This window comes from Binatus sp. (SeqCode) (genome assembly GCF_049584895.1).
Classification (GTDB): Bacteria; Desulfobacterota; Binatia; order Binatales; family Binataceae; genus Binatus.
The window spans coordinates 1-57,255 of record NZ_JBAUYR010000098.1 but is presented as its reverse complement, the minus strand read 5'-3'; the positions used below and the strand labels follow the sequence as shown (position 1 = coordinate 57,255).

56 protein-coding genes, 2 tRNA genes and 3 pseudogenes (1 of these 61 only partly in view) are annotated in these 57,255 nt (G+C 57.1%); 43 read left to right on the top strand and 18 right to left on the bottom strand.

The window, feature by feature from the left end; all coding sequences use genetic code 11:
* Window positions 1–278 carry the end of a DsbA family protein gene (locus WB650_RS17270; protein WP_422304448.1) on the top strand. 328 nt of this gene lie to the left of the window's left edge, so only the last 278 of its 606 coding nucleotides appear in the window; its start codon lies off the left edge, out of view; its stop codon occupies window positions 276–278.
* A 545-nt stretch (window positions 279–823) separates the two neighbouring features.
* Here the strand turns inward: WB650_RS17270 and WB650_RS17265 are convergent.
* A complete protein-coding gene (locus WB650_RS17265) occupies window positions 824–1,660 on the bottom strand; it encodes a universal stress protein (RefSeq protein WP_422304449.1) in 837 nt (278 codons plus the stop codon).
* 77 nt (window positions 1,661–1,737) lie between these two features.
* Between WB650_RS17265 and WB650_RS17260 the strand changes: the two genes are divergently transcribed.
* Genes WB650_RS17260 through WB650_RS17245 form a run of 4 tightly spaced genes read left to right on the top strand, consistent with a single transcriptional unit; the run spans window position 1,738 to window position 3,282 of the window.
* Complete coding sequence (locus WB650_RS17260) at window positions 1,738–2,031, top strand: hypothetical protein (protein WP_422304451.1); 294 nt, start codon at window positions 1,738–1,740, stop codon at window positions 2,029–2,031.
* An 8-nt stretch (window positions 2,032–2,039) separates the two neighbouring features.
* Window positions 2,040–2,546, top strand: a complete 507-nt coding sequence (locus WB650_RS17255) for a Fur family transcriptional regulator (RefSeq protein WP_422304453.1) — start codon at window positions 2,040–2,042, stop codon at window positions 2,544–2,546.
* 55 nt (window positions 2,547–2,601) lie between these two features.
* On the top strand, window positions 2,602–2,970 hold the full coding sequence (locus tag WB650_RS17250) for a VOC family protein (RefSeq protein ID WP_422304455.1): 369 nt from the start codon (window positions 2,602–2,604) through the stop codon (window positions 2,968–2,970).
* Between the two features lie 42 nt (window positions 2,971–3,012).
* The gene (locus tag WB650_RS17245) at window positions 3,013–3,282 is read left to right on the top strand and encodes a hypothetical protein (protein ID WP_423961351.1); all 270 of its coding nucleotides are present in this window, start codon (window positions 3,013–3,015) and stop codon (window positions 3,280–3,282) included.
* Here the strand turns inward: WB650_RS17245 and WB650_RS17240 are convergent.
* Window positions 3,257–3,502, bottom strand: a complete 246-nt coding sequence (locus tag WB650_RS17240; protein WP_422305535.1) for a zinc ribbon domain-containing protein — start codon at window positions 3,500–3,502, stop codon at window positions 3,257–3,259. The genes WB650_RS17245 and WB650_RS17240 overlap by 26 nt on opposite strands.
* A gap of 19 nt (window positions 3,503–3,521) precedes the next feature.
* Window positions 3,522–5,261: a signal peptide peptidase SppA gene (gene sppA / locus WB650_RS17235; RefSeq protein WP_423961349.1), complete on the bottom strand. Its 1,740-nt coding sequence runs from the start codon at window positions 5,259–5,261 to the stop codon at window positions 3,522–3,524.
* A gap of 135 nt (window positions 5,262–5,396) precedes the next feature.
* On the opposite strand from sppA, the gene WB650_RS17230 reads away from it, so the two are divergent.
* Entirely contained in the window at window positions 5,397–6,617 is a 1,221-nt protein-coding gene (locus WB650_RS17230; RefSeq protein ID WP_423961347.1) for an MFS transporter, read from the top strand.
* A 19-nt stretch (window positions 6,618–6,636) separates the two neighbouring features.
* Here the strand turns inward: WB650_RS17230 and WB650_RS17225 are convergent, their stop codons facing one another.
* Complete coding sequence (locus tag WB650_RS17225) at window positions 6,637–7,239, bottom strand: DUF6968 family protein (protein ID WP_422304467.1); 603 nt, start codon at window positions 7,237–7,239, stop codon at window positions 6,637–6,639.
* A gap of 478 nt (window positions 7,240–7,717) precedes the next feature.
* Window positions 7,718–8,200, bottom strand: coding sequence for a hypothetical protein (locus tag WB650_RS17220; protein WP_422304469.1), 483 nt, complete (start codon window positions 8,198–8,200; stop codon window positions 7,718–7,720).
* Between the two features lie 88 nt (window positions 8,201–8,288).
* Here WB650_RS17220 and WB650_RS17215 point away from each other — a divergent pair, with 88 nt between their 5' ends.
* From WB650_RS17215 to WB650_RS17205, 3 genes are all read left to right on the top strand, one after another.
* Entirely contained in the window at window positions 8,289–9,083 is a 795-nt protein-coding gene (locus WB650_RS17215) for an enoyl-CoA hydratase/isomerase family protein (protein ID WP_422304471.1), read from the top strand.
* Between the two features lie 241 nt (window positions 9,084–9,324).
* The gene (locus tag WB650_RS17210; protein WP_422304473.1) at window positions 9,325–9,822 is read left to right on the top strand and encodes a Spy/CpxP family protein refolding chaperone; all 498 of its coding nucleotides are present in this window, start codon (window positions 9,325–9,327) and stop codon (window positions 9,820–9,822) included.
* 32 nt (window positions 9,823–9,854) lie between these two features.
* Window positions 9,855–10,181: a hypothetical protein gene (locus WB650_RS17205; RefSeq protein WP_422304475.1), complete on the top strand. Its 327-nt coding sequence runs from the start codon at window positions 9,855–9,857 to the stop codon at window positions 10,179–10,181.
* A gap of 102 nt (window positions 10,182–10,283) precedes the next feature.
* Here the strand turns inward: WB650_RS17205 and WB650_RS17200 are convergent, their stop codons facing one another.
* From WB650_RS17200 to WB650_RS17185, 4 genes are all read right to left on the bottom strand, one after another.
* Window positions 10,284–10,706 (bottom strand): response regulator, encoded by a 423-nt coding sequence (locus WB650_RS17200; RefSeq protein ID WP_423961344.1) that lies wholly within the window; start codon window positions 10,704–10,706, stop codon window positions 10,284–10,286.
* Between the two features lie 10 nt (window positions 10,707–10,716).
* Entirely contained in the window at window positions 10,717–12,183 is a 1,467-nt protein-coding gene (locus WB650_RS17195) for an RAD55 family ATPase (protein WP_422303583.1), read from the bottom strand.
* Complete coding sequence (locus WB650_RS17190) at window positions 12,180–12,980, bottom strand: sensor histidine kinase (protein WP_422303582.1); 801 nt, start codon at window positions 12,978–12,980, stop codon at window positions 12,180–12,182. The genes WB650_RS17195 and WB650_RS17190 overlap by 4 nt, the downstream gene beginning before the upstream one ends.
* 140 nt (window positions 12,981–13,120) lie before the next feature.
* Entirely contained in the window at window positions 13,121–13,639 is a 519-nt protein-coding gene (locus WB650_RS17185) for a septal ring lytic transglycosylase RlpA family protein (RefSeq protein WP_422303581.1), read from the bottom strand.
* 184 nt (window positions 13,640–13,823) lie between these two features.
* Between WB650_RS17185 and WB650_RS17180 the strand changes: the two genes are divergently transcribed.
* Both WB650_RS17180 and WB650_RS17175 read left to right on the top strand, forming a co-directional pair.
* A complete protein-coding gene (locus WB650_RS17180) occupies window positions 13,824–14,192 on the top strand; it encodes a type II toxin-antitoxin system RelE/ParE family toxin (protein ID WP_422303580.1) in 369 nt (122 codons plus the stop codon).
* A gap of 2 nt (window positions 14,193–14,194) precedes the next feature.
* Complete coding sequence (locus WB650_RS17175) at window positions 14,195–14,566, top strand: helix-turn-helix domain-containing protein (RefSeq protein WP_422303579.1); 372 nt, start codon at window positions 14,195–14,197, stop codon at window positions 14,564–14,566.
* On the opposite strand, the gene WB650_RS17170 is transcribed toward WB650_RS17175, so the two are convergent.
* A complete protein-coding gene (locus WB650_RS17170) occupies window positions 14,563–16,230 on the bottom strand; it encodes an Rne/Rng family ribonuclease (protein ID WP_422303578.1) in 1,668 nt (555 codons plus the stop codon). The two genes, WB650_RS17175 and WB650_RS17170, sit on opposite strands and share 4 nt — an antisense overlap.
* Window positions 16,231–16,543: 313 nt before the next feature.
* On the opposite strand from WB650_RS17170, the gene WB650_RS17165 reads away from it, so the two are divergent.
* Entirely contained in the window at window positions 16,544–17,143 is a 600-nt protein-coding gene (locus WB650_RS17165; RefSeq protein WP_422303585.1) for an HNH endonuclease, read from the top strand.
* Between the two features lie 238 nt (window positions 17,144–17,381).
* Window positions 17,382–20,909, top strand: a complete 3,528-nt coding sequence (gene smc, locus WB650_RS17160) for a chromosome segregation protein SMC (protein WP_422303577.1) — start codon at window positions 17,382–17,384, stop codon at window positions 20,907–20,909.
* A 52-nt stretch (window positions 20,910–20,961) separates the two neighbouring features.
* On the opposite strand, the gene WB650_RS17155 is transcribed toward smc, so the two are convergent.
* Window positions 20,962–21,810, bottom strand: coding sequence for an SDR family NAD(P)-dependent oxidoreductase (locus tag WB650_RS17155; RefSeq protein WP_422303576.1), 849 nt, complete (start codon window positions 21,808–21,810; stop codon window positions 20,962–20,964).
* 348 nt (window positions 21,811–22,158) lie between these two features.
* Between WB650_RS17155 and ftsY the strand changes: the two genes are divergently transcribed.
* The 9 genes from ftsY (at window position 22,159) to WB650_RS17110 (ending at window position 28,015) form a co-directional block, all read left to right on the top strand.
* Entirely contained in the window at window positions 22,159–23,391 is a 1,233-nt protein-coding gene (gene ftsY / locus WB650_RS17150; RefSeq protein ID WP_422303575.1) for a signal recognition particle-docking protein FtsY, read from the top strand.
* A gap of 47 nt (window positions 23,392–23,438) precedes the next feature.
* Window positions 23,439–23,687 carry a cell division protein ZapB gene (zapB, locus tag WB650_RS17145; protein WP_422303574.1) on the top strand — a complete coding sequence of 83 codons (249 nt, stop codon included), beginning with the start codon at window positions 23,439–23,441 and terminating at the stop codon, window positions 23,685–23,687.
* A 3-nt stretch (window positions 23,688–23,690) separates the two neighbouring features.
* Window positions 23,691–23,963: a cell division protein ZapA gene (locus tag WB650_RS17140; RefSeq protein WP_422303573.1), complete on the top strand. Its 273-nt coding sequence runs from the start codon at window positions 23,691–23,693 to the stop codon at window positions 23,961–23,963.
* A gap of 267 nt (window positions 23,964–24,230) precedes the next feature.
* Window positions 24,231–24,941 carry a 5-formyltetrahydrofolate cyclo-ligase gene (locus WB650_RS17135; RefSeq protein WP_422303572.1) on the top strand — a complete coding sequence of 237 codons (711 nt, stop codon included), beginning with the start codon at window positions 24,231–24,233 and terminating at the stop codon, window positions 24,939–24,941.
* Complete coding sequence (gene rny, locus WB650_RS17130) at window positions 24,874–26,421, top strand: ribonuclease Y (protein WP_423961360.1); 1,548 nt, start codon at window positions 24,874–24,876, stop codon at window positions 26,419–26,421. Before WB650_RS17135 ends, rny begins: the two co-directional genes overlap by 68 nt.
* Window positions 26,422–26,510: 89 nt before the next feature.
* Window positions 26,511–27,062, top strand: coding sequence for a hypothetical protein (locus WB650_RS17125; protein WP_422303381.1), 552 nt, complete (start codon window positions 26,511–26,513; stop codon window positions 27,060–27,062).
* Between the two features lie 161 nt (window positions 27,063–27,223).
* Window positions 27,224–27,763: a hypothetical protein gene (locus WB650_RS17120; protein ID WP_422303382.1), complete on the top strand. Its 540-nt coding sequence runs from the start codon at window positions 27,224–27,226 to the stop codon at window positions 27,761–27,763.
* 57 nt (window positions 27,764–27,820) lie between these two features.
* Window positions 27,821–27,896, top strand: a tRNA-Gln gene (locus WB650_RS17115).
* A gap of 44 nt (window positions 27,897–27,940) precedes the next feature.
* A tRNA-Glu gene (locus WB650_RS17110) sits at window positions 27,941–28,015 on the top strand.
* 140 nt (window positions 28,016–28,155) lie between these two features.
* Here WB650_RS17110 and WB650_RS17105 read toward each other — a convergent pair.
* From WB650_RS17105 to WB650_RS17075, 7 genes and pseudogenes are all read right to left on the bottom strand, one after another.
* Window positions 28,156–28,410, bottom strand: a pseudogene (locus tag WB650_RS17105) (tyrosine-type recombinase/integrase); the annotation flags it as partial.
* Complete coding sequence (locus tag WB650_RS17100; protein ID WP_422303383.1) at window positions 28,361–29,557, bottom strand: aromatic ring-hydroxylating oxygenase subunit alpha; 1,197 nt, start codon at window positions 29,555–29,557, stop codon at window positions 28,361–28,363. The gene WB650_RS17100 and the pseudogene WB650_RS17105, both read right to left, overlap by 50 nt.
* A gap of 85 nt (window positions 29,558–29,642) precedes the next feature.
* The gene (locus tag WB650_RS17095; RefSeq protein WP_423961338.1) at window positions 29,643–30,080 is read right to left on the bottom strand and encodes a hypothetical protein; all 438 of its coding nucleotides are present in this window, start codon (window positions 30,078–30,080) and stop codon (window positions 29,643–29,645) included.
* Window positions 30,081–30,119: 39 nt separating this feature from the next.
* Complete coding sequence (locus tag WB650_RS17090; protein ID WP_422303385.1) at window positions 30,120–30,464, bottom strand: DUF6616 family protein; 345 nt, start codon at window positions 30,462–30,464, stop codon at window positions 30,120–30,122.
* An 80-nt stretch (window positions 30,465–30,544) separates the two neighbouring features.
* Window positions 30,545–30,961, bottom strand: coding sequence for a GlcG/HbpS family heme-binding protein (locus WB650_RS17085; protein WP_422303386.1), 417 nt, complete (start codon window positions 30,959–30,961; stop codon window positions 30,545–30,547).
* Between the two features lie 77 nt (window positions 30,962–31,038).
* Complete coding sequence (locus WB650_RS17080; RefSeq protein ID WP_423961336.1) at window positions 31,039–32,082, bottom strand: NAD(P)-dependent alcohol dehydrogenase; 1,044 nt, start codon at window positions 32,080–32,082, stop codon at window positions 31,039–31,041.
* Between the two features lie 248 nt (window positions 32,083–32,330).
* Window positions 32,331–33,908, bottom strand: a complete 1,578-nt coding sequence (locus tag WB650_RS17075; protein ID WP_423961334.1) for a sigma 54-interacting transcriptional regulator — start codon at window positions 33,906–33,908, stop codon at window positions 32,331–32,333.
* Between the two features lie 351 nt (window positions 33,909–34,259).
* Between WB650_RS17075 and WB650_RS17070 the strand changes: the two genes are divergently transcribed.
* From WB650_RS17070 to WB650_RS16970, 21 genes and pseudogenes are all read left to right on the top strand, one after another.
* Entirely contained in the window at window positions 34,260–35,426 is a 1,167-nt protein-coding gene (locus WB650_RS17070) for an aromatic ring-hydroxylating oxygenase subunit alpha (RefSeq protein WP_423961332.1), read from the top strand.
* Between the two features lie 98 nt (window positions 35,427–35,524).
* Complete coding sequence (locus tag WB650_RS17065) at window positions 35,525–37,105, top strand: DUF1302 family protein (RefSeq protein ID WP_422303245.1); 1,581 nt, start codon at window positions 35,525–35,527, stop codon at window positions 37,103–37,105.
* A gap of 74 nt (window positions 37,106–37,179) precedes the next feature.
* Window positions 37,180–38,466: a DUF1329 domain-containing protein gene (locus WB650_RS17060; RefSeq protein WP_423961330.1), complete on the top strand. Its 1,287-nt coding sequence runs from the start codon at window positions 37,180–37,182 to the stop codon at window positions 38,464–38,466.
* 70 nt (window positions 38,467–38,536) lie between these two features.
* Window positions 38,537–41,023 carry an efflux RND transporter permease subunit gene (locus WB650_RS17055; RefSeq protein WP_423961328.1) on the top strand — a complete coding sequence of 829 codons (2,487 nt, stop codon included), beginning with the start codon at window positions 38,537–38,539 and terminating at the stop codon, window positions 41,021–41,023.
* A 71-nt stretch (window positions 41,024–41,094) separates the two neighbouring features.
* Window positions 41,095–41,415: a DMT family transporter gene (locus tag WB650_RS17050; protein ID WP_422304494.1), complete on the top strand. Its 321-nt coding sequence runs from the start codon at window positions 41,095–41,097 to the stop codon at window positions 41,413–41,415.
* Window positions 41,416–41,456: 41 nt separating this feature from the next.
* Window positions 41,457–43,838 (top strand): xanthine dehydrogenase family protein molybdopterin-binding subunit, encoded by a 2,382-nt coding sequence (locus tag WB650_RS17045; RefSeq protein WP_422304493.1) that lies wholly within the window; start codon window positions 41,457–41,459, stop codon window positions 43,836–43,838.
* A 68-nt stretch (window positions 43,839–43,906) separates the two neighbouring features.
* Window positions 43,907–44,680: a hypothetical protein gene (locus tag WB650_RS17040; RefSeq protein ID WP_422304492.1), complete on the top strand. Its 774-nt coding sequence runs from the start codon at window positions 43,907–43,909 to the stop codon at window positions 44,678–44,680.
* Between the two features lie 58 nt (window positions 44,681–44,738).
* On the top strand, window positions 44,739–45,011 hold the full coding sequence (locus WB650_RS17035; protein ID WP_423961326.1) for an ATP-binding protein: 273 nt from the start codon (window positions 44,739–44,741) through the stop codon (window positions 45,009–45,011).
* Between the two features lie 82 nt (window positions 45,012–45,093).
* On the top strand, window positions 45,094–45,450 hold the full coding sequence (locus WB650_RS17030) for a hypothetical protein (RefSeq protein WP_423961325.1): 357 nt from the start codon (window positions 45,094–45,096) through the stop codon (window positions 45,448–45,450).
* 75 nt (window positions 45,451–45,525) lie between these two features.
* Window positions 45,526–45,951, top strand: coding sequence for a hypothetical protein (locus WB650_RS17025; RefSeq protein ID WP_423961323.1), 426 nt, complete (start codon window positions 45,526–45,528; stop codon window positions 45,949–45,951).
* A gap of 85 nt (window positions 45,952–46,036) precedes the next feature.
* Window positions 46,037–47,215: an aromatic ring-hydroxylating oxygenase subunit alpha gene (locus WB650_RS17020; protein ID WP_422307279.1), complete on the top strand. Its 1,179-nt coding sequence runs from the start codon at window positions 46,037–46,039 to the stop codon at window positions 47,213–47,215.
* A gap of 53 nt (window positions 47,216–47,268) precedes the next feature.
* Window positions 47,269–48,009, top strand: a pseudogene (locus WB650_RS17015) (type III glutamate--ammonia ligase); the annotation flags it as partial.
* Window positions 48,010–48,677: 668 nt separating this feature from the next.
* Window positions 48,678–49,532 (top strand): MEDS domain-containing protein, encoded by an 855-nt coding sequence (locus WB650_RS17010; RefSeq protein ID WP_422307278.1) that lies wholly within the window; start codon window positions 48,678–48,680, stop codon window positions 49,530–49,532.
* A 2-nt stretch (window positions 49,533–49,534) separates the two neighbouring features.
* Window positions 49,535–49,873, top strand: a pseudogene (locus tag WB650_RS17005) (PAS domain-containing protein); the annotation flags it as partial.
* A 165-nt stretch (window positions 49,874–50,038) separates the two neighbouring features.
* Window positions 50,039–51,814: a PAS domain S-box protein gene (locus WB650_RS17000; RefSeq protein ID WP_422307280.1), complete on the top strand. Its 1,776-nt coding sequence runs from the start codon at window positions 50,039–50,041 to the stop codon at window positions 51,812–51,814.
* A 237-nt stretch (window positions 51,815–52,051) separates the two neighbouring features.
* Complete coding sequence (locus tag WB650_RS16995; protein ID WP_423961320.1) at window positions 52,052–53,596, top strand: hybrid sensor histidine kinase/response regulator; 1,545 nt, start codon at window positions 52,052–52,054, stop codon at window positions 53,594–53,596.
* A gap of 3 nt (window positions 53,597–53,599) precedes the next feature.
* Window positions 53,600–54,244 carry an isochorismatase family cysteine hydrolase gene (locus WB650_RS16990; RefSeq protein ID WP_422307276.1) on the top strand — a complete coding sequence of 215 codons (645 nt, stop codon included), beginning with the start codon at window positions 53,600–53,602 and terminating at the stop codon, window positions 54,242–54,244.
* An 11-nt stretch (window positions 54,245–54,255) separates the two neighbouring features.
* Window positions 54,256–55,332, top strand: a complete 1,077-nt coding sequence (locus tag WB650_RS16985) for a DUF2252 family protein (protein ID WP_422307275.1) — start codon at window positions 54,256–54,258, stop codon at window positions 55,330–55,332.
* Between the two features lie 112 nt (window positions 55,333–55,444).
* Window positions 55,445–55,765, top strand: a complete 321-nt coding sequence (locus WB650_RS16980) for a YMGG-like glycine zipper-containing protein (RefSeq protein ID WP_422307274.1) — start codon at window positions 55,445–55,447, stop codon at window positions 55,763–55,765.
* Window positions 55,766–55,988: 223 nt separating this feature from the next.
* On the top strand, window positions 55,989–56,510 hold the full coding sequence (locus WB650_RS16975) for a Spy/CpxP family protein refolding chaperone (RefSeq protein WP_422307273.1): 522 nt from the start codon (window positions 55,989–55,991) through the stop codon (window positions 56,508–56,510).
* A gap of 38 nt (window positions 56,511–56,548) precedes the next feature.
* A complete protein-coding gene (locus WB650_RS16970; protein WP_423961317.1) occupies window positions 56,549–56,923 on the top strand; it encodes a hypothetical protein in 375 nt (124 codons plus the stop codon).
* Window positions 56,924–57,255: the final 332 nt, after the last annotated feature.

Sequence of the window (57,255 nt, the reverse complement as noted above, 5' to 3'; positions counted from 1 at the left end):
CATTCGACGACGGCGCCGATATCGCGGATGCCAAAGTGCTCGACGCGATCGCGGAGCGCGCCGGTCTCGATCGTTCCAAGTTCCGTGAGGCGCTGGACAGCGGCGTAATGAGCGCGCGCCTCGACGATCACAAACGCGAGGCCGACGAATTTTCCGCGCTCGGCTATCCGACCTTTATCCTGGGCGATTTTCCGATGATTGGAATCCAGCCAGTCGAATCGATGCGCCTATTGCTCGGCCGGTTCATCCGCCAGCGCGCCGAGGAACCGCAAGCGTAGCGGGTTGCGGAAAGAGTCCCAGTTGGTGAGGTAGTCATCTATTGCTCTCGCATCGTCTTAGTATCTCTTAAATCAGGAGCGCTCGAATCGTGGATAGGGAGCAAAATATCGGAACCTGCGAGCATTGCCAGCAACAGTTCTGCTATTACCTTGTACATTCCGGATTCAACGATTCTGTCTATGCCTACTGTGATTCTTGCGGCAAAACAGCCATCCTTTCTCTCTGCGACAAGCGGATGCCGAAGTTGCGGGACTGCCCGAGGCATCAACAGATGTCTTCGGCAATGGAGCCGTATGTGCAGCCTTGCGGGTGCGGCGGCAGTTTCAGAAAAGGTTCGGCACCAAGGTGCCCGCACTGTAACAAGCCGCCGTCCGCTAAAATTGCTACCGCCTACATTGAAGGTAATGCAGCGGGCTCTTGGCGTTGGCAAAAAAATTGGAGCGGGATCTATTGCATCGTCATAGAGAACATATGGATTGCCGACAACTTCCGATAGATAAACCCATGCCGAAGGCCAAACGATTTCACCCGCCGAGCTGAAAGCCTAGCGCGCGAGGAACACCGGGCACGGCGTGTTGCGCAGCACGTATTCGGTGGTCGAGCCGAGCACCATCTCGATAATCCTGCTGTGCCCGTACGCGCCGATGAACAGCAGGTCGGCGTCGTTCTCTTTGAGGAACTTCACGATTTCCTCGTTGGCGTGCCCTTGCAGCAGCTTGAACTCGGCCTTGGGCGTGTAGTTTTCGAAGTAGGTGCGCGCCTCGGCCAGGGTCCGCTCGCCGAGCTTGGGATCGCGTGCGCAGGTAATCACGGTGATCGGCACGCCCAGCCCATTGGCGACTTCCGCGGCCGATCGCATCGCGCGCGACGCCCGTTCGCTGCCGTCGTAGGCCAGCACGGGCCGCTTCATCTCGCGAAATTTATTCGGCGAGATGAACAGTTGGCGCGGCGATTTGCGTGCGACGCTCTCGGCCGTCGATCCAAGCAGCCCGGTTGAAAATTTCTCGTTGACACCCCGATGGCCGATCATGATCAGGTCGGCGCTGCGGCCGCGATCGCAAATCTGGTTGGCGACGATTCCCATGTCGAGTACGGTCTCGACCGGGATATTCTCGCGGCGCGCGGCGGCCGCAAATTCGTCTAGTACGGCGCGGCCGCGGGCGGTCAGCACCTCGCGCATCTTTGACGAGAAATCCAGATATGGTTCCAGCCCGAGCGAACCTGATATATCATGGAAAAACGAGCCTTCGATCGAGACGATATCGACCACATGCAAGCCAATCAGCGATGCTTCGAAGACGCGGGCAAAATAGAAGGCATAAGCTTGCGCGTTGCGGGAGTGCTCGGAGGTGTCGATGCCGACAAGGATTTTCTTGATCAAGCGCGTGACCTCCGCGTTGTCTATCGCGATAACATGCCGCGCGGTTGGGCCTCAAGAGGGGCGGGGATGCAGGTGAAATGAGCGAACTCAGCGAAACGCGGATGATGAGAATCGTGGACGAGCTCGCCGAAGCAGCGCAGCGGGTCGGGCTCGAGGTCCGTCGCGAAAAGATCATGCGCGAAATCGGTTACCGCACGCGCGGCGGCGCATGCCGGCTGCGCGATAAGAACCTCGTCATAATAGATCGCGATCAGCCCGCCGCCGAGCAGCTCGAAGTGATCGCCGAGGCGCTCCGCTCGCGCGATCTCGAATCCTTGTACCTGTCGCCGGCGGCGCGACGCATCGTCCATCTCGGAGACGCTTCAAGCTGAGTTCTGAAATGCCGCGTCTCGCCGAAACCGCGACGGCTGGGCACACCGTAATCGATCGCAAACCCGCGATCAGCGCGGAAGAGCGGATGCTCACCTTCCACACGCGCCTCAAGGAGCGCGGGCTCAAGTCCACCGGCCAGCGCGACGACATCGCGCGCGTATTTTTCGATCACGGTCATCATATCAGCGCCGAGGAATTGTACGCCGAGGTCAAGAAGATCAACCCGCACGTCGGCTACGCGACGATTTACCGGACGCTGCGGCTCCTCAAAGAATGCGCGCTGCTGTACGAGCGCCACTTCGACGAAGGCCAGGCGCGTTACGAAGCGGTCGGAGAGCGCCATCACGATCATTTCATCTGCGAGCGATGCGGCCGGATCATCGAGTTCGAAAACGCCGCGATCGAGCGCATGCAGAACATCGTCGCGCGCGACCTCGGCGTGACTCTCACCCGGCACAAGATGGAACTGTACGGAATCTGCCACGACTGCCACGCCCAGCAGCAAGGCATGTAGCCGCCGACGTAGATAGTCACTCGAATAGCCACACCTGCCAGCAGGAGGCATTGCGATGATCAAAGCGCGCGGATTGAGGCATATCAATCTTAACGTCAGGGACGTCGGCCGATCGCTCAAGTTTTACCAGCAAGCATTCGGTCTCGAGGTTAAATTCTGGGAAGGAAAGACGATGGTTTTCATTCATTCGCCCGGCGTCGACGAAACAATCACGTTGTGTCAGGCCAATGCTGACGATCCTGTCGCCGGGGGCGGCGTTTCGCATTTCGGGTTCTCGATCGGCAAAAACAGTCTCGATGAAATGGTGCGTCAGATCGAGAATGCCGGCGGGAAGCTGCAAAGCCGCGGCCAGCATGCGCCCGGCGTCCCTTATGCCTACTTCACAGATCCCGACGGCTACGTCATCGAGCTGGGAAACTCGTAGATAGCTACTTGCTATAGCCACTTGGCGCGGAGGCAGTAGTCAATGAAGCATGCGGGACCGGAGGCGCTGGACCAGCTCGAGCCGATCCTCGAAGAAATTCGGCGGCTCGACGGGCTCAAGGAGAAAAAGCGCGGATCGTTCTACTGCCGCTCGAGCGGCTTTCTGCATTTCCATGAAGACCCGGCGGGATTTTTCGCCGATCTGAAAGTTGGCGACGACTACGTCCGCTTCCCGATCAATTCGAAAACACAGACGCAAACTTTTCTGCGACGTGCCGCAGCCGCGCTCAGCTCCGCGAAGAACGGTCGCTAGTCCGCCGTCGGCCGGGACGCAGGTCCGCTGCCGCCCGGGGAAGCGCCTCGGGACCGGCGCGATGACGGAACTTCATGTCGTTGCCGCAATGCGGACAGTTAACGTCGTCGTATTTCACGAATCGTCCGCAGAACGGACAGCGGTATCGATGCGTCGCTTTCCAATAGAAGAACGCCGCCGTCAGCACGACCATCAGCAGCCCGATGATTGTTTGCCGCACAATACTTGCTCCTGGGCTATCACAGCATCGGCACCACCGGACAATATGCGGCGCTGAAAATCGCATGACCGCTGAGCGCCGCGTGAATCAGCTCGACGATCGGTTCGACGAATTGCACCGCCGGACGCCGCGTGAACAGCGCCGTCACCTTGCCCCTGCTCAGCGACTGCAGCAGTCCCGGCTGCTCGGGTAGCTCGATGATCCCGACCGGCTGATCGGGAGCGAGACGCGCGAGTCCTTTCGCCGCCGCCATCGCCTCATCGAGACCGCCGAGCGAATCGACCAGCTTGAGCTTGATCGCCTGCTCGCCCGTCCAGACCCGTCCCTGCGCGACCGCGTCGGCCTGCTCGACCGAGATATGCCTGCCGTCCGCGACCAGGGTCAGGAAGTAATGGTAGTCGCGCGCGATCTCGTCCTGGAACTGCTTGTACTGCGCGGGCGTGAAGTCGGTCCACATATCGAACATCCCGACGTTCGCGCCATGGCTCACCGCGTCGGTGTTCGCGTAGATTTTTTGCATCGCGGGACTAACGTTGAATTTGCCGCCGAGTACGCCGATCGATCCGGTGATCGTGCCGGGCTCCGCGATTATCTTCGCCGCCGGAATCGAGATCAGGTATCCGCCGGACGCGGCGTATCCCGACATGCTGACGACGACGGGCTTTTTCTTCGCGGTGAGTTCGACCTCGCGATCGATCAGCTCCGACGCGAGCATCGAGCCGCCGGGCGAATTGACTCTCAGGATAACGGCGCGAACGTCGTCGTTCTCGCGCGCGGACTTAAACGCCTCGGTCATGTCGTCGGAAGTCATCGCGGTCGTATCGGGACCTGAGAACGGATCGAAGCCCTCGCCGCCGCGCTGGATTTCTCCGTCCCCGTAAATCACTGCGATCTGATCTCCGCTCAGGTTGGAAAACAGCCCCTCACGCGCGTAGTCGGTGTAGTCGACCTCCTTGTGAAACGAGCCGCCGTGATTTTTCACGCGCTCGGTGAACTCGTCTTCATATTCCAGCCGATCGACCAGTCGCGCTTTCAGGCCGTCGTCCGCATTTATCGGTGCTCGATCGATCAAACTCTTGATCGTGTCGGGACTTAAATTGCGCTCGGTACCCATCGCGGCAACGATCTGATCGTACAAGCTGCCCGCCAGTCCTTCGTCCTCTTCTTTTTGCGCCGGGGTGTAGTCCTTGTCCATGAACATGTTGGCGGCGCTCTTGTACTTTCCCGCCGAGGCGAAGTTCGGCGTGATCCCGACCCAGTCGAGCGTGCCGCGCAGAAACAGCTCTCGCAGCTGGACGCCCATCAGGTTGAGATCGCCCTGCGGCATCAGCGAAACCTCGTCCGCGGCGCTTGCGACGATAAACGGCGTGTTGCCGAGGCCCGACTCGCCCGCGGTTTCGAGATACGCCTCGGTCCACTTGCCGTGGCTCTTGAACGACTTGATCAGCGCAACGATTTCCTGCGCCTGCGCGAGTTCCATCTCGGGGTTGAGCACCTTGATTTCGAGGCCGACGATTTTCGGATCCTTCGCGCCCTTATCGATCGCATTGCGCAGCGTATTGAGCGCCGTCTCATTTTTGCTGATCAGTCCAAGCACGCTGCTGCTGGCGCGCTCGACCACCGTGCCGTCAAGTTCGATCGACAACACGGAGTTGGGCTGCACCCGATGCGAGATGTGCTCCGAGATGGCGACGATCGCGACCAGCACCACGACGATGAGCACAATTCGTAAAATCCATCGAAAAAAACGTCTGAACATTCAGTCCTCCGAAACGCGCGGAAGATTTCCGCACCGCGGGCGCGTTTCCTTGTGGGTCCCAACTGATATGAATAGCCAACCATACCCGATTGCATGGAGCCAGTCGCCAAAATACAGCCGCCGCGCGAAATACTGATGAACCAGCGCGCAACCGGCGCAGTTCATCTGAGGATCGTCGCGCTCGCATTCGCCGCCTGGATTTTCGACTTTTACGATCTCGTCCTCTACTCATTCCTGCTGGTCCCCGTCGCGCGCGAACTCCATCTGACGCCCGAGGAGTCGTCGCTCGCGCTGGGAATGTCGCTGCTGATGACGGCGCTCGGCGGAGTGATCTTCGGCTTCCTCGGCGATCGCTACGGCCGAAAACCGATGATCGCGGCTACGGTCGCAATTTACGGCGTCGGCACTGCGATGTGCGGATTCAGCCAGAGTCTCACGCAACTGATCGTGTTTCGATCGATAACCGGGCTCGGCATGGGCGGGGGATGGGCCCCCGGACAAAGCCTGGTCGCCGAGAGCGTACCGGCTGATCGACGAGCGCGATATGCCGCATATGTACAGACGGGCGCGCCGCTCGGCGTGTTGCTGGCAGCGGCGGCGGGCGGATATCTCGCACCTGCAATCGGATGGCGGCTGACGTTCATGCTGTCCGGCGTGCCCGCGATATTCGTCGTCGCTGCCGTGCTGAAGTGGATGCCGGAGAGCGACGTCTGGCGCCGCACGCGCACCGACTTGGACGCCCGCGGCGTCGACTTGCGCGCGATACTTGAATATCGGCGCATCTTCACGATGCTGTTCGTCGTCGTCCTGCTGAACTCCGAGGCGTACTGGTTCACGTACACCTGGATGCCGGGATATCTCGAACTCAAGCGCGGGCTCACGGCGGTGGCCGCGAGTCACCTGTTGATCAAAATGCAAATCGGCGGCGTGCTCGGCTACCTGACGTTCGGCCGCGTCGCCGACACGTTCGGCCGCCGTCCCGCATTCTGCGCATACGGCCTGATGATGGCGGCCGGCACAATCCCACCAACAATTCTGTGGAACGCGGCTGTAGCCGTGCCCGGCCTCATCTCAGCTGCGATGTTCACCGCAGGATTCGGCACCGGCATCTGGTCAGGGATCGCGCCGATGATCGCCGAATTGCTGCCGACAAGGATTCGCAACACGTCGCTCGGATTGCTGCTGAACGTAACCCGCGGATTCCAGTTCTTTACCCCGATCCTGATCGCCGCCCTCGGCGCACGTTTCGGTTTCGGCGCAACGTTGTCGCTGGCCGCAGTCTTCTCAACGATGGGCGCGCTGCTGGTCTGGATACTCCCCGAAACCCGCGGCCGCTCAATCACGGCGCTCGATTGAGCCGAAATCGCACGCTCATTTAATGTTTTCTGCCCTCGCTGGTTGGCCTAGGGATGCTCCAGCCTGGCTTCAGGTTGTCGATTTCCGCTTCCCATCGCTGAAGGTGCGTTCTTCTCTCCGCGAATACCTTTGCGATTTTGCCAGGCTCCGTTCTCTGCCGTCTTAGTTCTGCTTCCTCAGCGTAAATATTTGTTCTGCTGGTCTTAATCTTGGCGCGCCAGACACGTACGGTCTCGCGTTCAATCGCAAGGCGTACTCGATCTACGAGTTGCTTTCCCCAAGTGGTCCGGACAGTTAACGGAATATCCGCTCCGATTTCGGAATCGAGCCAAAAGAGATTGCGCCCGCTCTGTTCGAGCCCCACTCGAATGCCCTGAATCGCAATCATTAGCGCCTGCAGGCTGTCGACTCCAAAGGCCTTTTGTACTTCGGATTTTCCGACGCCCTCGATCAAAAATGGGCACTCCCAATCGCCGCCCTTGCGGGGATCTGGCCGAGGCAGACCAATCGAAACTACGATCTTCCGTCCGGCAACTCCCTCCTCCGAGAGTATCCGACGCGCGATGACTCGGCCGAGATCTGATCGTCTCTCGTTCTTGCTGACTCTTCGTCGGCGCTTCATTTTGCTGTCACAGATAGCATGGAAGCTGCGCGAGATCCGCACTGTTCAACTACTGCGATCTATTGAGCCCGTGCAGAGAGGGAACCGGGATTCTTCGCTTCGCTCTGAATGACACAAGGACGGGACGGAGCGACAGAAAAAAAGTGAGCGGGCAAGCATTTGCGATGCGCCCAGAACCATCACCTACCGGCCGTGATGCGGCGGCTTCCTCTCCCGTAAAGGAACGGGCGAGATATATTCGGAGCCGCGCCGCGTCCCCCGAACCTGAGAGCGAAAGGTTGTCCTCAACATTTCGCGATTTCCTTTTCACCGGGTGCAGGGGTCACCCCTGCCCAAGGAAGTTCGAAACCCACGGTGGGTTTCATCTCAATTAAAGTTCCTTTTGTGTGTACCCTCACGGCGAACCGCCGGTAGAAATCCACTTGGCTAGCGCTTGCGGCGCCGCCGCAACTTCAGTCGCCGACTCCGCTTAACGCGCTCAGATGTTTGGTTTCGCTGCCTGCGGATTGGGAAATGAATCCGGAACGACGTTGAGGCCGAGGATTTTCCAAACGCCGTCTATTTTTATGAGCGACAGCTTTATCATCGCCGAGCCGTGGTCGAATTCCGCCCGCGCTACATAAACCGCCGTGATCGTCTTTCCGCTCGGCCAAAAAACTCCTATGTGCGCGTCGCCTTTCGATCCGTCGTACTTTCTCAGCGGCCCGAGCATTCGCCACATACCCACCACGCGGTCCAGGTCGGCCGGATCTTTCACCGTAGCCATGAGTTGCGGACTGGCCCGATCCGTGAGGTCTTTTTCGTTCCATTGCGACGCGATTGCTACAATCGCAGCGTCGGCGTACGCCTTACTTTCTTTGTCGAGACCGCGCCCATTGTAGACGATGAATGAAATGAGGATCACCAGGAGCAGAAAGACGGTGGCGCACAGCCCGCCGAATATCATCAGTGCTTTTTTCAAATGAGCATTCCTGTTTTCCCGATAACAGAAAGTTGACGGTCGGACGGCTCGAACTAACATAACAGTTGACACGAGGAGGACATACAATATGGCGGATCAGATCGTCCTGTACGAAGCTCGATACCCGGCGGCGATAATTACGCTCAACAACCCCGACCATCGCAACGCGCTCAGCGCCGCGATGATCGACGCGCTGATGGCTGCGATTACGCGCGCCGAAGAGGATCGCGGCGTCCGCGCGCTAATCTTCACCGGCGCCGGCTCCGCATTTTCCGCCGGCATGGACCTCGGTGAACTGCGCACCATGCTCGACCAGTTGCGCGTCGACGAATCAGGATCGGTCTGGGATGGTGCGCTTCGCGGCGAGGCTTTAATCGAGCGCGTCTATCGACTCGGCAAACCTTCCATCGCCGCCGTCAACGGGGTCGCGGTCGGTAACGGCGCCGGCTTCCTGAGTGCGTGCGATCTGGCCGTCGCCGCCGCAAGCGCGCGAATCGGCTACACCGAAATGAAACATGGCATCCAGGCCGGGATGGTAATCCTCCACCTGATGCGATTGGTGGGCGAGCGCGTCGCGAGATATTTGCTGCTGACAGGAGAACTGGTAACCGCCCATCGGGCGATGGCGCTCGGACTGATCAATACCGTCGTGCCTTCCGATCAGTTGATGGAGACCGCGCTTGCATGGGCCGATGCGATCGCGATGAACGCTCCGAAAGCGGAGGCCGTCACCAAGTCCTTGATGTGCAAATTCTCCGGCCAGGCGATCGCGATGAGCATGACCGAATACACCGCCGCGCCGCACATCACCGACGAGACCCGTTGGGGCCTCGAGTCCTTCTTCGATAAGAAGCCCGTCCCGTGGTCGATCAAGCCGTCATGATTGTTCGCTTAATGCATAACCACTAATCATCAGCATTAGGTGAGTGTGTAGCCCGACAAGTGGAATGGGGTTACACGAAGCACCAACCGAACGAATACGAACCTTTATTACTCACTCAGGCGTGCCGCCCAGCACCGGTTGGCCGAATGCGGATAGCAATGCTCTCGGAGGTTGGCGAGACTAACGTTCAGCCGCGCAGAATCTCAACCTCTCACCAATAGCAACTGACAGGAGTACTATCATGATCACCTTCACACACCGGGCCGCACGCGCAACGGGCGCCGCGGCTGCTTTATTCGGCGCTATCGTTCTCGCCAGCCCCGTGTATGCCGCTTCGAACGCGCAGTCGCCCGCGCAGCAAGCGATGGCATCCCCAGCGGATTCTTCCGCGATGATGCCGGTCGAGGCGCGCATAAAGGATCTGCACAAGAAACTTCACATCACCGCCGCGCAGAAACCGCAGTGGGACGCATTGGCTATGGTGATGCGCGACAACGCGCAGGCGATGATGGACCTGCAGAAGCAGCGCGCATCAGACTCGCAGTCGATGAGCGCCGTCGAAGTCATCAAGTCCTACGAGTCAGTCATCGAGGCGCATGAAGATGGAATGAAGAAATTCGTTCCGCCGTTCGAAGCGCTCTACAACTCGATGTCCGATGCGCAGAAGAAGAGCGCCGACTCGCTGTTCCGTAACCGTGAAAAGGTTTCGGCCGCAAAACAGACCGCAGCCAATAAGTGAATCGGAATCCATTCGCCGAACGGAGTCTCATTATGCAAGAACCAAAAATCGAATTGCGCTCTAAGATAGGCAGGGTCGCGGCCGCAGTCGCGTTTACCCTCGTGATTGGCAGCGTCGGCGTCGGAACGGCTCGCGCCGACGACAACCACCGCGACAACGATCGCGGTCGCGTCGCCGATCAGCATCGCGGTAACGACAATCGCGGCTACCGCGGTGGCGGCACAGTTTACGCCGCCCAGCCGGACTACTATTACGCGCCTCAGCCCAACTACTACGCGGCGCCTGACCCGTACGTTTACGGGAATGAGCCCGGCTACGATGCGCCGCCCCAGGGCGTCACGCTCTTCTTCGGTCTGTGATCCCCAAACCTGCTTGTGGGTAGTGTCCCGATTTTAAATCAGGGCACTACCTTACCCTCCTGCTGCACCTGATACTTTGGCGAGGTCGCTCCGCGAGATTATTCAGCGGACGATCTTCGGTACCGCCTTGCCCTCCGGGTGATCGAACAGTTTTGAGATTTCTTCCATGAGCTGTTCGGTCCTGTAGGGCTTGCGCAGAAAGGTGGTGTATCCGTCACAGCGCTCCCTGATTGTCTTTTCGGGCAACGCGCTGGCCAGAATTATTGGCATGTTCCGCAGTCGCTTGTCTGATCGGATCGCCTTAATGACTTCGTTGCCGTCGAGTATCGGCATCATGAAATCCACGATCGCGAGGTCCGGCCTGGTTTCTTCAAGGCGAGCGATTGCTTCCTGTCCGTTTAACGCGGACACGACCCGGTAGCCGGCGTCGCTGAGAATGAACTCAAGGACCTCGAGCACCCCGAATTCATCGTCGACGATCAATATGGTTTTGCCAGCGGGGCCGGCCTTTTTACTCTTCTCCATCCGCTGCAACTCATCTGTTTTCTTGAGTCAGCTCGGCTTCGGGTCTCCTGGAGGCCGACAGCAGGATTGATTTGGCGCTCGCGGAATTTTCGGCGAGTTCAAGTCCGCCCGCAGCGAAATGGAGTTCTCGCAGATCGGAATCGAACGCGCAGTCGCGCACTTTGAGTATCGAAAGCAACCTGAACAGGCTCGCGCCCGTTTCTATAAAGCGCAGCAGAATGTGATTGTCGGTCACGTCGGACAATCCCTGCAGCGGCACTGTCATCGTCGGTCCCACAATCTCAATAACTTCCGCGGTGCAGATCGAGGTGACTCCCTGCGCGCGCAACTCATGCACCAGGGCGGAAAAGAATGGCTCGATCGGCCTCGACCGAAGCGCTTTTTTGAAACCCCCGAGACCATCGATCAGCAGACGCTTCACCTTTCGCTTTTTGATGTCGCGCAGCATCCGATCGGCTATTTCGTCCAGGAACTGATCGGTCGGCGCCTGCCACAGAATTTGTACGTGACCGGCATCGAGCTGCTTCAGCAGCGCTGGACAGGTCGCGGTTACCTTGGTGCGGATTCGCTCCGGTGTTTCGTAAAACCCAAACAGCAGTCCCGGCTCCTGGGCGCTCGACTCCCCCAGAAATTGCAGGCCCAACGTGGTTTTGCCGGTTCCCGAAGGCCCGATCACCATCGTCGAAGAACGAGCTGGTAATCCACCGCCAAGCATTTGATCGAGGCTGGGATTACCCGACAAAACTCTCTTCAGTTCTCCGTTGATGTCGGAGGTCTGGGAGACAAGCGTTTCGAGCCGAGGATAGACCGTGACTCCGTCTTCGGTGATGTCGTAGGAATGGACTCCCTGGAGATAGCTGCTGCCGCGAAATTTGCGGACGCACAGCTCACGCGCCGACCGCCATTCGTGGACCGAGGTGGTCAGGTTGATAATACCGTCGACCATGGTCTCCTCGGATGACGGCTTCTGCTCGCTGGGATTGGTGAGCAGAAAAACGGTGCATTCCGACGCATCCGCCTGGGTTTGCAGCTGCTGCACGAACAGCTTCAGGTCCTCGCGCGACTTGGCGTGATCGGACGCCGACGCGAATCCGTCCACTACCAGCGTCGTCGCCTTGCGCGCCGCCACCTCCCGGCGCAGCAGATGGAGCAAACCTGACAGCCCGTCCTTTTTCAGCGCGTTGAAACCACTGACATAGAAGATGCCGTTGCCGACCGCTCCTTCATCGTAGAATTTCAGGTCTCCGATATTCAGCAACATCCGACCGACCGTCTCGGCGATCAGGGTTATATAGAGAACCTTGCTTCCGGCTGCTGCTTGATTGAAGCAAATTTGATTCCCGAGAATCGTTTTGCCCACGCCGGGCGGTCCTTCGACTATATACAGACCGCCTCCGAAGAAGCCGCCGTGCAGAATATCGTCGAGGCCTTTGATCCCGGAAAGTACACGTCTAAGCGGCCGTACGTCGCTACTCATGGTTTTCCCTCAGATTCAAGGGGTAAAGAGACGGTAAACATCGAGCCCGCGCCCGGTTCCCCGAATACGGTTATAGAGCCGCCCATCAGCTCTACGAAACTTCGTGAGAGCCACAGGCCAATCCCGAAGCCGGATTGAACGTGGCGTCCCACCGCTCGTTCGAACCTTTCAAATATGCGGGCTTTGTCCTTCTCGTCAATGCCAATGCCGTGGTCGCGGACGGTTATCTGCGCGATTTCGGGGGTCGCGCTCAAATTTATTTCGATCGGCTTTCCCTGGCCGTACTTGATCGCGTTGGAAAGTAAATTTTCCACGATTCCCGATACCGCCGTCCGATCCAGCAGCCCTATAACGTCGTTCTGAACCTTTGCGCTCAGCTTTGACCCGCTGCGAATCGCGAGCGGCATGTAGTCATTGACGATCTCCGCGATCAATCCGGACAGGTTCACTTCTGAAGGGTCCAGATGGAACTTGCCGGAAGTGACTTGCGCAACTTCGAGCAGAGTGTTGGTCCGTGCCACGAAGTGTTTTATCTGTCGCTCGAGTCGATCGATCTCCTGCATCAGCTTCGCCTTGTCCCCGGACTTCTCCGCCGCGCGAATCAGTTGGAGGCCAAGCAGAATCGGAGTTAGCGGATTGCGCAGTTCATGCGTCGCGATCGCGAGAAAATCGTCGCGAACTCTGATCGCCTCGCGCAATTGTTCGATCAGTTTATCGGCCTGATCGGTGGCCTGCCCAGGTTGAACCGCCTCGGCACTCGTCCCTACGGTCTCAGGCTTTGGACTGCCTTTAGCCACCGCCGTTCACCGACGCATCAAAGCACTAAAGTAGCGACAATGCTAACAAGGCCGCGGCATCGCTGCTCTTGGGAGAAATCCCGCGCGAGAGCGTCGAGAATTTGACGGGCAACCCCTTTAATCCCAATGACCAGGAATGATTACGGCGTCGCGGTTGAGGCGGAATCCAGACTGGATTTGGTGGATTCGCGCTTCGAAGATTCAGAGTCGAGGCGCCTGATCTTGAGTCGCGCAACACCCTTGTCGGTGATTCCGAGCTCTTCCGCCGCGCGCTTCGACAGATCCAGGCTACGGCCGCGAACATGCGGTCCGCGATCGTTGATCCGCACCTTCACCGATTTGCCGTTCGCAGGATTGGTTACCAATACCAACGAGCCAATCGGAAAGGTCTTGGACGCGGCCGTCAATTCGTTGGGATCGTAGCGCTCGCCGTTCGCGGTTTTGTGCCCGGCCTCCGCCTCTCCCTGGTAGGACGCCCGCACTGTTCTCGACGGCTGCGCGCTAGTACGCGGTGGCGGCGCCGGCGGCGGCGGAGGAGGAGGCGCGACCACCGGTGCCGGCGCCGGCTGAGGCTGTTGTGTCGCGCACGAGGCCAAAATCAACAGGCAGATCAGCATCAGCGCTTTGCCCAAATTGAGTTGCCAATTGTTAATTCTCATTGGCTATTCTCCGCGGATGACGCATAGTCGTCCGCAGCAGATTTCGCGGCGTCAGCCGACGCGCTCCCTTCAGCCTAGATCGATTCGGAAAATGGGACTAGGCAGCCGCGGGAGCGCGCGCGAGTTCAGTTTGTAGTTAAAATATGCTCTTGACAACATTATGTAATTTGAGACATTTTAGGTGGTGACCTGGCCGATTGTATTTCATCCGAAATTCGATCCCGAATTTGAAGGTCTGGCTGAGTCAGTACAGGATGAATTGCTCGCCCACCTGAAATTGCTTGAACAGTTCGGACCTCAGCTTGGAAGGCCGCGCGTCGATACGTTGAAGGGTTCGCGCCATCACAACATGAAAGAATTGAGATTTGATACTGCCGACGGAGTCTGGCGCTTTGCCTTTGCTTTCGATCCGAAACGGCGCGCGATTCTCCTATGCGGCGGCGACAAATCCGGGGTCAGCGAAAAGCGCTTCTACCGTCAATTAATGGACAAAGCCGACGAGCGCTTCGACGCTCACGTAGCTCGCATCAAGGGCAGCAAGACAAGGGAATAACTATGAGCACGCTGAAACAAAGAATGAACGAACTGAGCCCGGCTCGTCGAAAGAAGGTCGAGACCCGCGCCGCCGAGCTTGTTTCCCAGGAAATGACCCTTCAGGAATTGCGGCGGGCGCGCAAACTCACCCAGGTCCGCATGGCCAAGGCTCTCCGCATCTCGCAGGACGGGGTATCTCGCCTGGAGAGGCGAACGGATCTTCTTCTTTCAACTCTGCGGAAGAGCGTTGAAGCGATGGGCGGCAGCTTGTCTCTAATTGCCGAATTTCCCGACAGTGAACCAGTGACAATCTCCGGTATAGCCAGCGTGGAAGGAGCTCCCCAGCACCGGACTCGTGGCGTTAGCAGGCGAGCGTCGGCGAGAAACGACTAGGCAGCCGCGGGGGCGCGCGCGAGTTCGAAGGCGCCCAGCTCGATCGTGTCGTTCGAGCGCAGCACTATCTTGGTCGATAGCCGTTGCTCGAGCGTCTCGAGATCTTTCGCGCCGTGATCGTACAGGTAGCGCGCGACTTCCGGGTTCAGCTTGACGATCAACATGTCGCCCGCCGACTTCGATACCGCCTCGCGCTGAATCCCGCGCAGCACTTCGGCCGCGAGCGTCGGCACTGATTTGACGACGCGCCGCCCTTCGCATCGCGGACACGTGTCGGTGAGCAATTTCTCCAGGCTCTCGCGCGTGCGCTTGCGCGTCATTTGCACCAGGCCCAGCTCGGAAATTTTGAGCGCCGAGGTCCGCGCCTTGTCGCGCTTGAGCGCCGTCGCCAGTGCGTCGCTGACTTTCTTGCGATCGCCCTCGCGCGCCATGTCGATAAAATCGACGATGATGATTCCGCCGATATTGCGCAGCCGCAGTTGCTTCACTACTTCCTCGACCGCTTCGAGATTGGTCTTGAAAATAGTGTCGTCCTGGCTGCGCTTGCCGACGAAGCGTCCGGTGTTCACGTCGATTGCAGTCAGAGCTTCCGCCTGATCGAAAATCAGGTAGCCGCCCGACTTGAGCCACACCTTGCGATCGAGTGCGCGCTCGATTTGCGGCTCGATATTGAAACGATCGAACAACGGCTGCGGCCCGTCATGCAACGACACGCGCGCGCGCAGACGCGGCATGTAATTCTGCACGAACTGCACCACCCGGCTGTAGGTCGTCGGGTCGTCGCACCACAGCCGGTCCACTTCGCTGGAAAACATATCGCGCACAACGCGCAGCGCCACGTCGAGATCGCTGTACAGGATCGACGCCGGCGGCATGCTCTCGTTCTTGCGCAGGATCGAGCTCCACAGCTTGGTCAGAAATGCGACGTCGCGCTGGATCTCGCGACGGCTGACGCCTTCGCACGCGGTCCGCACGATAAACCCGCCCTGCGGCGGCCTCAGCTCGCCGACGTCCTGCCGCAAACGCGCGCGCTCCTCGGCGCTCGCGATTCGCCGCGACACTCCGATGTGATTGCTGGTCGGCGTGAACACCAAATGCCGTCCCGGCAGCGAGATCGACGACGTCAGCCGCGCGCCCTTGGTGCCCATCGGCTCCTTGGCGATCTGCACGATGATGTCCTGGCCGCGCCGCAGTTGCTGCTCGATCGGAAGCCGCGAGCGTTGTGGCGCCTGGCTGCGCCCGCGCCCTCGACCTCCGCGACGACGCCCGCGCGACGGCCGCGGCTCGTTCCCATCGCCGTTGCCGTTGCCATCAACGTTGTCGGCGGATTCATCAGCGTTGCTCGGCTCCGCCTCGGCGAATTCATTTTCGCCGACGGGCTCGGTCTCGACGTCTTCTTCACCGAGCACTTCCGCCACGTTGTTGAGCGCGGAAACTCCATCGTGAAAATCGGAGACGTGCAGGAAGCCCGCTTTCTCAAGCCCGATATCGACAAACGCGGCCTGCATCCCGGGCAGCACGCGCGTAACCTTGCCCTTATAAATATTTCCCGCGAGCCCGACCTGGCGATTGCGCTCGAGGTAGAATTCGGCGAGCTCGCTATCTTCAAGCAACGCGACTCGCACTTCGAGTGCGGACGCGTTAATTGCGATTTCTCGTTTCACAAATGGACTCTCTTATTCCGGCAAATCCGACATGACTGCTGATACAAAAGCGATGCGCCGGGAGTTGTCGCGCGGGCGCCGCGAGCGTTCAGGAAAGTACCCGCATCCGATGGGACATCGTTTTACCCTTTGCGTCGACAACTTGTGCAGGATCATACGAGGCACGCCCGACCTCCGCAAGCAAGCGCGATTGGCGAATCGATAACAGGCTTTTAATCCACAGCTATCTTGACATGCTACCATGGGGCCGATACTGGTCATGGGGATGTCTGCTGCGGCCGACATGGTTGCGCCCAGTCTCCCGGGAGCGGGCCTGCTCAACAGCAAGGTCCTCGTTCTCAATCGCTCTTATCTCCCCGTTCACGTTACGTCAGTCAAACGCGCGTTTGCGCTGCTCTATCAGGGCGTGGCGAAGGCGGTTGACGAGCAATATCACACCTTTGACTTCGAGAGCTGGCGCGATTTGTCGATCGAGGTCCAACATGAGCGGCTCGGGATCGTCAACGGCTTTATCCGCGTTCCGCGAGTGCTCTTGCTGACGGCGTACGAGCGGGTGCCCAAGCGTCACGTGCGATTCTCGCGTTTCAACATCTTCGCCCGCGACGGCAACACCTGCCAGTACTGCCACAAGAAATTGCCGCGCACCGAGCTGAATCTCGACCATGTAATTCCGCGCTCTCGCGGCGGGATGTCGACGTGGGAGAACATCGTATGCTCGTGCCATCACTGCAATCGGCGCAAGGGTGGCCGCACCCCCGAAGAAGCCGGGATGCACCTGTTCCGCCGCCCGCGCCGCCCCGAATGGACGCCGTTTTCGTCCGAGATGTTCAGCCTGAAGCGCTACCGCGAATGGATGCCGTACCTGTCGCAGGTCGACAGCGCTTACTGGAACACCGAGCTAATCCAGGATTAATCGCCTGCGCGGCGGGCGGCATCGACACCGTCTCGGCGGGTCACCCCTGCCCCGGAGGCGTGGAACCCGGGCAGGGTTCCCACATTCAATAAAGTGATTTCCCCTTCCCCCGATTCCACTAGGTGCTGTGGATACCCCTCCACCAACCCACGATATGTTGCGTATCCTCTTGACCCTCTCAGGGTACTTTAGTGTAAGCTTTCGCTGACGTGGTGGATGTGGTTGCGGTGGAGGGAGCATGCGTCTTAAGAGCCTTGAATTACTAGGCTTCAAGTCCTTTCTAGATTCAACGACGATAAGTTTTGCCCCGGGGATGACCGCGGTGGTCGGTCCCAACGGATGCGGCAAGTCGAACGTCGTCGACGCGATCCGATGGGTGCTCGGCGAGCAAGCGCCGACGCGCCTTCGCGGCAAGAGCGTCGAGGATCTTATCTACGCCGGCAACGAGTCGAATCCCGCGGCTGGGATGGCGGAAGTGTCGCTCATCCTCGAGGCCGAAGAAGGCAGTCAGCTTCCAGAGCCATACTCCGCGCTCAGCGAAGTCGCAGTCACGCGCCGCGCGTATCGATCGGGCGAATCGGAATACCTGCTCAACAAGATTCCGTGCCGCTTGAAGGACATCACCGAATTTTTCATGGCCGCGCAGATTCACAGCCGCGGCTACTCGCTGGTCGAGCAGGGCCGAATCGAAGAAATTATCCAGGCCAAGCCGCATGAGCTGCGCACGCTCGTCGAGGAAGCCGCGGGCCTGTCGCTGTTCAAGGGCCGGCGCGAGATGAGCGAGCGGAAGCTCGAGCGCGTCAAGGAAAATCTCGCGCGTGTCGACGACGTGCTCAGCGAGATCGAGCGTCAGTTGAGTTTCGCGCGCAGGCAGGCAAAGAAAGCTGAGACCTACAAGGTTGTAAAGTCGGAACTTGGCGAGCTCGAACGATACTCAGCCGCGCGGCGACTGATCGATCAGCGCGAAGAGCTGGCGACTCAGACCAACCGCGACACAGAATTGAAGAGCGCGCTCGACAGCGCGCGCGCAGGCGCAGCGGCGATCCGCGAGCAGGTTGAGGCCGCAGCGTCGGCTGCGCAATCGGCGCGGTCGGAGCTGGGCGGCGCTCAGCGCGAACTCGAAAATCTTCACAACGGTGCGCAGGAGCGTCTGCGCACGCGAGGATTTCTGCAGCGGCGCCTCGACGTCACAGCTAAGCTCGAAATCGATCTGAGCGCTCGTCTCGTCGATCTGGAAGCGAAGGCGACGCTGGCGCGCGCGAATCGGGCCGAGGCGGGCGCGACCCTCGCGCGCGAAATCGCAGCGGGCGGCGGCGACGCCGACGCCGCGCTGAAAGAAATCACAGTCAAGCACGACGCTGCGAACATCGAACTCAAGCAAGCCGAGCGTCGCGGCGAAGAATGCAAGGACGACCTGTCAGACGTCGTGCGCGAGGCCGCGGTGATTCGCGGGCGGCTCGGCGATCTCGCGGGCGAGCGCGCCGATCTCGAAAAGCGCCTTGAAGCGACGACGCTCGAGGGTCCTGCGCTCGCCGCAGAACTCGAAACCGCGCGCGAACTGATGAGCGCGGCGGAGGCCGACCTCGAAGCGTCGCGCGCAGTTGCAACCGATCTCGAAAGCTCGCGGCGCACGGCTGCTGAGCGCGAGATCGAAGCGCGCACCGCGCTCGACCATCTGACGGCGCGCGTCAATTCGCTGCGCGGCGTACTGAGCGCGCGCGGCGAGCTTCAACCGAATCACTCGTCGAACGGCGTCGACCTGCGCCTCCGCACGATTCTCGAATCGCTCAACGGCGATCGTCCCGCGACCGATCCTTCGATTCTCAAACAAGTCGTGCGCGCGCCGCTTGCGCTCGAGCCGGCGCTCAAAGCCGTGCTTGGCCCTCAGATGGACGCGGTCATCGTCGAATCGCCGCAGTTTGCGATCCGCGCGATCGAAATTCTCAAAGAGAATCGCGCGGGCCGGATGGACTTCGTGCAGGAACCCGACGCCGCAATCTCGGCGCATCCGGCAATCGACGCTCCCGGAATCGCGGGGCGGTTGCTCGAGATGCTCGAAATCGAATCGCGTTTCTCGCCGGTCGCCGAAGCGATGCTCGGTCACGTGATGCTGGCGGACGACCTGCATTCCGCGCTGGCCGCGTCGAATCTCAACGGTCACGGAACTGTTTTCGTAACGCGAGACGGCGACCTGGTGATGCCCGGCCGAATGATCAGCGGCGGCAGCACCGAAGACAACCATGCCGCCGTGGACCTCGCCGCAATCGAAGCTGAGAAGCACGAACTCGCGCGCGCGGAAGAAGAGCATCGCACGCGAGTCGGTCAATTCGCCTCCGTCCGCGCCGAGCGCGAGCACGCCGACGCGGAACTCGAACAGGGCCGGATCAAAGCGCGCGAAGCCGAGCGCGCTGCGAACGAACGCCGCAGTGCGCTCGCCCGCGCCGAACAATCAGTCGCGCTCTTGAATTCTCACGGCGATAATTCGCAGCGCCGCCTGAGCGAACTCGCGGAACTCGTGATCACGTCGAATGCGCGCCTCGAAGAACTTGCAAAGATGGAGCAGGAAGCGCGCGCCCGCCTGACCGTGATGGTCACCGAGATTGCCACCCTGCGCACAGCGGCCGAAGAAATCGGCGCCGCGATGCTCGAAGTCGCTTCCAAAGTCGAGGCGCGCAAGTCTCGCCTCGGTGCGCTCGAAAGCGAACTGGCGCACACACGCCGGGAAGCTGACGCGCTCGAAGCGCAGATCGACGAGCATCGCGCGACGCTGGAGCGCTCGCATGCCGAGTGCGCCGAGTTCGAGCGCGAACTGGAAAATCTTTCCGCGCAGGATGTCGCGGCCCGCGCCCGTGAGACTGAACTCGAAGCGGAACTCTCACGCCTGCGCGCGCAATGCGACGCGTCCGAGCACGAACTGGAAGCCCGCCGCGCCGACTACAAGAATGCGCAGGAGGCGCTGACCGCTCTGGAAGCCGACGCGAACGAATGCGGCCTCAAACGCGAACGTGCCCGCGCGCTCAGCGAAGAATTGGCGCGCGCCTTCACCGAAAAGTTCGGCGCCGAGTTCGACGCGATGGCGGCCGAGATAGTTCCCGCACTCGACGGCCGCGTCGCCGCCGATGACGACGCGCGAATCGTCGAGCTGCGCGCGAAGATGGAACGAATCGGCGAAGTGAACCTCGCCGCAGACAGCGAAGTCAAAGAGCTCGAGGAACGCGCAGGCGTGCTCGGCACCGAGCGCGCCGACTTGCAGAGCGCTCTCGACGACCTGACCAAAACGATCACGCATCTGAATCGCGAGGCGCGCAAACGCTTCGCCGAGACCTTCGAGGGCGCCGCGAAAAACTTTGCCGAGCTATTCCCCAAGCTGCTGCGCGGCGGCAAGGGCCGCCTCGAGCTGACCGACACCGGCGACGTGCTCGAAGCGGGAGTGAACGTTCTCGTGCAGCCGCCGGGCAAGAAGGTCAAGGAGATAGGCCTGCTGTCAGGTGGTGAGAAGGCGCTGTCCGCGATGGCGCTGATCTTCTCGCTATTCCTGCTCAACCCCAGCCCGTTCTGCGTGATGGACGAGGTCGACGCTCCGCTCGACGAGTTCAGCCTGGCAGCATTCACGACCTTGATGGCGGAGCTGAAAACCCGCTCGCAGTTCATCGTGATCACGCACAACCAGCGCACGATGCAGCGCGCCGACCAGATCCACGGCGTGACGATGGATCGCCCGGGCGTCTCGCGAATTATCTCACTGCGAATCCCGCAAGCCGCGTAAAAAAACCGGCGCGGCGATCACAGGAAGGGCGGGCACGGCGGCCCGCCCCACTTTAGATCAAGCTGTAGCCGCTGCCTTTGCGATCGAATCCGATCCCGAGGCTGTTTACTTCGACGCCGTACGCTTTGAGCAACGGCTGGCTGTACGTCACCAGTCCCGTGACCTTGTCGAGTGGTTCGGTGGCGAGGAGGAGCGCCGACTGCGCCATCCATTCGACCGGCTCGCCCGTCGGGTCGTCGGGTCCGGTCACGAGATGGTGATGCACCGTGCCCGGCGTCGCGACGACTTGCGACGGCGATACGCACGTCACCGAGATTCCGTCGTCGTAAACTTCTTCGGCGAGTCCCTGCGTGAAGCGCTCGAGCGCTGCCTTCTCGGCGCCATAGCATACGCCGCCGCGAAACACGGTCTCGTTCTTGTACGGTCCGCGGCCGGGTCCGATCGCCGCGCCCGACGAAATGTTTACGATCGATCCTGACTTGCGCGGGATCATGTCCTGCAGCACCAGGTGACTCAGCATGAACGGGCCGTGAAGGTTGACTGCGAACGATCGCATCCATCGTTTCGGCGGAAAATCCTTGACCGGGATGAAGTAGGTCAGCGCCGCGTTGTTCACCAGCACGTCGACCGGCCCGAAGAGCTTGTGCGTTTGCTCGACCAGTTTCTCGCAGTCCGCTTCCGAGGACACGTCGCAGGTGACGGCCTCGGCCTCGCCGCCGGCTTTCTTGATTCCCGCGACCGTGGTTTCGAGCGAGCCTTCCAGCGGATGCTCGCCTTCTTTCAGCGTGCGCGCCGAGCACACGACCTTCGCGCCCTCTTTGGCGAACAGTTCCGCGATCGCCTTGCCGATGCCGCGGCTCGCGCCCGTTACGATTGCAACCTTGCCCTTGAGCTTGGCCATTAGAATCTCCCTCAATGATGAGGTCCGCGTGAAGTGAAATTTCGTCGCGGCCCTGATTCGTTATAGCGGGGAACGTAATCGAATGTGAAACCCCTCCTGGGTTTCACACTTCCGTGGGCAGGGGATGATCCCTTTTTTGTGTCATTCTGAGCGAAAGCTGCTGTAGCGAAGAATCTCGACGGACGCTCTTGCGGCCGGCGCCAGCGCGCATGTGACGCGCTACGCGCGAGATCCTTCGCTGCGCTCAGGATGACACAAAACGTCCGTGCCGGTTTCGGAAGAACAGCGCTACTGTTATTCTTGGCATCGAAGTTTCCTCCGGATTTATTTCCCCGGGACGATCAACCTGTGAGCCCCTTCTCTATCGCATTCATTCTGATTATCGCGGCCGGTGTCGGCGCGGGCCTCATTTTCATCGGAGTCTTGATTCAATGGAGTCTGCGCAAGGCGCTGCCGTCACGTCCGACTCATCCGCAAATCGAGGCTGCACCGCAAACCCAGCCATTACCGCCGCCTGAGATCGCGCCGGAACCGACGCCCGAACCGACGTCCGAACTTATTCAGTTCGAACCTGCCGAACCTGTTCCGGTTCCTGCGCCTGAGCCGGAGCCCTATGTCGCGCCGACGCCGGCTGTTCGCGAGCCGGTGCGAATCGGGCTTGGGCTGCGCAAGACGCGCGAGAACTTTCTCGCGCGCATCAGGGCTGCGCTGACCGGCAGCGCGAAAATCGACGAGATTTACGAAGGCCTTGAGGAGGCTCTCATCGCGGCCGACGTTGGGGTCGAGGCCAGCATGAAGATCTCAGCCGCCGTGCGCGCGAAGCTGGGCAACGACAATCGCCCCGATACGATCCGCGATGCGCTCAAGGCCGAAATCACCACGATCATGACGTCCGCGGACCGCGCGCCCGCCGACTCCGGCGATGCGCCGCTCGTGATCATGCTGGTGGGCGTTAACGGCGTCGGCAAAACTACTACCATCGCGAAACTTGCGGCGCGGCTGAAGGCCGAGCGCGGCAGTGTGATCGTGGCGGCGGCGGACACCTTTCGCGCTGCCGCGATTGAGCAGCTCGAAGTGTGGTGCGATCGCGCCGGCGCCGACATCATCAAGCAATCGCAGGGCTCTGATCCCGCGGCGGTCGCCTTCGACGCGGTCAAGGCCGCGGTCGCGCGCAAGGCGAGTACCGTGCTGATCGACACGGCAGGGCGTCTCCAGACCAAAGTTAATTTGATGGAAGAGCTCAAGAAGATTGCGCGCGTCGTCGCGCGCGAGTTGCCAGGCGCGCCGCACGAGACGTGGCTCGTGCTCGATGCCAACACGGGTCAGAATGCGCTCAGCCAGGCGTCGGTTTTTCGCGATGCGGTACCGCTCACCGGAGTGGTTCTTGCCAAGCTCGACAGCACGGCGAAGGGCGGAGTGGTGGTCGCGGTAGCGGAGCGGCTCAAGATTCCGGTGCGTTTCGTGGGCCTCGGCGAGGCGATAGAGGACCTGCGCGAGTTCGATGCGCGCGAGTTTGTTGACGCCCTGTTTGCAACTGACGACGCAGGGGAGCAGAGTGCCAGCGGTTCTTATGCAGCTTGACAGCGTAGTTTATCAAAATTTAAACTAAAGGTAGAAGATTCTCTCTCATGGCCACAGATGTCTTAAAGCAACTAGACGAACGTATTCAAGCTTCCGTCGCGCGTATTCAGCAATTGCGCAAGGAAAATGAGCAACTCGCACTGAAGCTGGCGGAAATGGAAAAACGCTACGCCGACGCGGCCGGCCAGGTGAAGCAGTTGAGCGCCGAGCGTCTGCAGCATGAAAACGAACGCAACGACGTGCGCATGCGGATCGAAAAAATCCTCACCCGCTTCGACGGGATCGATCTCGGATAGAGAATGAAAGGCGTCAACGTCCAGATCATGGGACAAAGCCTGACCGTCGCCAGCGATGCGGGCGACGACTGGGTCAAGTCTCTGGCTGAGACGGTCGATGAGAAGATTAAGGATATCCGCGCCGGGAGCCAGTCGATCAATTCAGTGAACCTGGCAATCCTGGCTGCGTTAAATTTCGCCGAGGAGCTCGAACACCTGCGTCGGGAGCATCAAGAGCTGGTGGATCGAATCGCGGCGATGAATAAACGGCTGTCCGCGGCGATAGACGGAGAATGAGCATGAACCGTCGAAACGTCGCGCGGCATCCGAGAGGTGAACGATTTCGGACGGGGGCGGGAATTGTGGATCTCGAGAGCAGCCTAAACGCGGTGCTTACAAGAATGAGGCCCGTGCGATATTTTCCGACCGCATCGAAGGCTTTCGCGACAGAACGTTTCGCGGATACAGGCCGGCTGTCAGCCGGTTCGAGAAGACAACGACAGGCGCACGTGACGGCAGTAAAAAACCAAACGGCGCAATCGAGCAGTTAAACCCGCTCCCGCCATGGCGACGACTGTGGCGGACGAAAAGAAAAATCTTCGCGCGATCATGATCGCATGCCGCAACGCGGTTTCTAGCGAGCGTGCGAGGGCATCGTCACAGACTGTGCAGCGCAACCTGATCGCGAGCGAGTACTACCGCGAAGCCTCCGCAATTGTTCTGTACGCCGGAATCGGTAATGAGGTTTCCACGGACCTCATCCTTGCCGACGCGTTGAAGTCGGATCGCGCCGTCTTCTATCCGCGCGTCGATGTGGGCATGATCGTTGCCCGACGGGTTCGCGATCGCGCCGCGCTTGTCGCCGGTGCGTACGGAATCCTCGAGCCGCCTGCGTCGGCGGAAGTTCTCGACCGCAAAAGTTTCGCGAAAGTTCTCGTGTGTGTTCCCGGCGTTGCCTTCGGACTCGAAGGACAGCGACTGGGCCGTGGCGGGGGTCACTATGATCGTTTCATCGCCCAACTCGGCGACGAAGCGATCACTGTGGGGCTCGCCTTTTCATTCCAGCTGCTCGATCGAATCCCCGAGACGGGGTTCGACCGGCGGCTTAACTTCATTGTGACCGAGTCCGAGGTTCATCGTGCCTGCGAAGCGCCACTGCTGGCACGCCGAACACGGACGAAGGAGGTAAACCCGGGTGGCTCTAATCATGGCAATCCTGGGATTCATAATTGGTGGCGCGGTCTTATACATTTGGGGAATAACGAAACAGCGTAACGACGCCGTTAACCTGGAGGCCGCGCGCGCTCAGGCCGAGGAAATAACCAAGGAGGCTCAAACACGGAGCCAGTTAGTAGTTAAGGAGGCAGAACTCAAGGCAAAGGATATGGTGGTCGGCGCCAAGGCCGACGCCGAACGCGAGATGCGCGATCGCAGGCGCGAAATTGCTGCGATGGAACAGAAACTCGAAGCACGCGAGGAGACTTTCGAAAAGCGCCAGGAAGCATTCGAGCGGCGCGAAGCCGATCTCAATCGGCGCGATCAAAGTCTACGCTCGCGCGAGAAAAGTCTCACCGACAAGGAAGATGTACTGCAGGCACATATCGACGAGGCCCGCACCAAGCTCGAAGCCGTCGCCGGCCTGACGCGCGAGGAAGCCAAGCGCTCGCTGATGGATGAGATGATCGGATCGGCGCGCACCGACGCAGCGAAACACATTCGAATCGTCGAGGAAGAGGCGCGCGAGGAGGCTGACCGCCGCGCCAAGCGAGTCGTCGCGATCGCAATCGAGCGGCTGGCGGGCGAATTCGTTGCCGAGCGCACGGTTTCGGTAATCGCGCTGCCCAACGACGAAATGAAGGGCCGTATCATCGGTCGCGAAGGACGTAATATCCGCGCGATCGAGGCGGCCACCGGCGTCGATATCATCATCGACGATACTCCGGAGGCGGTCGTGATTTCGTGCCACAACCCGATTCGCCGCGAGATCGCGCGGGTGGCACTGATGCAGCTCATCTCGGACGGACGCATTCATCCCGGACGCATCGAGGAAGTCGTGCGCAAGGCCGAGCAGCAGGTCGAGGAATCGATTCGCGAGGCCGGTCAGCGCGCGATTATCGAAGTCGGCGTGCATGGAATCCATCCCGAACTGGTCAAGCTGCTCGGGATGCTCAAGTATCGCTACAGCTATGCGCAGAACGTATTGATGCACTCGATCGAAGCGGCGTTTATCTGCGGCGCGATGGCGGCCGAGCTGGGGCTCAACGAAAAGCAGGCCCGCCGCGCGGCGCTGCTGCACGATATCGGCAAGGCGCTGACGCATGAGGTCGAAGGATCGCACGCGTTGATCGGCGGCGAAATCGCGCGCAAGTACGGCGAGTCGGCGAAGATCGTCAATGCGATCGCGGCGCATCATGAGGAGGTCAAAGCCGAGACGATTCTCGCGCCTCTCGTCGATGCTGCCGATGCGCTCTCGGGTGCGCGTCCGGGAGCCCGGCGTGAAGTGCTCGAGAGCTACGTCAAGCGGCTCGAAGATCTCGAGACGATCGCGAAGTCGTTCAAGGGCGTCGAGAAGTGCTTCGCGGTGCAGGCCGGCCGCGAGATGCGGGTGATCGTCGAGCCGTCGCAGATCTCGGACGAGGACACGTCGATGCTGGCGCGCGATGTCGCGCGCAAAATCGAAACGGATATGACGTACCCGGGCCAGATTCGGGTCACCGTCATTCGCGAGACCCGCGCAACCGAGCTCGCGAAATAGCGAATACGCAATTCCAGCCGGAGGCCCGATCGCAGAAACGCGGTCGGGCCTCCATGCTTTAACGCGACGTTTCGGTTACCTTCGACGCCATGTTTGAAGCCGAACGGATCGCCGGGATCGATTTTGAACCACGCCGGTTGCGCGATTGTCTTCGGCCGCCTTTCCGCAAATTCGAATTCTCGACGCCGATGAGCCCCGCGCATGCCGCCCGCGTCCTTCAGGAGATCGTAGAGCCGCCGCGCAAGTGGGGATGGCCGTCTTCCACCAAGCGCGGATATTTCGAGGGCAAGGTGGCGGGCAGCCGCTTCAAAATCCATCGCGTCATCGGTTACCAGAACTCGTTCATCCCGATCATCGAGGGGAATTTCCGGCGCGACGGTTTGGGGACGATGGTCGCGGTGAACATGCGATTGGTGTGGCCGGTTATTCCCGTCTGGATCGCCATAATAGTTTTCCTGGCGTGGAGTTCAGTCAGCGTCGATTCACCGGTGGCCGGTCCCTTCGGCGTGCGAATGGTGGTGATCGCGATGACGCTCTTCATCTATCTGGTCGCGACTGTTCCTTTCGCGATCGAGTCGCGAATCGCAATGAAGCGCCTGCTCGAGCTTCTGCGCGCCGGGCCCGCTCTTTCGTCATCCTGACGAAGCGAGCAACGCGAGCGGCAGGAAGGATCTCGGACAGCTTCGCGCAGCGAAGCCGGTTCCGGTTTCGAGATCGCGCAGCGGTCCTTTGTGATGCCGTCGGTGCGCATGCTCGTTCGCGCTTTACCGCGCGGGAAGCCAGACGCTATCATCCATCCACGATGCCCACGACGCGCGAAGTCCTCGATGCGACTATCGCATTGGAAAAAAAAAGCATGGCGCTGTACGCGCGCTTCGCGAAGATTTTTGCGAGCACGCCGGCGCTGCAGGATTTCTGGTTCGGGATGGCGCGTGATGAGGCCCGCCACGTCGGCGCGTTGGATCTCGTCACGACGGTGCTCGATCAGGAAGCGATGCTCGATAAGCCCAGTCCAATCTCGCTCGAAGACGCGACGATCGTGAGGCTGCGGACGCTGCTCGATAAGTCGCAGGCTGACGCGACGCCCGGAATCAAGCTCGACCGCGCGCTCGAAATCGCGCTCGAAGTCGAGGAGACGGAGCTCGAGGATCTCGTGTCTGATCTGCTGAAGGCGTTGCAGGCGCCCGACGAGTACGAGCGATGCCTGCGCTTGCTCGTTCACGACCTCGGCGAGCTGAGCTACATGATCGAACGTCACTCCGCCGATCCTGCGCTACTCTCGCGATGCGACGCGCTGGTCAATCGTCACGCCGAGACGCTCCGCCACAGCGCCGGCAGGTAGGCTCGCGCGGACGCGGTGGCGCGCGCGCTGGCCGTTGGTTATATTTCAGGGCTGCGCTGAGGAGTGGCCAAATTGGTAAGGCACCTGACTCTGGATCAGGCGATTGTAGGTTCGAGTCCTACCTCCTCAGCCAAGTGAAAAGTTATTTGCATGCGCGCCGCCAAAGCGCGCGACGATGGTCCCATCGTCTAGTGGTTAGGACACCGGCCTCTCACGTCGGGAACGCGGGTTCGACTCCCGCTGGGATCACCAAATGAAATCAAGGGGTTGTGCGGTCCTGCCGAAGGCATTCGATCGCTTGCTGCCGGATTGGTGCCATCTTCTGATCTCCGAGACCCAATCTTGCCCAAGACGACGTTGTTCACCGCCTTGAGGTAGGCGTCGGACAGGTGCGAGTACCGCAGCGTCATTCGGGGGTCTCTGCCCAGTAACGCCTGCAGGCCTCGACCCTGCACTCCCGACATCGCCTGATAACTCGCGAAGGTGTGACGGGTATCATGCAAACGCAAGTCTTCGAGCCCCGTACGTTTTACTGCGCGATGGAAGGCCATCGTTACCTGATGCGGTTTGAACGGGAAGAGCAGGTCATCATCGATGTTACTTCGATGCCGACTGGTTTTCCGACAAACCCTTTGCCTTCCATGCATCGTGGCCCTCGATACGCGCCAAAACATATTGAGCCAATCTATGGACGACACTCTCGTGTACTGAGTACCGGCCGGGACGGAACATTCGAGACTTATAGCCTTTGGCGGCAAGTCCGAGGACGCGTATGTCCTGATCGTTGAAGCCATCCACGCCTTCAACATTAGCCTTATCAATAGTAGCGAAATCGGGACGATCCAGAATTGACTTAGGATAGTGCCAGTCAACGATCACTTTCGTATGATGTGGACCCTGAGGCAGCATGACGTAGCAAATAGTGCTATCGGGCTGAAGAGCCAGGAGCATATTTGGATAGAGCAGAATGAAGTACTGTCGCTTCTGCTCCACTTCCGTCAATTCTGAGATCATCGACGTAGGCGCGCTGGCATTACCGGGCACATTCATCGAGAGCGGCTCATCGAACTCTCCGAGCAAAATGTCGTACATCCCACGACCTTCGATGATGCTCCAATGGTCAATCTTGCTATATTCACCGGCTCCCCCGTGGGTGCCGGTAACATGGTAGCCTTCGAGATTGTTCTCAGCCACCATCTTCCAGTTGCATGGGAAGTCATATTCCTTACGACCTGTGCATGCCAGGTTACCCATGTCGTAGTTTTTGACAAATCGAGTTATATCACCCAGGAATGTAGCCAATGACTTACAATTCTGATCGAAATTGACAAACACATGCCCTTCCCATATATCGACTTTCAGTCGGGTTAACCCGTGCTTTGTGGGATCAAAATTCTTGGTCTCGGTCATGGTTGGAGCGCCAATAAGTTTGCCATTCAGTCCATATGTCCAGTTATGATAAGGGCACATGAATGATCGGCAGTTGCCTTGGCCTTGAACAACGATAGCTCCCCGATGGGCACACACGGGCGAGAAGGCGCCGAGTTTGTTCGTCAGATCTCGAACAACGACAATGGGTTCCTCGGCGACTTCAAAGGTGAAGTAGTCGCCCGGTTTGGCAACCTGCGCTGCGTGTCCGACCCACAGCCACTCCTTCAGGAAGATGCGCTCTCGTTCGAGCTCGTAGAGATCCGCGGAGGTGTAATACGTCGCCGGTGGAGCGGCGGCGTCCTTGAAGGGCAAGCTCATTCCAGCTAGCTCGGTCTCCGTGAAGATATCAGTTAAATGTTTCATAAAAACATCAACATCCTTAGCGACTGAATAGTTCGTGGAACCATCGCTGTACTGTTAACCGTCCACATAGACTCTCGAAGCAACTCTAATGCTTTGCCCTCCATACACCGTTTGAGGAAACTGTGCCGCCCGCATAGCAGGTGAACGTCCCGTTCATCTTGTTGCCGGCGACCGAGCCTTTGAACGTACAGTTATAGCTATTTGGTTGAGCCTGTACGTTGATTTCAACCTTGCCATTACTAACACTGCCGCTCGTAACCGAACCGACAGGATTGGCGCAATCGGCATTCGCTTTTTTACCAGCGAAGCATTTGTATGAACCCGACAGCGATTCGCCAGTCTGAGTCAGGGAGAATTGGATACTCCGAACGCGGAATTCCTGCATTCCGACGTTCCCGGTAGTCGTGCGAGTGCCTTTCCATACACCGGACAGATTCGTCTCGCCATTATCGGACTGGGCACCGGCTATATTAGAGCAGCCAAGCATCGCAAGAAGTATGAGCGATACCCATACAGCTTTCATCTTAGGTGACATACCGATCCTTGGTGGATAGCGCGATGATCAGAGTTCGGTGTCGATTTCGGAGGCGCTACACCATTCCTCGGCGGTGATCGACTTTCCTACCATGTTCTTTTGGTCGAAATATCGGTTCCATCCGAATTTCTCGTTGCCATCAATCAGCTCTTCGATCGCTTGAAAGCTTGGGAACTGCCAGTAGGCCATTACATCCCAACCACCTTCAGAAGTAGCGCGACATCGCCATAGCCCCAAGAGCTTTGCGCCCGATTGGTCCAGGGTGCCCAAGGTCTCTCGAATCTTCCCAATAAACTTCCGCTTGTGCGCATTCGGCAACGCATACCATTCGGGTCGGGGTTTCCAAATTTCAAGAAGCGTGTAGGTAGCCATCTATAATCCTCCGATAGATTTCCGCGTTAACTAAGTGATCGTAACCGCCAGAGATAGATCCAGGATTTTAAATCAATCCGCTATTTGGCTGCGTCCAAACCAGCCTTGGCGCAGGCAATGTCAGCTTCGATGCTGCCGCCGCTAACTCCGATCGCGCCGACCACAGAGCCATTGATCATCACAGGAAAGCCGCCACCGATGGCAGAGACCCGCGCTACTTGAGGAATGCCTGCGAGCAGCGAAGCGTCGCCTTTGATGAAATCAAAGAAATCGCCCGTGGGCATACCGAAAAGGGCGGTGAACGCTTTGTTCTGTGCGATTTCGATCGGTACCGGTGAGGCGCCGTCCATGCGACAGAAGGCCTTCAGATTACCACCCTCATCAACCACCGCGACGACCTGCGCGACCTTAAGCTCGGAGGCCTTGAGGACGGCGGCCTCAACCATCTTAGTGGCGAGGCCAGCAGAAATACTTGGTTTATCAACCACTTTAGTCATGGGGTTTCCTCTTTGCATTTGTTTCGTGCTGTCATTTCATCGATGCCTGGGCGACTAGCCCTAGCGTTCAAAGAAGCTCATGGCACTAATACTGCCCGACCCTTTATCCTGCCCGCATGTAGATCGTGGAGAGCAACATTCACGTCGCGCAGACGGTATTCCTTGGTCGCCAGCTTGATCATTTTGCGACGGGCCAACATCATCAGTTCGCACAGCTCGGCATAGTTACCGACCAGGTTGCTTATGATCGATTTCTCGGAGATGACCAGGTCCATCGTTGGTATTTCGATTTTCCCGCCGTAGCCCACTAGATAATAGCTGCCAGCGTTGCGAGTCATCGCGAGGCCTTTGCTGATGGTATCGCCCTCAGCTACGAAGTCGATTACGGCGTGGGCGCCGCTCCCAGCCGTCAAAGCCTTGACGGCTTCAACCTCGTCCCCGTGAGCGATGACTACATGATCGGCGCCGCACTCCTTGGCCAGCGACAGCGCTGGTTCCGATCGGTCGACAACTATCACTTCGGCCGCGCATAGCGACTTCAGAACCTGGATACCGATGTGTCCGAGTCCTCCGGCGCCGATAACCACGACAAAGTCTCCCGGCACAAGATGCTTAGAAGCCTTCTTCGAAGCTCGATAGGCAGTCAGTCCGGCATCCGCATACGGTGCCGCTTCCTTGGGAGTCAGGTCGTGAGTAAGTTTGACCAACGCTCGCTCACCCGTCACGAGGTGCTCCGCATAGCCTCCATTCGAGTCGACTCCTGGGAAGACGCTCTCGCCGTCGTGCATGTCATTGCCACGACGGGCTTCCAAAGAATGTCCGGCCGTGACTAGTGGATGGCAGACGACGGCGTCGCCGACCTTGACGCTCCTAACATCCTTCCCCACCTCCTCCACCCAACCCGCGTTTTCATGTCCGAGTATGTAAGGAAGCTGGACGTTGATCTTTTCGCGCCAAAGTCCCTCAATGATATGCAGGTCAGTCCGACAGACACCGGCTCCACCAATTCTTACGATGACGTCAGTCGGTTTTTCGATTTCAGGATCGGGAACGCTTTCGTAGCTCAAGAAATCACGTCGACCAAATGTCGGATCGTATTCGTGAAGAACAGCAGCTTTCACAGCGATCTACTCCCTGGCTTTCGCGACCCAATTAGTCCCGACAACGACTGAGATCACGTGATCGAAAGCGTGTTCGCGCGGTCTATGCGCCGAAGCTAGACGCGAACGTACGAGAGCTAGCGGGCCTGCAATAAGCCTGCCACAACGGTTCTCGGCAAATGCGCGGAGTTATAGCGGACGAGCCAATGCCGTTAACGAAATGTCGTTAGTGATGACAATTGGCTGAGAGCTGGAAGTTGCTCGAGAGTTCAGGCGTGTGGACCGGGACGCTGGACATTCAAGCGGGCCATGCGGCTGCGGACTGTACTGGGATGAAGACCCAGTAGGTCAGCGGCTCCCTTGCGGCCGTTGATTCGCCAACCAGTCGCATTCAGCACGCGGCGTATGTGGTCCGCTTCGACCTGTTCAAGGGTACGTATGGACCCATCGCTTGAAATTTCCTGCGGCGCGCTGGTTGGACGATCGAACAGGAGAGTCCTCGCTTCAAATGTATCGCAGGACTCGAGCAACAGAGCACGTTGGATGAAATTCTCGAGTTCACGGATGTTGCCGGGCCAGGAATGCTCACGCATTGCCCGCAACGAGGCGGCATCGAGGCACGGGAGGTTTCGCTGCATCGCTCGACCATGCATCTCGAGGAAGTACTTTGCCAGTGGCTCCAAATCTTGGAGAGTCTGCCGCAATGGTGGCAGCGCAACCTGAAAGACATTCAATCGATAGTAGAGATCAGATCGAAATCGCCCCGCGGCGACCTCGGCTTCGATATTGCGGTTGGTGGCAGCAATTATCCTGACGTCAATTGGAACCGGAACACCACCGCCAACTCGCTGGACACTTCGATCCTGCAAAACCCCGAGCAGTTTGACCTGGTTGTCGAGTGGAAGCTCCGTGATCTCATCCAGAAACAGCGTCCCGCCATTGGCCTGCTCAAAGCATCCGAGCCGACGGGCGTTAGCTCCGGTAAAGGCCCCCTTCTCATGGCCAAACAGCTCGCTCTCGATTAGCTGCGAATTAATCGCAGCACAGTCGCACTTTACAAAAGGCTTCTTTTTACGGTTGCTCCAATCATGGATCTTCCGTGCCAGGACCCCCTTGCCGGTTCCCGTCTCGCCGACTAGAAGGACCGTTGAGTCGGTTTTCGCGATCACTACAAGGCGATCCACCGATGATTGCATCGAGGGACGAATAAGAGGGAGATAGCCATCTTGAGTCTCGGCGCTACCCCTCTCCGGAGCGTTGCGAACGTTTCCTTCGCTTGCAGCCGTCCTGGGGCGTTTATTGGACGCAGTTACCGAGGTGGCAATTTGACGTGCTATGCCACAAAGCAGGTCCATCTCGGCTTCCGACAGGTTTGAGTACCGCTTGAAATCCGTGTTCAGAGTTCCTATGCAGACGCCGTCAACCAGTATAGGCATTTGGGCAGCGAAACGGAGTCCTTCGTCCAGAAGAGGCTGGTCTTCGAAGAACGCAGTATTGGAATCCAAGGTATGGAGCATCGGCATGCGGGAATCGAATACCATACCGGTCCTACTTCCCTGGTGAGGAACCTTCGTTCCGATACCTAGCCTGCTTTCTCCTTGTACAGCTAGCGCGACGAGCTCAAACAGATTTTGATCTCGGTCGTATAGGGCTAAGCTTGCTCGGTCGATATGGAGAAAGTGACGCAAGGCCCGGGACACTGTGTCAAAGAATAGATCTACATCTACTGCGTTTGCGAGCCTTTCACCCATTTCGAGCAATACGTGTTTGTTCGTTCCCGAAAAACCGATCGATTCCGTATCGAGGGATTTTTCTCGATCCTGCATTACGGAAACCCAATCGTACATAGTAAATCCTCGTCTTTCCCGGAGCCGTATTCGCGCGCATTTCTCAGGCAGAACAGGCTACCGAAAGTTCGGGGCCAGACGCAAATTGAACGCGAAGCAAGGGTTTTAACTCGAATGTTCCCGATTTTCAATGTCCGATTCAATGTAGCGATCGTTCTAGACAGGAAAAGGAGCCCGGAATCGTTTTGCCGCCTCTCAGCCAATTGTAATCGCTAACGAAATTTCGTTAGCAGCGCCATCGAACAGCCCGCATCAGACCCATTTTGCCCAGGAACTTCATGGCATGAAAATTGCTGTCCGAAAAATCGACTAATACGATTCGATTATCTGCGTGATGGAGGGGATATCTCGATGAGAAACCTCACCGATATTTTTAGCGAAGCAGAACTTGAAGCGATGAGGCGCCCGCTGGAGGAGGCTGTGCCGCCGCCGGCGCAGTACTACACGTCGAAAGATCTATACGAACTCGAAGTGGAGAACATTTTCCTGAAAGAATGGCTCTGGGTCGGTCACACCGAGCAGTTAAAACAACCCGGAGACTATTTCAGCTTCAACATCGTCGACGAGCCGATAATAGTCCTCCTCGATCAGTCCAACCACCTCCGCGCGTTTTCCGCCGTATGCCGTCATCGCGGTGCGGTGGTAACCGCTGGCGAAGGAAACTGCAGGTCCTTCAGCTGCCCCTATCACGGCTGGACCTATTCGCTGACGGGACAGCTAATCGGCGCTCCACAAATGCGGGAGGTCAAGGGTTTCGATCCAGCTAAATACGGTCTAATCCCTTTGAAGGTGGAAACCTGGGAGGGGAGCATCCTCGTCAATTTTGATCCTAACAGTAAGCCCCTGTCCTCGACGTTAGGAGAGCTTCCAGCCTACGTCAAAAATTTCAAAATGGGCGAACTCGTTCCCACCGAGCGCCGAATCTACAAGTTTGAATGTAACTGGAAGATGCTCGTCGAAAATTTCGCCGAGGCCTATCACGTCACTGCCACCCACGGAAATACTCCAGGCTATAGCGACTTGCGCTATTGGAGCGTGGCAAAACCCCGGGGATCATACGAAATTCTAATCGGCGAGTTCGATGAGCCTATGGTTACAAACGTACCTTCAAGCTCCGGCAAACCCGCTTACGTGCTCGAGAATCTCACCGAAGCAGAGAAGAGAAGACAACAGTACGTAGTGTTACTGCCGAACTGGGGCTGGTCGCTTCAGGCCGACGGAATGATCTGTTTCGTAATGGTCCCCGACGGACCTGACCGCTCTCACTTCATTATGGATTGGCACTTCCCGAAGGCTGTCATGGAGAGTCCCGATTTTCCCGAAATATCCCGGGCCTCTTACGATGCGGTAGACGGATTTAACGACCAGGATATTCGGGTTCTGGGAAATACATACCTCGGATATAAGTCGCGCCTGTTTCATCCTGGCCGGTTTTCCTTACACGAGCCGATTCCACACCGGTTGGTACGTTACGTATTGGACCGTACAGATCGAAAGCGGACCGACGCCGCGAATTAATCCAAAGCGACGGCCGGCGACCAAGTCTTACGATGCTTCCAACAACCGAGCGTAATCTTCAGAACATCAGATGCCAAGCGGCGGATATCGGTGAAAGGATGAAGACAAAATATCGGCGAAAAATGATGTCGGTCGTGCTTTTTTGGCTGGTTGGCTTCTTCCTCATGTTTTCGAGAGCGGCGCAAGCCTGTCAGACCTTTGACGAGATCGGAATCACGACGTGCATAACTCTGTTCAGTTCGGCATACGTCAATCTACCGGATAGCAGACGAACAGTATTCGACGCCAATGCAGAAAAGTTCTTTACGAGGCATCCAGATAATCTTCTCTTCCAGCCAAACGAGGCACTGGTAGTTCTCGACGGGAATCCTCAGAAACTCTCCGAACTGGTCGGGTTTCCTATTCACTGGCACCTGGAGGTGCGTCCTCACTACGACTCAACCTACGACGCCACCGGCTTTGGTCAGGGCCAGTACCACAGCTTTTTGTCGGACCTCGCGACCAACGTGAGCGGCGATCAGCAGAACAACTTCTTGCCACTGATCAGAGAGTATTACGTCGACCTGCACCCGAAGCATTTTTTCATCCGGCTCGGACGCCAGATCATTGCATGGGGCAAGTCGGACGGCGTGTACATGTTGGACATCCTCAACAACTTCAATCTGATCAACCCTCAGATCTTTAACGAGCAGCAGATCAAAATTCCGGTGTGGGCCGCCAATATCAATTGGCAAGCTACGAACAGCGGGGAGCTTCAAGGGGTTTTCATACCGCAAACCTATCCTACTTACTACACTGGTCTCCAATTCAAAGGTGGATTTCCCATAAACGGGTCCTATGGCGATTTCACTTATAACTCGGTCGCATTAATTAACAACGAACTTAACGGTTCGCTGGGTTTCAAAATTCCAACTGATGTAAACACTCCTTCCACCCGCCTGAACAATTGGACCTATGCCGCGCGCTGGTCTGAGCAACGCGGGAGCATTCACTACACATTGAATTATCTCTACACCTGGACAACGAGCATGATCTATTATCCGAATACCGGAACATACTTGACGGCCACCAGTATAAATCTGCATCCCCACCGTATGACTGTCGCCGGAGGATCTGCGGACTATGAGTTTAACACCGGTAATGCCTGGCTTGACGGAACTGTCCTTAGAGCTGAATCTGCGGTGACTAATGGAGATGTTTACTATGAAGGCACGGTGGGCAATCCGGTAGACGTCACGCACTGGGGGTTTCTTGGGGGCTTAGACAGATATATCCTCGGGGACTATCTCGAACGTCCAGTCTTTTTCAGTTTTCAATATTGGCAGGATTGGGTACTACGTCGCAATAACAAATGCGCATGCGGCCCCTATTCGAATGAGTTTCAGGACATAGGTTACGGGGGCAGCCACTCAGGGTTTCGCGGGCTCTACAAGAGTCTGTCGACTCTCTATCTCGATAAAACCTGGTTGACCGGCGACATTCTAGACTCCTCGCTGTCGGTAGTGCACGACTGGGAGTTCAATGATTGGTGGCTCCAACCGCACATAGGATACCGAATCTCTGACAAAACGACATTGGGTCTGGGTTTCAACGTCTACGCCGGCCAGCAGCAAACGCCATATGGAGAATTTACAAATTTATCGAACGTATTCTTTGAGATTCACCAGGTGTTGTTGTGAAACTCGAGGTCGAGCTGCGTGTAAGGATGGATGGTCGGACACTAGAAATCGGGAAGAGAAAGGAGAGAGACGGCATGCCACGAATCATATCGAGCAGAATGGCAGCTCTATGGCTATCAGCCATAGTGGCTACTTTTGTAGTTGAATTGATTCCTTCAATTGTTTGCAACGCAAACAGGGTGTTCGCTGAGGAGGTCACGATGGCGGTTCCGGATGTGCCGCCAGTCCCGAAAGTTATAGCGGGTAAGCCTTATAGTGTGACCAAGGGAGAAAGTCCGGGGACGTGGGTGGTGAAGTGGGGCGACCAATCGATGCTGTGGAAGACTCAGCCGTGGATGGAAGAGCGTGAACAGAAGCTGGGCCCGGCATTTCTTGCGCAGTGGACGACGCCGGGCTTGCCGATGCCTTTCGAAGTGCCAATCGAGAAGCGGGATAAGATTCCCGCCACGGAATGGAACGACCGAAGTCTAACGTACAGCTACTATGCTCCGTACTATAACAACGGCTGGGATTGGGCACCTTTTAGCGTTCTTTTGCCTGATGGTTCGGTTCGCACGTCCGGCTTTGACATGGAGTTTTATGTCGGCTACGCGAATGGTCTCGGAAAAGAATATCTTTCTGACAGCGAAATCGCAGCGAATAACCTCAAGCGCAAGTATCTTTGGGAATTAGTTGCACCTGAAGAGTTGCGAGGCGAAGGGGGTGTTACTACCGTCTTTATGGATCCGACTCTGGTTCCAGAAGATACGCTATATTTGCCAACGGTCAGACGCACGCGTCGTTTGGCTGGAGCCATCGCGAAGCAATATTTTCCAGGCACAATCTATCGTTATGAGGATGTGAGCTATACGCAGGCATTGCCCCAGCTCGATTATAAGGTCATCGGTTTCAAACTGTTCGATCCACCTGAGACACTCCGCGGCTTTAACAACCAGGGAGCTCCGGCGACCGTGAAAAGGGTCAGTGGTGCGGGTGACGTAGTGGCGATTATCCAGGTCACTCCAAAGCCTGGCGTCAGTTGGTGGTACGCCAAACGCCTCGAGTATGCCGGCCTGATGGGAATGTGCATGTACTACAGCGAAGAGTTTGATGCCAACGGCAAGCAGATCCGCTATTTCACGCACCTTCCTGAGACTGGTGCCAACCCCAACCTACATATGGGGAGTCCGACTGGACCGAACAATGCGCCTGTGTGGTGGACGGATTGGGGAGTTGCAATCATCGTTGACCTTGAAGGCGGATTCGTACAGGACGGGTACGTCAGTGTTGGCGGCTTCGATGCCAAAACATCGCCAAATATCTTTTCAGAAACGACATTGGCTGCGCAACCAATGACATTGGTTGATTGGCTTTCTCATTAAACGATTGAGATCGCTACTGGCCGGACAAAGATCGCGCGTTCGCAGGAGCGTGCCAGGGAGTTGGTAGGGGATGGAGCAGTACACCGGAACTGACCGCGATCTCGAGCGCCTGGCGCGCTTCTTCATTCGACACCGCAGGGTAGGGGTCGCGTTACAAATAGTCATCGCGGTCCTTTGCCTGTGGGCGATCTTTGGATTGCACCTACGCGATGATCCGAACGCGTGGCCGCCCCGCAGCGATGCATTTGTTCACCTTAACGAACAGATTATGGCCGCATTCGGCGGCGGCAATTCAGTAAGTATTGAGGTGCTGGTTAAAGACGGCACCATATACACAAAATCGCGTCTAAATACGATCAAAAATATTACAGATCACCTCTTTCTGGTGCCGGGCGTTATGCCCTATGCCGTCCGCTCTATCTCGACCTTGAGCAGCGAGTCCTACGCGTTCCTGAACAAAGGAACGTCCAAGGAGACGATGGCTGTAACGCCAATCATGCCTGATGCGCCCCAGTCGGATCAGGATGTGGCAAAGATCGAGGCCGGGGTAAAGGGGAATCCGATGCTGAACGGCGTGCTTGTCTCAAAAGACGGGAAAGCGGCGCTGATTCTAGCTGACTTTCGAACGGAAGTGCCTCCTCACGCGCTGATCAAAGTCGATACCACGGATCCCGTAGCGATCTATCGTGCAGTCAATCTGATTCTTAAAAAGTACGAGAGTCCGGACCTCATCCTTCGCGCAGCCGGAACTCCGATCATCGTTGGCTGGGTCAACAGCACGGGATTGCGTTATGTGTTCGGAGCGTTTGGGTTCTTCGTAATAATAATTGCCGTAGTTTTGTGGTACGGCTTCCGAACCTATAGCGCAGTGGTCTTGCCGTTGCGCGTATCATTCCTGGGAGTGCTAATGGGCTTCGGCCTGTACCGTCTATTTTTCGGCGCGACGATTTACTCGGCCTCCGCTCTCCTTGCTCCCTTCATTATAGTTGCGGCGGGTGCGTGCCACTCCGTTCAGTTCCTCACTCGATTCTTCTACGAGGAATATCCTCGGCTGAAGAACACAGATGATGCGATAGTCAGTACGTTCGTCTCGCGTCTGCGGCCGATGCTGGTTTCGCTGCTATGCGACATAGTGCCCTTTCTGGTTATGGCCGCTATTCCATTCGACAACGTAAGGATGCTCGGGATCGTCACCAGTCTCGGATTGTTTTCACTGACAGTCGATGAGTTTCTTCTCATGATTCCCGCACTCAGCTTTGTCAAATTGACTGAACTCCAGGAAGCTGGTGCGCGAGTTGATCGCGAAAGCCGCTCCTCGGCGCGCCTGGATTCATCTCTTGCACACTTAGTCCGCGGCATTCTAAATGCGCCGCGGCTAAGTGCGGCTATCGTTCTGGTATGCGTGATTGTTAGCGCCGCAGCGTTAGCATTAGATACCCGGGCGCCAATAGGACAGAACAACACCTACGCCATTCACAATTATTTGACCCGCTCCTGGAATCGCAATCCGATTTTTCAGATGGAGCGTGGAATCGTAGAGCGATTCGGCGGTGTGTATCCAATGACGGTTCTTGTGACGCCGAAACCCGGCGCTGGCAGGGTACTTGAGGACCCTGCAGTATTACGAGCGGTGGATGAGTTGGCTCAGTTCATGAGGCAGCAGCCGGGGGTAGGAAACGTCGCAGATATAGCGTACCCGGTGAAGCTTAGTAACTCTTTTTATCACGCCGACGATGAGAAGTTCTTCAAAATACCCGAACAGAAGAGCGAATTGGGCTTGGAAGTATTGGACCTCGCGGACCATGCACCTGGTGCTTATCTGTGGCTATTTACGAACGATCTGACGCAGACAGTGGTAATAGCGTTCACCGCGAGCACTGATTCAGCCTCTGTTAAGCGCCTGATCTCGGTTACAAAGGAAAAGGCTGCGGAAATTTTCAACAATCTACCGGTTACGGTGGGTGTCGCTGGTGGCTCCGTCGGAATAGCCCAAGGCTTCAATGAAAACATAGGCTACTGGCTGCTGGTGGGTGCACTGCTTGGGTTCCTAGGTACTGCTCTTTTGGCAATGCCTTTTATAGGATCGGTGCGACTGTCGTTGATACTGACAGTGCCGCTTATAATGGGCACCATAATATCGCTGGCCTTCATGTACTTACTGGGAATCGAGCTTAATTCCAACGCAATCGCGGCACTCGCGATCGCCAGTGGAGTTGGTATCGACTCGGAAGTGTACCTTCTCTTCAGGGTCCGCGAGGAATACGCAAAACTTGGCAATTTTCGGGAGTCCCTGGTTCATGGATATGTCAAAATCCGGAGGGCGCTGGTCGTTTCAAATGGCGCCCTGATCCTGGGTTGCTGGGCGCTAACTCCAGTTCCGCTTTACATCGGTTATGTAGGGTTTGGTATGGGGCTGGTGTTGTTCTGGTGCTTTCTAATGAGCGCAGTGTTGTCACCAATCCTGTGGGCATGGTTCGGTGAAGCAGTTGTGACACGTGGAGCGCAAAAGAAGAAAATCCCGGACATGGTCCTTGCCAGTAGCGGTACAGAAGGATGAAAAATCTGGCGCTCAACAGTTGTCAGGTTGCCAAACCTCCAAGGTACCAGGGACGGATGGGTAAATAACGTATGGACTGGCTGGCGCTGGTGATGGGTGGCGTAATGGAAATCGGATTCGCCTTAGGAATGAAGTACAACGCTGGATTCACGCGGCTCTGGCCGAGCCTGGGTACCGCGGTGCAGGTCTGTCTAAGTTTGTATCTTCTGAGCTTTGCGATGAAGTCGATACCGATTGGCACGGCCTATGTTGTTTGGACAGGAATCGGAAGCGTGGGTACGGTCGCGATCGGAGTGCTTTGGTTCGGAGAATCCACAGACACGCTACGTCTGTCTTGTGTCGGATTGATTATCGCTGGCTCGCTGGGTCTGAATCTGATCGCGCCGCACTGAATTTACACAGAGTCGGATAAGCCAGCGAGAGGAGAGTAAGGATGCCAACAATTGGAGTTTTCGGGGAGAGGGTAAGGAGGGTCGAAGATCCGCGCTTCCTGATGGGGCAGGCGCAGTATGTGGACGATGTCAAGCTGCCTAACACTCTGGATACAGCCTTTGTTCGAAGCACCTACGCACACGCAAAAATAAAATCGATAGATATTAGCAAGGCGCTAGCCCATCCCGGTGTGCATCGCATAATGACCGGCGAAGAGGCGAAGAAACTTTGCAAACCCTTACGAGTGGAGGTTGATGCCGAAAAATTTCCGGCGAAATATAAGGCTTGCGACTTCTATGCGATTGCGGTCGGAAAGGTAAACTTCGTCGGTGACATTGTCGCGGCAGTAGTAGCGACTAACCGCTACGTTGCCGAGGATGCGGCCGAGTTGGTCGAAGTTAGCTACGAGCCACTGACGCCGGTGTTGGACCCCGAGAAAGCGATGCTCAATGGCACTCCGCTTATTCATGATGAGTGGGGCGACAATATAATGGTCGCTGCGAAATTCGAGGCTGGAGAAGTCGATAAAGCGTTCGACGAGGCCGACGTGAGGGTCAATGGACGCTTCCAGCTGAACCGTCAATGTGCCGCCGCGATGGAGAATCGAGCGGTAATCGCCCACTACAACAGAGTTCTGAATCGGATGACGGTGTGGACGTCCAGTCAAACGCCGCACTTGGTGCGTACGAAAATCGCGGAATCACTAGGTTATCCGCAACACAGTCTTCGGGTCATTAGTCCTGATGTAGGTGGCGGGTTCGGGCTTAAGGCTCATATTTTTCCCGAGGAGCTGGTCCTTGCGATGTTGGCGCGCGAGTTGGGCCGCCCGATCCGATGGATTGAGGATCGGCGCGAAAACCTTTTCGGGTCCTACCATGCCAAGGACGATCTCTGTTACGGGGAATTAGCCCTCAAACAGGACGGCACGATTGTCGGCCTTAGAGGAAAATTCATCGCGGATGTCGGCGCTTACACCTCGTCCCCTTGGACACCCTGCTTCGAGCCATTGCAGGCCGCATTGGCCTGTCCGGGTCCGTACAAGATCAAGGATGTGCGGCTCGAGGCATTTGGCGTGGCGACCAACAAGGTCACTACGAGTCCCTATCGAGGGGTGGGGCTGCCCGCAGCGCAGTACACGATGGAACATCTTCTGGATCTTGCGGCGAATAAGCTGGGCATGGATCCGGTGGAACTACGCCGCAAGAACATCATGTGCAGCACCGATTTCCCATGCGTCTCGGCAACCGGTCTTGCCTATGACAGTGCGAGTCCCCGCGAGTCACTCGACCTGGCTATCGAGAAGATCGATTATCCGGAGTTCCGTAAGGTGCAGGCGGAGGCTCGCGAGAAAGGAAAATATCTCGGTATCGGCTTCAGTACGATGATCGAGATAACCACTTTCGGATTCGATTTCTGGCACCACATGGGTCTCCAGAACGGATCGGGTTACGATTCTGCCAACATGCGGGTAGATCCGGACGGTGGGGTGACCTTGACAGTTGGCACACATTCCCACGGACAGGGTCATGCCACTGTTTACGCTCAACTGGTTGCAGACGGCCTGGGTTGCAAGGTGGAAGACGTCACCGTAATTCAGGGTGACACCGCGGTGACACCCTATGGATGGGGTACTTGGGGCAGCAGGAGCGCCGTGGCCGGGGGCGGCGCCGTCATAAATGCGACCACCAAGATTCGCGAAAAGATGCTACGCGTAGCCGCCGAATTGATGGAGGTCAGCGACCGGGACCTGGAAATTAGCAACGGAAAAATATCCGTGAAAGGCGTACCCGGACGTGGCATGACTCTGCGCGAAGTCGCGCGCGCCGCTGTGTACGGCGCGAACGTGCCGAGCAACGACGAGCCTGGGTTGGAGGCCCACGACTACTATAAGGCTCCGACTCCTTACGCCAACGCTACGCATGTGGCCGTCGTTGAAGTGGATCCTCCGACCGGGTTTGTAAAGATCATTCGTTACCTTGTGGTCGAGGACTGCGGCCGAATGATCAATCCTATGATCGTCGAGGGACAAATCGCGGGAGGTGTCGCGCAGGGAATTGGACACGCGTTATTCGAGCATCATATCTACGACGAGAACGGGCAGATCATGACGACGTCCTTCATGGATTATCTGATTCCAACTGCCGCGGATGTTCCACCGATAGAATTTTTTCATATCGAGACTCCTTGCCCTATCTCGGTGGGTGGGATTAAAGGCATGGGTGAGGGTGGAGCGATAGCGCCGCCGCCGGCTATCGCAAATGCGATCTGCGACGCGCTCTCGCCATTTGGCTGGAGGACGATCGATCAACTTCCCATGTCGCCCGAAGTGGTTCACGCTCTGACAATCAATTCACAGGAGGGAACGGCGAAGCAAAGTAGGTAACGAGGGAAGCTAGCACTCGAAAATTGAGCTGTTTAACTCATAAACCAGATCATTTAGAGGACCTAACCATGGGAGAATTGCTCATCAAAAAAGATGCCACTTACTGGGGCGTAAGTCTAGAGGATTTGCGCCGTCGTAATCTGACCGCAACAAAATTTCTTGGCTTTCTGCAGGAGCTAATCGATCCTCATCGAGCTCAGACCTGGGGTGCGCTGGACGATTGGGCCCGCCAGGTGCGTTGGACCGACAAGAAGATATTCAAAACGGTTGTCCAGTTTGGAGCTCTGGAGATGCACGGAGCCCGAATTTACAACGAGTGGTATAAGGGAACGCTGCCTTACGTTGACTACACCAACGGTCATTTTGAGGACGCTTTGAATATGATTGCCCGCAAGGCGTCTGACGAGCAGAAGCACGGACGCATCTACTTTGACGCGGTATTGGAAAGAGGCTGGGCTGAGAATCGCCGTGAACTTTTCAATCATCAATATGCTCAGGCGCTTTTCGGGATGAAGATGTTTGTCGCGTGGCTCAATTACGTTGGAGCATCTCACCCGGCGGTTCAACATTGTGGCGATTCAGTATCCTCCGAGTTTCAGTCCGCCCAAAGCATTCATGCCTTGGGTCAATCTCTTGCCACAGTCGATCCGATCATCGCGAAGGCATTCCTCGCGCAGGAGTATGAGGAAATGACCCACGTGAAAATGGGAGAGTATGTCGTAGGGCGATATGCGACTACGCCGGAAATCCAGTTCCAATGCCTGTGGGCATCCTATCACAACCTTCGCGCGCTCAGGCTAGGTCTCGAAGACTTTGTCGAGTTCGTCGAGGACGAAGCGTAAGTTTCGAAAAGCTTCTACGATCTCATTGCAACGAACATTGCGCGAAAAGGTAAAATTGATGAAAGACACGAATGTAATTTTCCGGATTGATCAAAAGACATGCATCGCCTGCGGAAACTGCAGAGAAGTATGTCCTTGGGATGCGATCATCCATACTTGGGCCCCGGGCGGGACTAACCTCACTACGATAGTGGTTTTGGAAGAAAAGTGCACCGGATGCGGCGGTCCGGGAAAGGCACCCTGCGAATTGTTCTGCCCCGTTCCAGGATGCCTGATACCTATAACTGTCGAAAGGGAAAGCGGAGAAAAGGCTCATCCGCACACAGCCTGAAGCGGGACAAGGAGTCGACAGGTTGATGCAGCGAATTGAATAACAAGAACCAGGCACCTACTGGACGAGAGGAGGGCTTATCGTGGCAGCTCGAAAGCTTTATATAATGGTTACCGACGTCATTAAACCCGGGAAAGAAACCGTCTGTGAAAAGATTATGAAAGAAAAATTCATTCCGGCTATGCGTAAGCAGGAACCTAGCTTCAAGTGGAGAACCTTTTTCCCGATCATAGGCGACAAAATCTCGAAGATGATTTTAATTGCGGAGATTAATGCGGATCACCTGGTTAACTATGACGAATGGATAATCACTTCGCTCGAGAAGGCGCATGGGAAGGAAGAGGCTACGCGATATCTAAAAGAGTGGTATGAGTCTCTCGACTCTTCTCAATATACGGCGATTGTCGAAGATCCAGGCTGGTCTAATTTTTCCAGCTGAGCAATAAGACGCGGCTGGTATTCAAGAAACGACGCATATATTGGGTGACTTGCAACCGCAAAGAAGGTGACATACATGCCGGATTTCAAGGTTTCATTCGATGCAGCAGGTACCGCGACGTGGGGAAGGCTTGCCCGCACCAACGAAAGCCTAAGTACCGTTTCATACGCGGGATGGCTCGGAGTACGGTTGCAAATCGAAGGGCGCGGGAACGCATACCTGAAGTGCTTTCTGACGGGTATGGATGACGTGAGTCCCGATGGAAAAGTACCGAAAGGATTCGGTGCCCTTGAGATGACCGACCTTGACGGTGATCAGCTATGGGGAAAGGTCGACTGGTATCGGGAGAAGAACATCGATAAGGGACTGGTTACTTTCAAGTCAGGCTCCGGCAAATGGCGGGAAGCATCAGGTGAAATTCCAATAACTCTTTTCTACTGGGACGAGGGTTCACTAAATATAGGCTTTCTCGAGGGTCGCGGAATTCTACGACTCACTTAGACGGAGACCGTTAATACAGCGGGCGAGAGAGACGGCACTGTAACGCACTTGGCGAAAGGATTGTCTTCTGGCACGAGAACAATAGATGACACTGAGAAGCGGAAATTCGTCGGCCGAAGTGGAGCAAATTCTCCAAGTCATGCGTGCGATAGCGGAAAGCGGCAATTCGGAGTGCAAAAATCTGCCGCCCGAAGCGTTCAATTCGCGAGAAATATTTGAATTGGAAAAGAAGAAAATATTCGATCCTGGCTGGATCTTGCTCGGCCGAACCGACCAGGTCGCCCGCCCGGGTGACTACATGTGTGTGGATGTACTCGATGAACCGCTGGTGATGGTACGCGACGGGAAAGGTGTCCTTCATGTGCTATCGCGAGTATGCCGGCATCGATGGGCGGATGTTTGCCAAGGCAGTGGTAACACCTCGCGATTTGTTTGCCCCTATCATCTATGGTCATACGAACTTGACGGCAGGCTTCGGGCAGCACCTGAAATGAAGGGCGCACCGGGATTTGACAAGTCGTCGATCAGACTGCCTGAGGTACGCCACGAGGTTTGGGAAGGTTTCGTATTCGTTAATTTAAGTGGCACTGCGGATCCGCTTGCCGAACGATTGGCACCATTGGAGCCGTACATCAGGGAATATGATCTTCCGTCCTGGAAGGTTGTGGCCACACGCGATTGGGGAGAGTTACCCTGGGACTGGAAGGTCTTTCAAGACAATGGCGATTGTTACCATCATATGGGTCTGCATAAGGAGTCGGTGGAGCCTACATGGCCAGCGTCGACCTCGTGGGACGTGAAGAACAATGGCCATTTCACACTCGTCTACTGCGGCACCAACAAAGACCGTCTGGTACGGGCAGATGACGGGGAGCTTATAATGGAGCCGTTGTTTCCGCCCAAACCGGGATTGACTGCTACACAGAGAACCAACTTGCTACTGTTCTATGTCTTGCCCAATTTCTTTATCTCCCCGTTCCCCGATTGGGGAATCGTTTGCAGAGTTTTCCCGCTCGGTCCCGGTCGGATTCACTTCTACCACGATATCATGGTGCCGCCCGAGGCAATGGCACAGCCGGATTTCCAGGAGAAAGTGGCCATTGCGGATAAATTCTTCTCCGACGTCAATGAAGAAGATGTCCGAGTATGCACGGCGGTGCAGCGTTGTTTGGAAAGCCGCTACGCTCAACGCGGCTCGCTGGGCCGGCTGGAGGGACATAATCGAGACTTTACGCTGTGGGTGGCTCGTCAATTGACTGCATGATACAAAATGGCATTCTCCCCCGATCTCTGTAGCGATCGCTCCAGAGGAATAACGCCGACGCGCTGACAACTGAGGACCGGATCGTATTTTTCAGAATGGCCGCCGGCGAAATTGCTCGCGAGCTCGGCATGATTTGCTCGTTCATGCCCAAGCCATCATCGAAAAGGACCGGCAGCGGCATGCATATGCATATGTCCCTCGCGGACGAAAAACAGCCCAATCTTTTCTCAGACAAATCTGATTCTCGCAAACTTGGATTGTCCACGCTGGCATATCATTTTTTGGGCGGATTGCTTGAGCATGCTCCCGCACTTACCGCACTCGTAGCGCCCACCGTCAATTCGTACAAGCGCCTGGTTGTAGGCGAGTCCTTTTCGGGCGCAACCTGGGCTCCCGCTTTTTCGAGCTACGGCGACAACAATCGTAGCTGCATGGTGCGCGTACCCTATGGTCGGCTAGAGATGAGGTTGATCGACTCGAGCGCCAATCCGTATCTGGTCAGCGCCGCGGTCATCGCTGCGGGTCTTGATGGCGTAGACCGGCAGTTAGAATCCGGTGAACCGCAGAATTTCAATCACTACTTGTTGGACGAAGCTCAACTAGCGAACCGTGGAATCAAGACGCTGCCGCAAAGTCTGGATCGGGCGCTCGATTCGCTGGTGGCTGATAAGTTGTTCGAGGACAGCCTGGGTAAGCAATTCATCGAAGAATTCGTACGATTGAAACGCATGGAATGGGTTGAGTACCACCGTCACGTTTCCGATTGGGAATTGAAGCGATATCTCGAGTTCTATCAATCGACTGAGGTTGTCTTTGTGTGCGGAATCATAGGGCTGCTAGCCAAGACGAAAGAGCTGCGAAACTCGCTAGGAGCATTGATAGTACCAATGTTCAATTGCATGGCCGATCGAGGTCCCGATTCAGCCGGACTCGCCGTATTCAGCGCTCCGGTCGATGCTGCGACGCGGAGAGTAAGTCTGTCATGCACAACAGCGTCCTTCGATTGGGGATCTCTACTCGGACCGCTCAAATCCGATTTTGGCGCCGAGGCCGGACTCAACGTATGCGACAACCAGGCCGAACTCATGATGACCGGAGATGTCGAACGTCTTCGCCGTTGGCTCAAACTGCGTGATTACCCGGTTCGGATCCTGGCGGTGGGTCGGTCGATCGAGTTGTTAAAGGACGTAGGCCGCGCTGATGAGGTAGCAATACGGTACGAGTTTTCTACACTGAGCGGAACACATTGCGTAGGTCACACCCGTATGCTTGAGTGCGCACCAGTTTGATTCGGAACGCCTCGCTCGATTGCCGCAAACGAGGCACCACTCCTTCCCGAAAGCGGGTTAGTGCTGTTTGTCGAAAACTGGCAAGATCCGTATGGTAAGCAATTCATGGGGAAGTGTTCCAATCCGCACTCCGCTCACTTAAATCGCAGGATTGGTCGATCGAGGTAATACTTATGACCAGAGTTTCGGACAGCAATAGTCATCCAAGCCACGAAAAACGTGACTCCAGAGAGCACGGCGATTGGGATCGTCTTCTGGCGGACGCCGGGCCCCGCGATCATGTGGTGCAGCTTTACCAGGACCAGGACTTTCTGAATCGCGCGGTCTGCCGCTTCGCTGCTGCCGCATTGGCGAACGGCGAGGGGGTCATCCTGGTTCCGACGGTCCAGCATTGGAATGCGTTCCGTCCGCGCTTGGTTGCCGAAGGCATAGACGTCGACGCAGCTCAGAAACGGGGCCAGTTGACGATCGTCGATGCCGATCAAACTCTGCCCCGCTTCATGCACAATTCGATGCCGGATTCTCCGGTGTTCCTGGGCTTGGCGGCGGATGTCGTCGCGCGCGCCCGGGGCGGCGGCCGCTTCCCGAAAGTTCGGTGGTGGGGAGAGATGGTCAACATCCTCTGGGAGCGTGGGGACGTAGCCGCCAGCATGAATCTTGAGGACTTATTCGATCAGCTCGCCCAAAAGCACGACATCGCGATATTTTGCTCTTTCCTGATGGACAATTTTAATGGCGAGATTCACACCCGCATGCTGCCAAGGCTCGGAGAGAATCACTCGCACCTCATTCCGGTCGAGGACTACGCGCGGCTGGAGCGAGCCGTGGCCGATGCTTTGCGCGATACGGTTGGACCGGACGAAGCCCGGGTTCTTGAAAGCGATCTGCTCTCCCGATATCCGGCATCGTACAACATGCCGCGAGCGCAAGCGTTGCTACTGGCGTTGCGTCAGGTTCTTCCGAGCGTTTCTGACTCGGTACTGGAGCGTTGTGGCAAGTTGTACGCAGGTGCTAGCGCAAACCGATAGTGATGGATCCAGGTTCCACAGGTAGCGGCCGGACCGACATCCAACCGGCACGCGGCGATACCACTACAGCGGACAGGGTTGCTTTCGATCAGAGAGAGATCCTGGACGCGATCGATGTTTCGATCGTCGTCCTTGACCGAAACTTTAACATCGCGAGCTTCAACCGGCCGGCTGCGGCGGCGTTAAATCTCGCTATCTCGGACATAGGTCGGCCCGCTCGCGAGATCTCCGAGCTCGCTGATCTGCGGAATTTGGAGAGGTGGTGTGCGCACGTAATCTCGACCGAGACCACATCGCGGCACGATTTTCGAAACGACGATCAGACGTTCGTACTTCGGATCGCTCCTTACTCGAAGGATAACCAGGTAAGCGGCACCATTCTCACGTTCACGAACGTAACCGCCTTTCGTGCGAGTATCGATCAGGCGATCTACGAACGCGAATATACCAAGGCGATTCTTAACGCGGGGGCTGATCCGCTCGTGGTACTGAGCCAGGATCTGCGCTTGCAGACTGCCAATCGCGCCTTCCATCAGATGTTCGGGGTCGCTCGTGAGGCGATGCAGAACATTTCGCTGGATTCACTTGCAGAGGGGACTCTTGACCTCGCTCGCGTACGCACCCAACTACAAAAGATGATTGCCGACGGTAGCGAATTCCAGGCCTTCGAACTCGAACATAACGTTTCGGGTGCTGGACCGCGGACGCTCGTGATCGACGCCCGTCCGTTATCTTTCTCGGGCCATTCGCGGCCCATGATTATTTTGAGTTTCCACGACGTCACCATGCGCAAGCAGGCGGAAGCCGCTCACGCCAGACTGTCTGCCATCGTTCAGTCGTCGGACGATGCGATTTTGAGCAAAGATCTCGACGGCATCATAACCAGCTGGAACCAGGGAGCAGAAAGAATCTTCGGCTATACGTCCGATGAAACTATTGGCCAGCTCGTCGCAATTCTCATTCCTGATGACAGAGCCGACGAAGGACGCAGCATTCTTGAACGCGTCAGACGCGGCGATCGTATCAATGACTATGAAACTGTCCGCCGTCACAAGGACGGGAGTTTGATCGAAATCTCGCTCACCGTCTCGCCCATTATCGATGAACACGGAGCGATCATCGGCGCGTCGAAGATCGCCCGGGATATTACCCAGCGTAAACGCGCCGAGGAAGCACTTCGGGCAGCCGACCGCGCGAAGGACGAGTTCCTGGCAATGCTGGGCCATGAGCTTCGTAATCCGCTGGGCGCGTTGGCGAGTGCCGTCCGAATACTTGACCTCAAGAAACGTTCGCCCAGGCACGTGGCGCAGGCGCGAGCGGTAATTGATCGGCAGATCGAGCGCCTATCGCACCTGGTCGACGATCTGGTCGATGCAAGCCGCTTGACGAGCGCGAAGATGCGCCTCAGCCGACGACCGCTTGATCTCAACTACGCAGTGAAAGAGACCATCGAGGTAGTGCGCACACGCGGCCTGCTGGACCGCCATCAGTTGACCTTTGATGGATCGCCGATATGGATCGATGCGGACGAAGCACGAATCGAACAGATAGTCACGAACCTAATCGGAAACGCACTCAAGTTCACGCCGCCCGGAGGGGCGATTACTGTCAGTCTGCGGATCGAGGGTCAACATGCATTGCTGGCGGTGAAAGATACGGGGGTCGGCATCCCGGCAGATGTCCTCCCGACGATCTTTGATCTCTTCGTGCAAAGCGAACGGAGTCTCGATCGGTCGCAGGGAGGGCTCGGCATTGGGCTCACCCTCGTGCGACGCCTCGTCGAGCTTCACGGCGGGACCGTTCATGCAGCGAGCGATGGAGCTGGAATGGGTAGTACCTTCACCGTCCGCTTACCAACCATTCCTGCTCCGATTGCAAAGGCTCGTAATCAGGTTTCAGTGGCACCTGCGGAGTGTAAGCCTCGAAGAGTGCTGGTCGTCGAGGATAACGACGATCTGCGTGAGATGCTCGGCATCTTGCTCACGCAAGACGGACACGAGGTGCATATGGCAAATGATGGTCCCAGTGGCCTTCAGGCCGCTTTGACCTTTCGGCCGGATATAGCCCTAGTCGATCTGGGCCTGCCAGGATTTGACGGCTATGCGTTGGCGCGCAGCATCCGCGCTCACGATGAGGGCGAGCAGATTTACCTCGTCGCACTAACGGGATACGGCCAGCCGGAAGACCGACTTCGATCCACAGAGGCGGGATTCGACGAGCTGGTGGTGAAGCCGCTCGACGTTAACCAGCTCGCGCTAATTGCCCAGCGCGCGAAACGGTGAGACTGACTGTTTTCCGGTTTTCGACGCCAGACGGCGTTCTGCTCGAGCTCTTCGAGATCGACGTCGATTCGATGCCTCCCGAGCTGGCCCGTTATTTCAACGACGAGACCGCTCTAATATCTGGCGACCTTCCATTCGCGTCGCTCGCAGTCGCCCTAGGTTCAATTTGCGTTTCGTATGACAATAAAAGTATAGCGCCCGAGCTTCTCTCACTCAATTTTCCAGGGCGCGCGCCTGATGAGTTCTACACGTAAGTCTCGCAAGCAAAATAAAGTCGCTAGTGACATCGAGGGTCAGATTCTCTCCAGATGGCGGGACCAGGTTCGCCGCGACCCGAACAACGGGAGCCTGATGCATGACCTCGACGATCAAGAGCTCGAAGACCATCTTCCTGCCCTTACCGACAAGGTCATCAAAGCGCTGCGCGGCGAGCTCCCAAAAGGCCTCGAGGACGATGCCGCCAAACACGGCCGTCAGCGCCGGGCGCTCGGTTTTCCCGTCGTCTCTCTGCTCCGCGAGCTGCAGATCTTCCGGCGCGTTCTGACCGACATGGTTCGGGAGATTGTCGGCGAGACTGCCACCGCCGAGGTCATCGAGCGCGGGCGCAATCTCATCATCGACACCGTCGAACGCAGCATGAACGTGTCGATCTTGCAGTACACCCTCGGCGCCGAGGAGGAGCGAAATTCGGCGCGCGGTGAAGCGCAGGAACTCCACGGGCAACGCGACCGGTTTCTCGCGACGCTCTCGCATGAGTTGCGCAATCAGGTCTCGCCGATTCTGCTCGGGGTGCAGTTGCTCAAGCAATTGAAGCCTGACGACGAGCGACGGACCGTGGTCCTCGACCGAATCGAGCGCCAGGCGCGTCACCAGGCAATCCTGATCGATGATCTGCTGGATATCAGCCGCTTTCGCTACGGCAAGCTCGAACTCAAACGCGAAAATCTCGATCTCCGCTTACCTGTACAGCACGCCGCGGAGACTCTGCAGAGCGAGTTCGTTGCCAAGCGACTCAAGCTTGAAGTCGATCTTCCCCCGGCGCCGCTGTTTGCTTCCGCCGATCAGACGCGCGTCGCGCAGGTCGTCATTAATCTTCTCAGCAACGCCCTGAAATTTACCCCGACCGGCGGAACTGTAAGCGTCGCGTTGGCGGAGCAGGATGGCGCTGCTGTTTTGACTGTGCGGGACAGCGGCGTCGGAATCGATCCGGAGGTATTGCCGCATCTCTTCACAATGTTCTTTCAGCCGAACGATCCCCCAAAGGGAGTCCGCACCGGACTCGGAGTAGGGCTGGCGGTCGCCAAGGTATTAGTGGATTTGCATGGCGGCACAATCGAGGCGCATAGCGAGGGCGAAGGACAAGGCGCGGAGTTCACTGTCCGTCTGCCGCTCGGCGCGGAGATACCCAAGGTATCGGGACCGTTGTCCAGAACCGTATTGGTGGTGGACGACAACCCCGACCATCTCGAAGTGCTGGCCGAATTGCTGAGAGGACGCGGCTACGACGTACTCGAAGCGCATGACGCGTTCGAGGCCTTGCGCATCATCTCGGAAAAGAAGCCCGACGCTTGCGTGATCGACATAGGACTTCCCGGGATGGACGGTTATGAGCTCGCGCGAAAGCTGCGCGAGATTCCGGAGACCCGCAGTTCCAGGTTGATCGCCGTCACTGGCTATGGAACCAGGGCGGATCGGGAAGCGTTTCAGAAAGCCGGTTTCGATCACTACTTTCCCAAACCACCAAACATCGAAGAACTCGGCCGCGTTTTGGAGGAGAACTGAACGATGCCTCGAGATCATGGTAGTTTTCCCGATCGCGCGCGGGTTGCACTACTGCTGATCGACATAATCAACGCTTTCGATTTTCCCGAGTACTCATCACTACTCGAACAAGCTCGTCCTATGGCTAAGCGGCTTGCCGTCCTGAAGCGTCACGCCAAGGAGTTTGGCGTTCCCTCAATCTACGTCAATGACAATTTCGGGCGATGGAAATCGGACTTCCAGCACATCGTCAAGCATTGCTCGAGCAAAAGCGCTCGCGGCGCTGCCATATCGAAGTTGTTGCGCCCGCACAGTAACGACTACTTTGTCCTGAAGCCGATGCATTCGGGGTTCTACTCGACGACCCTCCAGGTCCTACTCGAATATCTGCGTGTCGATACGCTAATTCTGACCGGCATCGCCACTAACATCTGCGTGTTATTCACCGCCAACGACGCGTACATGCGTAACTATAGCTTGTATGTTCCTCGCGATTGCGTGGCAGCGAACTCCGCGAAGAAATCGAGCAACGCGCTCGATGAAATGAAACGACTCTTGAAGGCTGACATTCGGCCTTCGGACGAAATTGATTTCAGGAAGATCGCCAGGGTCGCGGCCGGGAACAGGTCGGAAAGCATGGAACGTAACGGCGCCGATCAAAGGCTCTAAGCCAGGGTACTATGAATATCCATCAAGCGACTACTGACTACGAACGCTGGATGCGTAGTCATACGCGAGTTATCGAATCCGATCTGAAATCCAAGCATCATAAGATGAGGAGCGATCTGTTTTTATTTTTTCGAGGCACATTTTATCGATGGGCCCAACGATGGCCGGAAATGTGCGCTGACCTCAATCATGCGCCCAAGGTCGTTGCAGTCGGTGACCTACACGTTAACAGCTTCGGTACCTGGCGCGATGCGGAAGGCCGGATGGCGTGGGGAGTCGACGACTTCGATGATGCCTATCCATTGCCTTACACCAGTGACCTGGTTCGCCTGGCGGCGAGTCTCAAAATAGTTAATGACCTGGGCCATCTTAACACTAAGCTTAAAATCGGTTGCGAGATTCTTTTCGAGAGCTATACGGCTGCGCTGAAAGCTGGCGGATGTCCGATAGTACTGGCCGAAAATCAAACCATAATGGAACGACTGGGCATTGAATCGATCGACCCTCCTGAAGACTTCTGGGGAAAATTGAATCGACGCCCGTCAGCGAACGGCGAGATACCAGGCGATGCTAAGCGCATACTGAAAGGGATTCTCCCGACCGACATTCATAACTATAAGGTAGTCTTGAGAAAAGCGGGTCTGGGTAGTCTTGGGCAGCAACGTTTTGTGGCACTCGCCGAGTGGGAAGGAGGATTCATCGCGCGAGAAGCGAAAGCGATAGTTCCATCGTCATGCGCCTGGCTCAATGGACACGCCGGCGACAGCAACCCTTATTATCAACGGGCTATTGAGTCGGCCAGACGCGCTCACGACCCGTACCAGAAAACAATTGACAGATGGATAATCCGACGTCTGTCGCCCGATTCAAATCCGGTCGAGATAGCATGCCTGCCGAAGAAGCGCGATGAAGAAGTACTCCTTCATGCCATGGGCACCGAAGCGGCAAATGTACACCTCGGAAGCAGGCATCGGGTGAAGGACATACTGAAGGATCTCGGTCGAAGAAAATCGCATTGGCTGCGGACGGCAAGTAGAGCTATGGCCAAAGCTATCGAACAAGATTGGAAAAATTACAAAAATAGTTAGATCTTGTCGTCAAACCTGGGAAGCAGAACCTTACGTTCCGTTAAGAAAGGTTGTGCAACCGGATAGCCATTTCGTTCGTATTTTATGGTGAATACATTTTCGAGGTTTGAAGATGAATTCCAAGAATGCGGACACAGTTAGCGCCTGCCGGATCTCGCGAGCCGCGATTATTACGTTCGCCAGCGCATTTGCTCTGATTACGATGACTGGCTGCTTTGGCAGTCCTCGTGCGAACGACACTGTCGCCGGTGCTGCAATTGGTGCCGGGGGCGGAGCACTGATTGGCGGCGCCGAAGGTTCGCCCGGAACTGGAGCGCTAATCGGCGGCCTCGGCGGTGGCGCCCTCGGCTATATCGTCGGTACTGAGATGGAGAACAATCGGTACTACGGCGGCTACGGTCCCTACCGTGGCTACTACCCTGGCGGATGGTGATCCGCTTCTGCCCGATCAACCGTCCTCTCGATACTGTTGATGTCAGCGCGGCTATGTAAAAACTTCCAATGTTCCGATTTCCCGCTCATTCTCAAGGCGGGTTATCCCCTAAATTCCGTTTCATTTTGTCCTGATGAAGGAACGGGCCCGTGGGCCCCGAAATTGCACCGTATAACAATCGAGGCGAGAGCGCCTTACTTTAACCTTTTCAGGGGTAAAATTTATGATCCGGTCCAACAGTTTAACCGCGCGCGCAACTACAGCGGCGGCAGCTCTTCTCGGTGCTATCGTTCTCGCCACTCCTGTGTTCGCGGCGTCCGAAAGCATGACCACCAGCAAGACCTCTGCGGCGTCCGCCAAGCAGGAAATGGCAGCGACCTCGCCCGAGGACCATGGAGTTGCATCGGTCGAAGCGCGCATCAGGGATCTGCATTCCAGGCTCCACATTACAGAGGCTCAGAAGACTCAATGGGACAACCTCGCGCGGGTTATGCGCGAAAACGCCCAGGCGATGGTGGAGCTGAAGAAACAGCGGGCTGCTGACGCCAAGTCGATGACCGCGGTTGACGTGGTGAAATCCTATTCGGAAGTGATCCAGGCTCATGAAGATGGAATGAAGAAATTCGTTCCGGCCTTCGAGGATCTCTACAACAGCCTGTCCGACTCGCAGAAGAAGATCGCCGACTCAATGTTCCGCGGCCGCGCGCGCGCTGATGCCAGAAAGGTAGCCAGCAAAGAGAGCTAATGAACCGAGGTCGCGCACCCGGCGATAGAGGAGTCAATATGAGAACTTCGATTACACATCGCAAGGACTCGCGGTCGATGCTCAAGAGATTTACCAGGATCGCGACGGCAATCGCATTCGGCGGCCTGCTCTGCGCGTTTCCCGTTGGTTCGGCCCATGCCGCCCACCATGGCGGCGGTCACGATGGCGGTCACGGCGGCGGCTATCATGGCGGCTATCACGGTGGGCACGGCGGCTGGGGGCATCACGGCGACTGGGGCGGTTATTACGGTGGGCCGGACTATTACGCAGGACCGGACTACTACTACGATTACCCTGAGCCCTATGCCTACTATCCGCCGGAGGTCGGCCCGTACGGTCCGGATTACTACGGCGACGAGCCTGAGGGCCTCAATCTCTTCTTCCATCTTTAGATAGAGCGAATGCTAAGCGGCCGGATCGCCTCCCGGTCCGGCCTGTTTTCCCCAATTCGGCCATACCAGCGCATAGGCGCGTCGTCAAAGTGGTAACGGCGGCGCGAGTAGGGGAGTCCTCAACGTGCTATTATCCTCGGTCAGCAGGCGCTAACCAGGAGACGTTAATTTTGTTCTTGAAAGCACATTTTAACTACCCTGTACTTGGGCTCGGCAATAGCGTATTATCTAAAGTCTAACGCCAAGGATTGTTCCTTTCTCTAAGCCCGGGAATTAGCCCGGGTTTTCTGTACGAGAGCTTCCCGGCAAATACTTACGGAGGGCAAATATGC

Excerpts from the sequence above, each read along its gene's own strand:
- WB650_RS17035 (WP_423961326.1), top strand. The coding sequence starts at position 44,739 with ATGAAAGACACGAATGTAATTTTCCGGATTGATCAAAAGACATGCATC.
- WB650_RS17225 (WP_422304467.1), bottom strand. The coding sequence starts at position 7,239 with ATGAAGCGCCGACGAAGAGTCAGCAAGAACGAGAGACGATCAGATCTC.
- WB650_RS17175 (WP_422303579.1), top strand. The coding sequence starts at position 14,195 with ATGAGCACGCTGAAACAAAGAATGAACGAACTGAGCCCGGCTCGTCGA.
- WB650_RS17135 (WP_422303572.1), top strand. The coding sequence starts at position 24,231 with ATGGCGACGACTGTGGCGGACGAAAAGAAAAATCTTCGCGCGATCATG.
- WB650_RS17055 (WP_423961328.1), top strand. The coding sequence starts at position 38,537 with ATGGAGCAGTACACCGGAACTGACCGCGATCTCGAGCGCCTGGCGCGC.
- smc (WP_422303577.1), top strand. The coding sequence starts at position 17,382 with ATGCGTCTTAAGAGCCTTGAATTACTAGGCTTCAAGTCCTTTCTAGAT.
- zapB (WP_422303574.1), top strand. The coding sequence starts at position 23,439 with ATGGCCACAGATGTCTTAAAGCAACTAGACGAACGTATTCAAGCTTCC.
- WB650_RS17155 (WP_422303576.1), bottom strand. The coding sequence starts at position 21,810 with ATGGCCAAGCTCAAGGGCAAGGTTGCAATCGTAACGGGCGCGAGCCGC.
- WB650_RS17075 (WP_423961334.1), bottom strand. The coding sequence starts at position 33,908 with ATGTACGATTGGGTTTCCGTAATGCAGGATCGAGAAAAATCCCTCGAT.
- WB650_RS17010 (WP_422307278.1), top strand. The coding sequence starts at position 48,678 with ATGACCAGAGTTTCGGACAGCAATAGTCATCCAAGCCACGAAAAACGT.
- WB650_RS16995 (WP_423961320.1), top strand. The coding sequence starts at position 52,052 with ATGAGTTCTACACGTAAGTCTCGCAAGCAAAATAAAGTCGCTAGTGAC.
- WB650_RS17140 (WP_422303573.1), top strand. The coding sequence starts at position 23,691 with ATGAAAGGCGTCAACGTCCAGATCATGGGACAAAGCCTGACCGTCGCC.
- WB650_RS17085 (WP_422303386.1), bottom strand. The coding sequence starts at position 30,961 with ATGACTAAAGTGGTTGATAAACCAAGTATTTCTGCTGGCCTCGCCACT.
- WB650_RS17195 (WP_422303583.1), bottom strand. The coding sequence starts at position 12,183 with ATGAGTAGCGACGTACGGCCGCTTAGACGTGTACTTTCCGGGATCAAA.
- WB650_RS17090 (WP_422303385.1), bottom strand. The coding sequence starts at position 30,464 with ATGGCTACCTACACGCTTCTTGAAATTTGGAAACCCCGACCCGAATGG.
- WB650_RS16975 (WP_422307273.1), top strand. The coding sequence starts at position 55,989 with ATGATCCGGTCCAACAGTTTAACCGCGCGCGCAACTACAGCGGCGGCA.
- WB650_RS17065 (WP_422303245.1), top strand. The coding sequence starts at position 35,525 with ATGAAGACAAAATATCGGCGAAAAATGATGTCGGTCGTGCTTTTTTGG.
- WB650_RS17070 (WP_423961332.1), top strand. The coding sequence starts at position 34,260 with ATGAGAAACCTCACCGATATTTTTAGCGAAGCAGAACTTGAAGCGATG.
- WB650_RS17250 (WP_422304455.1), top strand. The coding sequence starts at position 2,602 with ATGATCAAAGCGCGCGGATTGAGGCATATCAATCTTAACGTCAGGGAC.
- WB650_RS17245 (WP_423961351.1), top strand. The coding sequence starts at position 3,013 with ATGAAGCATGCGGGACCGGAGGCGCTGGACCAGCTCGAGCCGATCCTC.
- WB650_RS17260 (WP_422304451.1), top strand. The coding sequence starts at position 1,738 with ATGAGCGAACTCAGCGAAACGCGGATGATGAGAATCGTGGACGAGCTC.
- WB650_RS17185 (WP_422303581.1), bottom strand. The coding sequence starts at position 13,639 with ATGAGAATTAACAATTGGCAACTCAATTTGGGCAAAGCGCTGATGCTG.
- WB650_RS17125 (WP_422303381.1), top strand. The coding sequence starts at position 26,511 with ATGTTTGAAGCCGAACGGATCGCCGGGATCGATTTTGAACCACGCCGG.
- rny (WP_423961360.1), top strand. The coding sequence starts at position 24,874 with ATGGCAATCCTGGGATTCATAATTGGTGGCGCGGTCTTATACATTTGG.
- WB650_RS17025 (WP_423961323.1), top strand. The coding sequence starts at position 45,526 with ATGCCGGATTTCAAGGTTTCATTCGATGCAGCAGGTACCGCGACGTGG.
- WB650_RS17230 (WP_423961347.1), top strand. The coding sequence starts at position 5,397 with ATGAACCAGCGCGCAACCGGCGCAGTTCATCTGAGGATCGTCGCGCTC.
- WB650_RS17095 (WP_423961338.1), bottom strand. The coding sequence starts at position 30,080 with ATGAAAGCTGTATGGGTATCGCTCATACTTCTTGCGATGCTTGGCTGC.
- sppA (WP_423961349.1), bottom strand. The coding sequence starts at position 5,261 with ATGTTCAGACGTTTTTTTCGATGGATTTTACGAATTGTGCTCATCGTC.
- WB650_RS17210 (WP_422304473.1), top strand. The coding sequence starts at position 9,325 with ATGATCACCTTCACACACCGGGCCGCACGCGCAACGGGCGCCGCGGCT.
- WB650_RS16970 (WP_423961317.1), top strand. The coding sequence starts at position 56,549 with ATGAGAACTTCGATTACACATCGCAAGGACTCGCGGTCGATGCTCAAG.
- WB650_RS16990 (WP_422307276.1), top strand. The coding sequence starts at position 53,600 with ATGCCTCGAGATCATGGTAGTTTTCCCGATCGCGCGCGGGTTGCACTA.
- WB650_RS17205 (WP_422304475.1), top strand. The coding sequence starts at position 9,855 with ATGCAAGAACCAAAAATCGAATTGCGCTCTAAGATAGGCAGGGTCGCG.
- WB650_RS16980 (WP_422307274.1), top strand. The coding sequence starts at position 55,445 with ATGAATTCCAAGAATGCGGACACAGTTAGCGCCTGCCGGATCTCGCGA.
- WB650_RS16985 (WP_422307275.1), top strand. The coding sequence starts at position 54,256 with ATGAATATCCATCAAGCGACTACTGACTACGAACGCTGGATGCGTAGT.
- WB650_RS17050 (WP_422304494.1), top strand. The coding sequence starts at position 41,095 with ATGGACTGGCTGGCGCTGGTGATGGGTGGCGTAATGGAAATCGGATTC.
- WB650_RS17040 (WP_422304492.1), top strand. The coding sequence starts at position 43,907 with ATGGGAGAATTGCTCATCAAAAAAGATGCCACTTACTGGGGCGTAAGT.
- WB650_RS17020 (WP_422307279.1), top strand. The coding sequence starts at position 46,037 with ATGACACTGAGAAGCGGAAATTCGTCGGCCGAAGTGGAGCAAATTCTC.
- WB650_RS17255 (WP_422304453.1), top strand. The coding sequence starts at position 2,040 with ATGCCGCGTCTCGCCGAAACCGCGACGGCTGGGCACACCGTAATCGAT.
- WB650_RS17100 (WP_422303383.1), bottom strand. The coding sequence starts at position 29,557 with ATGAAACATTTAACTGATATCTTCACGGAGACCGAGCTAGCTGGAATG.
- WB650_RS17120 (WP_422303382.1), top strand. The coding sequence starts at position 27,224 with ATGCCCACGACGCGCGAAGTCCTCGATGCGACTATCGCATTGGAAAAA.
- WB650_RS17060 (WP_423961330.1), top strand. The coding sequence starts at position 37,180 with ATGCCACGAATCATATCGAGCAGAATGGCAGCTCTATGGCTATCAGCC.
- WB650_RS17200 (WP_423961344.1), bottom strand. The coding sequence starts at position 10,706 with ATGGAGAAGAGTAAAAAGGCCGGCCCCGCTGGCAAAACCATATTGATC.
- WB650_RS17045 (WP_422304493.1), top strand. The coding sequence starts at position 41,457 with ATGCCAACAATTGGAGTTTTCGGGGAGAGGGTAAGGAGGGTCGAAGAT.
- WB650_RS17215 (WP_422304471.1), top strand. The coding sequence starts at position 8,289 with ATGGCGGATCAGATCGTCCTGTACGAAGCTCGATACCCGGCGGCGATA.